52 protein-coding genes (2 of these 52 only partly in view) are annotated in these 55,633 nt (G+C 64.8%); 25 read left to right on the top strand and 27 right to left on the bottom strand.

The annotated features are described in order from the left end of the window. The 9 genes from AC1D09_RS07505 to AC1D09_RS07545 all read right to left on the bottom strand — a co-directional run. On the bottom strand, positions 1-282 hold the beginning of the coding sequence (locus AC1D09_RS07505; RefSeq protein ID WP_477663737.1) for an MBL fold metallo-hydrolase. Its footprint begins 681 nt before the window's first position; the window shows 282 of its 963 coding nt (coding positions 1-282); it begins with the start codon at positions 280-282; its stop codon lies off the left edge, out of view. Between the two features lie 204 nt (positions 283-486). Then, positions 487-1,539 carry a TRAP transporter substrate-binding protein gene (locus AC1D09_RS07510; RefSeq protein ID WP_477663736.1) on the bottom strand — a complete coding sequence of 351 codons (1,053 nt, stop codon included), beginning with the start codon at positions 1,537-1,539 and terminating at the stop codon, positions 487-489. A 68-nt stretch (positions 1,540-1,607) separates the two neighbouring features. Continuing rightward, the gene (locus AC1D09_RS07515; protein WP_477701001.1) at positions 1,608-2,927 is read right to left on the bottom strand and encodes a TRAP transporter large permease; all 1,320 of its coding nucleotides are present in this window, start codon (positions 2,925-2,927) and stop codon (positions 1,608-1,610) included. Continuing rightward, positions 2,924-3,433, bottom strand: a complete 510-nt coding sequence (locus AC1D09_RS07520; protein ID WP_477662944.1) for a TRAP transporter small permease — start codon at positions 3,431-3,433, stop codon at positions 2,924-2,926. Before AC1D09_RS07520 ends, AC1D09_RS07515 begins: the two co-directional genes overlap by 4 nt. Before the next feature lie 246 nt (positions 3,434-3,679). Further along, on the bottom strand, positions 3,680-4,375 hold the full coding sequence (locus tag AC1D09_RS07525; protein WP_477662945.1) for a fumarylacetoacetate hydrolase family protein: 696 nt from the start codon (positions 4,373-4,375) through the stop codon (positions 3,680-3,682). Then, the gene (gtdA, locus tag AC1D09_RS07530) at positions 4,372-5,466 is read right to left on the bottom strand and encodes a gentisate 1,2-dioxygenase (RefSeq protein ID WP_477662946.1); all 1,095 of its coding nucleotides are present in this window, start codon (positions 5,464-5,466) and stop codon (positions 4,372-4,374) included. The genes AC1D09_RS07525 and gtdA overlap by 4 nt, the downstream gene beginning before the upstream one ends. Before the next feature lie 18 nt (positions 5,467-5,484). Then, on the bottom strand, positions 5,485-6,855 hold the full coding sequence (locus AC1D09_RS07535; protein WP_477662947.1) for an FAD-dependent oxidoreductase: 1,371 nt from the start codon (positions 6,853-6,855) through the stop codon (positions 5,485-5,487). Between the two features lie 16 nt (positions 6,856-6,871). Next, positions 6,872-7,852, bottom strand: a complete 981-nt coding sequence (locus AC1D09_RS07540) for a Bug family tripartite tricarboxylate transporter substrate binding protein (RefSeq protein WP_477662948.1) — start codon at positions 7,850-7,852, stop codon at positions 6,872-6,874. Between the two features lie 28 nt (positions 7,853-7,880). Next, the gene (locus AC1D09_RS07545) at positions 7,881-9,080 is read right to left on the bottom strand and encodes a 3-hydroxybenzoate 6-monooxygenase (RefSeq protein WP_477662949.1); all 1,200 of its coding nucleotides are present in this window, start codon (positions 9,078-9,080) and stop codon (positions 7,881-7,883) included. A 136-nt stretch (positions 9,081-9,216) separates the two neighbouring features. On the opposite strand from AC1D09_RS07545, the gene AC1D09_RS07550 reads away from it, so the two are divergent. Continuing rightward, complete coding sequence (locus AC1D09_RS07550; protein WP_007870786.1) at positions 9,217-9,660, top strand: MarR family winged helix-turn-helix transcriptional regulator; 444 nt, start codon at positions 9,217-9,219, stop codon at positions 9,658-9,660. Between the two features lie 62 nt (positions 9,661-9,722). On the opposite strand, the gene AC1D09_RS07555 is transcribed toward AC1D09_RS07550, so the two are convergent. The 4 genes from AC1D09_RS07555 to AC1D09_RS07570 are packed head-to-tail and all read right to left on the bottom strand — an operon-like array spanning position 9,723 to position 13,301. After that, positions 9,723-10,025, bottom strand: a complete 303-nt coding sequence (locus AC1D09_RS07555; RefSeq protein ID WP_477662950.1) for an antibiotic biosynthesis monooxygenase family protein — start codon at positions 10,023-10,025, stop codon at positions 9,723-9,725. 38 nt (positions 10,026-10,063) lie between these two features. After that, positions 10,064-10,387 (bottom strand): 2Fe-2S iron-sulfur cluster-binding protein, encoded by a 324-nt coding sequence (locus AC1D09_RS07560; RefSeq protein ID WP_477662951.1) that lies wholly within the window; start codon positions 10,385-10,387, stop codon positions 10,064-10,066. A 17-nt stretch (positions 10,388-10,404) separates the two neighbouring features. Continuing rightward, entirely contained in the window at positions 10,405-11,889 is a 1,485-nt protein-coding gene (locus AC1D09_RS07565) for a glutamine synthetase family protein (RefSeq protein WP_477662952.1), read from the bottom strand. Further along, on the bottom strand, positions 11,886-13,301 hold the full coding sequence (locus AC1D09_RS07570; protein ID WP_477662953.1) for a Rieske 2Fe-2S domain-containing protein: 1,416 nt from the start codon (positions 13,299-13,301) through the stop codon (positions 11,886-11,888). Before AC1D09_RS07570 ends, AC1D09_RS07565 begins: the two co-directional genes overlap by 4 nt. A 73-nt stretch (positions 13,302-13,374) precedes the next feature. On the opposite strand from AC1D09_RS07570, the gene AC1D09_RS07575 reads away from it, so the two are divergent. Beyond that, positions 13,375-14,097 carry a GntR family transcriptional regulator gene (locus AC1D09_RS07575; RefSeq protein ID WP_477662954.1) on the top strand — a complete coding sequence of 241 codons (723 nt, stop codon included), beginning with the start codon at positions 13,375-13,377 and terminating at the stop codon, positions 14,095-14,097. Here AC1D09_RS07575 and AC1D09_RS07580 read toward each other — a convergent pair. Further along, entirely contained in the window at positions 14,094-15,359 is a 1,266-nt protein-coding gene (locus AC1D09_RS07580) for an SGNH/GDSL hydrolase family protein (RefSeq protein ID WP_477701002.1), read from the bottom strand. The genes AC1D09_RS07575 and AC1D09_RS07580 overlap by 4 nt on opposite strands. A gap of 11 nt (positions 15,360-15,370) precedes the next feature. Beyond that, positions 15,371-16,573, bottom strand: a complete 1,203-nt coding sequence (locus tag AC1D09_RS07585; protein WP_477662956.1) for an MFS transporter — start codon at positions 16,571-16,573, stop codon at positions 15,371-15,373. Between the two features lie 123 nt (positions 16,574-16,696). On the opposite strand from AC1D09_RS07585, the gene AC1D09_RS07590 reads away from it, so the two are divergent. Both AC1D09_RS07590 and AC1D09_RS07595 read left to right on the top strand, forming a co-directional pair. After that, a complete protein-coding gene (locus AC1D09_RS07590) occupies positions 16,697-17,641 on the top strand; it encodes a LysR family transcriptional regulator (protein ID WP_139200898.1) in 945 nt (314 codons plus the stop codon). 125 nt (positions 17,642-17,766) lie between these two features. Next, the gene (locus AC1D09_RS07595) at positions 17,767-18,255 is read left to right on the top strand and encodes an Lcl C-terminal domain-containing protein (protein ID WP_477662958.1); all 489 of its coding nucleotides are present in this window, start codon (positions 17,767-17,769) and stop codon (positions 18,253-18,255) included. Between the two features lie 3 nt (positions 18,256-18,258). Here the strand turns inward: AC1D09_RS07595 and AC1D09_RS07600 are convergent, their stop codons facing one another. Next, positions 18,259-19,293, bottom strand: a complete 1,035-nt coding sequence (locus AC1D09_RS07600; protein WP_074575281.1) for an NADP-dependent oxidoreductase — start codon at positions 19,291-19,293, stop codon at positions 18,259-18,261. A gap of 278 nt (positions 19,294-19,571) precedes the next feature. Here AC1D09_RS07600 and maiA point away from each other — a divergent pair, with 278 nt between their 5' ends. Together maiA and pgeF are read left to right on the top strand one after the other, a co-directional pair. Then, entirely contained in the window at positions 19,572-20,210 is a 639-nt protein-coding gene (gene maiA / locus AC1D09_RS07605) for a maleylacetoacetate isomerase (protein ID WP_477662959.1), read from the top strand. 7 nt (positions 20,211-20,217) lie between these two features. Continuing rightward, the gene (gene pgeF, locus AC1D09_RS07610; RefSeq protein WP_477662960.1) at positions 20,218-20,997 is read left to right on the top strand and encodes a peptidoglycan editing factor PgeF; all 780 of its coding nucleotides are present in this window, start codon (positions 20,218-20,220) and stop codon (positions 20,995-20,997) included. Positions 20,998-21,077: 80 nt separating this feature from the next. Here the strand turns inward: pgeF and AC1D09_RS07615 are convergent, their stop codons facing one another. Continuing rightward, a complete protein-coding gene (locus AC1D09_RS07615) occupies positions 21,078-21,341 on the bottom strand; it encodes a hypothetical protein (RefSeq protein WP_477662961.1) in 264 nt (87 codons plus the stop codon). Between the two features lie 106 nt (positions 21,342-21,447). On the opposite strand from AC1D09_RS07615, the gene phaC reads away from it, so the two are divergent. The 3 genes from phaC to phbB all read left to right on the top strand — a co-directional run bounded on the left by phaC (position 21,448) and on the right by phbB (position 25,324). Further along, positions 21,448-23,196, top strand: a complete 1,749-nt coding sequence (phaC, locus tag AC1D09_RS07620) for a class I poly(R)-hydroxyalkanoic acid synthase (RefSeq protein WP_477662962.1) — start codon at positions 21,448-21,450, stop codon at positions 23,194-23,196. Positions 23,197-23,266: 70 nt separating this feature from the next. Next, entirely contained in the window at positions 23,267-24,445 is a 1,179-nt protein-coding gene (locus tag AC1D09_RS07625; protein ID WP_477662963.1) for an acetyl-CoA C-acetyltransferase, read from the top strand. 141 nt (positions 24,446-24,586) lie between these two features. Beyond that, positions 24,587-25,324 (top strand): acetoacetyl-CoA reductase, encoded by a 738-nt coding sequence (gene phbB / locus AC1D09_RS07630; RefSeq protein ID WP_007866947.1) that lies wholly within the window; start codon positions 24,587-24,589, stop codon positions 25,322-25,324. Between the two features lie 83 nt (positions 25,325-25,407). On the opposite strand, the gene AC1D09_RS07635 is transcribed toward phbB, so the two are convergent. Further along, entirely contained in the window at positions 25,408-26,250 is an 843-nt protein-coding gene (locus AC1D09_RS07635) for a hypothetical protein (protein WP_477662964.1), read from the bottom strand. Between the two features lie 268 nt (positions 26,251-26,518). On the opposite strand from AC1D09_RS07635, the gene AC1D09_RS07640 reads away from it, so the two are divergent. Further along, positions 26,519-28,228 (top strand): cation:proton antiporter domain-containing protein, encoded by a 1,710-nt coding sequence (locus AC1D09_RS07640; RefSeq protein WP_477662965.1) that lies wholly within the window; start codon positions 26,519-26,521, stop codon positions 28,226-28,228. A gap of 4 nt (positions 28,229-28,232) precedes the next feature. On the opposite strand, the gene AC1D09_RS07645 is transcribed toward AC1D09_RS07640, so the two are convergent. After that, entirely contained in the window at positions 28,233-28,850 is a 618-nt protein-coding gene (locus tag AC1D09_RS07645; RefSeq protein WP_477663012.1) for a DJ-1/PfpI family protein, read from the bottom strand. Positions 28,851-28,944: 94 nt separating this feature from the next. Here AC1D09_RS07645 and AC1D09_RS07650 point away from each other — a divergent pair, with 94 nt between their 5' ends. Further along, on the top strand, positions 28,945-30,279 hold the full coding sequence (locus tag AC1D09_RS07650; RefSeq protein ID WP_477662966.1) for an aminotransferase-like domain-containing protein: 1,335 nt from the start codon (positions 28,945-28,947) through the stop codon (positions 30,277-30,279). 4 nt (positions 30,280-30,283) lie between these two features. Here the strand turns inward: AC1D09_RS07650 and AC1D09_RS07655 are convergent, their stop codons facing one another. The 5 genes from AC1D09_RS07655 to AC1D09_RS07675 all read right to left on the bottom strand — a co-directional run bounded on the left by AC1D09_RS07655 (position 30,284) and on the right by AC1D09_RS07675 (position 35,165). Then, a complete protein-coding gene (locus AC1D09_RS07655) occupies positions 30,284-30,904 on the bottom strand; it encodes a DsbA family protein (protein ID WP_477662967.1) in 621 nt (206 codons plus the stop codon). Between the two features lie 36 nt (positions 30,905-30,940). Beyond that, a complete protein-coding gene (locus AC1D09_RS07660) occupies positions 30,941-31,660 on the bottom strand; it encodes a glutathione binding-like protein (RefSeq protein ID WP_477662968.1) in 720 nt (239 codons plus the stop codon). A gap of 24 nt (positions 31,661-31,684) precedes the next feature. Next, positions 31,685-32,194, bottom strand: a complete 510-nt coding sequence (locus AC1D09_RS07665; RefSeq protein ID WP_477662969.1) for a cupin domain-containing protein — start codon at positions 32,192-32,194, stop codon at positions 31,685-31,687. A gap of 415 nt (positions 32,195-32,609) precedes the next feature. Beyond that, on the bottom strand, positions 32,610-33,005 hold the full coding sequence (locus tag AC1D09_RS07670) for an RNA-binding protein (RefSeq protein ID WP_477662970.1): 396 nt from the start codon (positions 33,003-33,005) through the stop codon (positions 32,610-32,612). A gap of 339 nt (positions 33,006-33,344) precedes the next feature. Next, the gene (locus AC1D09_RS07675) at positions 33,345-35,165 is read right to left on the bottom strand and encodes a M14 family metallopeptidase (protein WP_477663013.1); all 1,821 of its coding nucleotides are present in this window, start codon (positions 35,163-35,165) and stop codon (positions 33,345-33,347) included. A gap of 187 nt (positions 35,166-35,352) precedes the next feature. Between AC1D09_RS07675 and dusA the strand changes: the two genes are divergently transcribed. From dusA to AC1D09_RS07700, 5 genes are all read left to right on the top strand, one after another. After that, a complete protein-coding gene (gene dusA / locus AC1D09_RS07680) occupies positions 35,353-36,411 on the top strand; it encodes a tRNA dihydrouridine(20/20a) synthase DusA (protein WP_477662971.1) in 1,059 nt (352 codons plus the stop codon). Continuing rightward, positions 36,404-37,351, top strand: coding sequence for a DMT family transporter (locus tag AC1D09_RS07685; RefSeq protein WP_477662972.1), 948 nt, complete (start codon positions 36,404-36,406; stop codon positions 37,349-37,351). The genes dusA and AC1D09_RS07685 overlap by 8 nt, the downstream gene beginning before the upstream one ends. 452 nt (positions 37,352-37,803) lie before the next feature. After that, on the top strand, positions 37,804-39,726 hold the full coding sequence (locus AC1D09_RS07690; protein ID WP_477662973.1) for a PrkA family serine protein kinase: 1,923 nt from the start codon (positions 37,804-37,806) through the stop codon (positions 39,724-39,726). A 53-nt stretch (positions 39,727-39,779) separates the two neighbouring features. Then, a complete protein-coding gene (locus AC1D09_RS07695; RefSeq protein ID WP_477701064.1) occupies positions 39,780-41,054 on the top strand; it encodes a YeaH/YhbH family protein in 1,275 nt (424 codons plus the stop codon). Further along, positions 41,051-42,622, top strand: a complete 1,572-nt coding sequence (locus AC1D09_RS07700; protein ID WP_477662974.1) for a SpoVR family protein — start codon at positions 41,051-41,053, stop codon at positions 42,620-42,622. Before AC1D09_RS07695 ends, AC1D09_RS07700 begins: the two co-directional genes overlap by 4 nt. A gap of 17 nt (positions 42,623-42,639) precedes the next feature. Here the strand turns inward: AC1D09_RS07700 and AC1D09_RS07705 are convergent, their stop codons facing one another. Further along, positions 42,640-43,275, bottom strand: coding sequence for a GntR family transcriptional regulator (locus AC1D09_RS07705; RefSeq protein WP_477663015.1), 636 nt, complete (start codon positions 43,273-43,275; stop codon positions 42,640-42,642). A gap of 209 nt (positions 43,276-43,484) precedes the next feature. Here AC1D09_RS07705 and scpA point away from each other — a divergent pair, with 209 nt between their 5' ends. The 8 genes from scpA to AC1D09_RS07745 are packed head-to-tail and all read left to right on the top strand — an operon-like array spanning position 43,485 to position 52,838. Next, positions 43,485-45,650, top strand: coding sequence for a methylmalonyl-CoA mutase (scpA, locus tag AC1D09_RS07710; protein WP_477662975.1), 2,166 nt, complete (start codon positions 43,485-43,487; stop codon positions 45,648-45,650). After that, positions 45,613-46,134 carry a GNAT family N-acetyltransferase gene (locus tag AC1D09_RS07715; RefSeq protein WP_477662976.1) on the top strand — a complete coding sequence of 174 codons (522 nt, stop codon included), beginning with the start codon at positions 45,613-45,615 and terminating at the stop codon, positions 46,132-46,134. Before scpA ends, AC1D09_RS07715 begins: the two co-directional genes overlap by 38 nt. After that, a complete protein-coding gene (gene meaB, locus AC1D09_RS07720) occupies positions 46,134-47,162 on the top strand; it encodes a methylmalonyl Co-A mutase-associated GTPase MeaB (RefSeq protein WP_477663016.1) in 1,029 nt (342 codons plus the stop codon). Before AC1D09_RS07715 ends, meaB begins: the two co-directional genes overlap by 1 nt. After that, positions 47,159-48,031, top strand: coding sequence for an alpha/beta hydrolase family protein (locus AC1D09_RS07725; protein ID WP_477662977.1), 873 nt, complete (start codon positions 47,159-47,161; stop codon positions 48,029-48,031). Before meaB ends, AC1D09_RS07725 begins: the two co-directional genes overlap by 4 nt. A 29-nt stretch (positions 48,032-48,060) precedes the next feature. Beyond that, complete coding sequence (locus AC1D09_RS07730) at positions 48,061-49,593, top strand: acyl-CoA carboxylase subunit beta (protein WP_477662978.1); 1,533 nt, start codon at positions 48,061-48,063, stop codon at positions 49,591-49,593. Between the two features lie 7 nt (positions 49,594-49,600). Then, positions 49,601-50,287 (top strand): YwqG family protein, encoded by a 687-nt coding sequence (locus AC1D09_RS07735; protein WP_477662979.1) that lies wholly within the window; start codon positions 49,601-49,603, stop codon positions 50,285-50,287. Between the two features lie 26 nt (positions 50,288-50,313). Beyond that, positions 50,314-52,362, top strand: a complete 2,049-nt coding sequence (locus tag AC1D09_RS07740) for an acetyl-CoA carboxylase biotin carboxylase subunit (RefSeq protein WP_477701003.1) — start codon at positions 50,314-50,316, stop codon at positions 52,360-52,362. Next, positions 52,362-52,838, top strand: a complete 477-nt coding sequence (locus tag AC1D09_RS07745) for a VOC family protein (protein ID WP_477662981.1) — start codon at positions 52,362-52,364, stop codon at positions 52,836-52,838. The genes AC1D09_RS07740 and AC1D09_RS07745 overlap by 1 nt, the downstream gene beginning before the upstream one ends. A gap of 9 nt (positions 52,839-52,847) precedes the next feature. Here the strand turns inward: AC1D09_RS07745 and rsxB are convergent, their stop codons facing one another. Together rsxB and AC1D09_RS07755 are read right to left on the bottom strand one after the other, a co-directional pair. Then, positions 52,848-53,513, bottom strand: a complete 666-nt coding sequence (gene rsxB / locus AC1D09_RS07750) for an electron transport complex subunit RsxB (RefSeq protein WP_477662982.1) — start codon at positions 53,511-53,513, stop codon at positions 52,848-52,850. 55 nt (positions 53,514-53,568) lie between these two features. Continuing rightward, positions 53,569-54,942: a polyhydroxyalkanoate depolymerase gene (locus tag AC1D09_RS07755; RefSeq protein WP_477662983.1), complete on the bottom strand. Its 1,374-nt coding sequence runs from the start codon at positions 54,940-54,942 to the stop codon at positions 53,569-53,571. 282 nt (positions 54,943-55,224) lie between these two features. Between AC1D09_RS07755 and ygiD the strand changes: the two genes are divergently transcribed. Further along, a protein-coding gene (ygiD, locus tag AC1D09_RS07760) for a 4,5-DOPA-extradiol-dioxygenase (protein WP_477662984.1) crosses the window boundary here: on the top strand, positions 55,225-55,633 show its beginning. 446 nt of this gene lie beyond the right edge of the window; only the first 409 of its 855 coding nucleotides appear in the window; its start codon is at positions 55,225-55,227; the stop codon falls past the right edge of the window.

Consider the following 55,633-nt stretch of genomic DNA (forward strand, 5'->3'; position numbering starts at 1 on the left):
GTTGATGAGGTAGGCATTCACCGAGGTTTCCACCTTGTCGTCCAGGAAGGCGCGTTTCAGGGCCGCATCGACCTTGGCCGGCGTGGTGCGGGTCAGCAGGTCCTTGACGGGCAGCTTGACAGTGCCGTCGGACAGCGCGGTGACTTCAAAGTCGCCGAGCATGACGCGGTAGTAGCCCGGGGCCTGGGTCTTGACCATGGGACCGGCGGCAATGGCGCTGAGCGCGGCGCCGGCCAGCAGGACGCTGAGGGCGAGATGCTTGAAAGTGAAAGGACGTGGCATGAAATTCCCCTTGAGTTGTTGCTGTGTTGTGGATGTTGTCGAAACGCGTGTGAATGTAGGGGCTGGGCGGATTTTTCGCCCGCTGTTTTCGGCAATCCCCTGCTCGCGGATGGGCGACTCGGTGGACCGGGCGCTCAAGGCCATAAAAAAAAACCGGGCTCTTGTCCCGGTTTTTGTGGGTGTGCGCCTAAACGCCGACAGGGCTCAGGCCTTGGTCGTCTTGGTATGCTTTTCGATGAGGCTGCGCGCCGTGTCGAGCAGCTTCTTGCCGTCGAAGCCCTTTTTGTTCATGTCTTCCACCCACTCGACTTCCACCGTGCGCGACTTGCGGCGGAAGTCCTGGGCTTCGGCGGCGCTCACGGTGTAAATCGTGTTGCCGCGGTCGCTGGCGGTCTTGCGGCCGGGCACGTCGTTGCCCTGCTGCACCTTGCCCAGCCAGGCCGAGGTCGCCATGCCGGAATTGTTGTCGATGACCTTCTTGAGCTCGGGCGCCAGCGAGTTGTACTTGGCCTTGTTCATGGCCATCACAAAGGTGGTGGTGTAGAGGCTGCCGCCGGCGGGGTCGAACTCGGCGTGGAACTTGGTCAGTTCGTTGACCTTGACCGAAGGCACGACCTCCCAGGGAATCACGCAGCCGTTGATGGTGCCCTTGCTCAGCGCATCGGGAATCTGCGGCAGCGGCATGCCGACCGGCGTGGCGCCCAGCACGCCCATGAGTTTGGTCACCTGGCGGGTCGGGGCGCGCAACTTGAGGCCGCGCATGTCGGCGATCGATTTGACGGGCTTGTCCACCGTGTGGATCACGCCGGGGCCGTGCACCTGCAGCGCCAGCACCTGGGTGTCCTTGAACTCGTCGGGTGCGACGGTCTGCACGTATTCCCAATAGGCCTTGGAGGTGGCTTCGGCGTTGGACATGATGAAAGGCAGCTCAAACACCTCGATGCGCGGAAAGCGCCCGGCGGTGTTGCCAGGCAAGGTCCAGACCACGTCGACCACACCGTCCTTGACCTGGTCATAGAGCTGCACGGGCGTGCCGCCCAGCTGCATGGCCGGGTAGCCTTCAAATTTGATGCGGCCGCCCGATTCCTTTTCGACTTTTTCCATCCAGGGCTTGTGCATGGCCAGCCAGACATTGGACGAGGGCGACATGAAGGTGTGGAACTTCAGGGTCACGGCCTGCTGGGCCAGGCTGGAGAGGGCTGGTGTGCCCAGGGCCGCGGCGGCGCCGGTTTTAAGAAGGGTTCGTCTTTGAATCATGGCGTGTCTCCTGTGGGCAATGGGGATAACTTAAGGCAAGCGAGCAGGTTTGAGAAGCGGTGAAAGCCCTAGCCGATGTATTTCACCAGCCACAGCGATATGCCGGGGAACAGCAGCAGCACCGTGGTGCGTATCGTGTCGCTGATGAGGAAGGGCATGACACCCTTGTAGCTTTCGCTGATAGGCACGTCTTTCGCCAGCCCGTTGACCACATAGACGTTCAGCCCCACCGGTGGCGCCAGCATGCCGAAGCCCACCGTCATCAGCACCATGATGCCGAACCAGATCGCGGTGGATTCCTTGGCCATGCCGAAGTCCAGGCCCATGACCATGGGGAAAAAGATCGGTATGGTCAGCAGCAGCATGGACAGCTCGTCCATCACCGCGCCCAGCACCACGTAAAACAGCAGGATGGCCGTGACGACCATCAGGGGCGACAGGCCCCAGCCGCCGACCACGCCGGCGAGCTGGTTGGGCACCTGGGTCAAAGCCAGGGCGGAGTTCATCAGGTCGGCGCCTATGAAGATCAGGAAAATCATGGCCGAGCTTTCCGCGGTGGCATAAAAACACAGCTTGAACTTGGCCCAGGTGATCTCGCGCTTGAGCAGGGCGGCCACAAAGGTGGCTGCCGCGCCCACGGCCGCGCCTTCGGTGGGCGTGAACCAGCCGCCATAGATGCCGCCGAAGACGATCATGAAGATGATGGCGATGGGCAGTATGCCCAGCAGGGAGGCCAGCGTCAGCGGTGGCCTGTCGTTGTCTACTTCGGGTGCTTGCCCCGGAACCATTCGCACATAGATGGCAATGGCCACCATGTAGCCGAACATCGCGATGATGCCCGGCACCATGGCCGCGGCAAACAGCTTGGCAATGTTCTGTTCGGTGAGGATGGCGTAAATCACCAGCGGAACGGACGGCGGGATCAAAATGCCCAGGGTGCCGCCGGCCGCCAGCGTGCCGGTGGACAGCCGGCCCGAATAGCCGTGGCGCTTCATCTCGGGAAGCGCCACGCCGGTGATGGTGGCGGCCGTCGCGACCGAAGACCCGCAGATGGCGCCGAAGGCCGCGCACGCGAGGATGGAGGCCATGGCCAGCCCGCCCTTGAAACGGCCCATCACACCGGCCGCGAAGCTGAACAGCGCGCGGCTGATGCCCCCCTGCGTCGCGAAATGCCCCATCAGGATGAAGAGGGGGATCACCGACAGGTCATAACTGGCAAAGCGCGCGAAGGCCTGGGAGTTGAGGAAACTGGAAAACGGGCCCCAGCCGGTTTGCATCACGTAGCCAATGGCGCCCGCGGCGAACATGGCGACCGCAATGGGCACACGGATGGCCATGAAGACCAGCATGATGCCGAATATGACCAGGGCAAGCGTGATGGAGCTCATATGTGCGCCTCCAGCTCGTCCAGCGCGTCGTGTGCTTCATGGGGGGCGCCGAAGCCGAAAACGGCCTGGTAAAAACCGATCACGCAGGTCAGCACGAAGGGCGGAACCATGGCGGCGTACACCGTCCATTCCGGAAAGCCCAGGATCTGGGTTTCCGAATGTGTCGTGTAGGAGTTGAGGCCGCCCAGCACCGTGCGCCAGGCCAGCAGGCCGAAGAGGATGCCCAGCAGCGCCGCGCCGAAACGGTCCAGCCTGTCGTTGGACGTCTGGCTGAGTTTGGCCGTGAAAAAGTCCACGATGATGTTGCCGCGCTGGATCTGGCAAAACGGCATGAAAAGCGCGATGGCCGCGCCGGTCACCACGCCGGTGAGCTCGAAGTCGCCGACCAGTGTGGCGCCCAGCAGGTTGCGGCCTATCAGGCTGGCACAGGTCATCAAGGTGATGGCCGTGAGCAGCACGCCGGCCAGCACGGCGCAGAGTTTTGCGAGGAACTGCAGGATTTTCAAGAAGGGTCTCCGAAAAGCAGGACAGGATCTCGGGAACGTCCCCGGACCGCATGGGCCGATTATCAGAATTGCGGCGTCATCCGGGCAGGCGGCTTACCCGAAGAGGCCGGGGTATTTGCGCGGTGATTACAACAGATGCGCGTTCATCGCGCAAACCGCCTGCCATGAAAAACGGCCGCGCGAGGCGGCCGTTCATGCTTGTCGCCGCCGCCTGTGGTGTGGGCGCGGACATGGGTAAAAGCGCGCTTAGGCGACCTTGATGGTCAGCGTACCCAGGCCGGCCACGCTGCCGACCATGGTGTCGCCGGAGACCACCGCCGCCACGCCTTCGGGCGTGCCGGTGTAAATCAGGTCGCCGGGCTGCAGCTCCCAGGCGGTCGACAGGTGCTCAATGGTTTCGGCGATGTTCCAGATCAGCTTGGACACGTTGCTGCGCTGGCGGTCCGTGCCGTTGACCTGGATATACAGCTCGGCATGGCTCACGTCGCCGGCCTGGGCCGCGGGCGTGATCGGGCCTATGGGCGCGGAGTGGTCGTAGGCCTTGCCTATGCACCAGGGACGGCCCTGTTTTTTCATCTCGCCCTGCAGGTCGCGGCGCGTCATGTCCAGGCCCACGGCGTAGCCGTAGATGTGTTTGTGCGCATCGGCGGCCTTGATGTTTTTGCCGCCCGTGCCTATGGCCACGACCAGCTCGATCTCATGGTGCAGATTTTTGGTCAGGCTCGGGTAGGGGATGGTGCCGGTGCCGCCGGCGTCCACCGCGACGATGGCGTCGGCCGGTTTCAGGAAGAAGAAGGGCGGCTCGCGGCCGGTAAAGCCCATTTCCTTGGCGTGCTCTTCGTAGTTGCGGCCCACGCAGTAAATGCGGTGCACGGGAAACCGCTCTTTGCTGCCGACGACGGGGATGGACACCGTGGCCGGTGGGGTGATGACAAAACTCATGACAACCTTTCTTCTCTGTGTATGCCCAGGGCCTGGTGCACCGGGCGGTCTGAAAAACTGAACAGCACACAAGATTGCGCCGAACGCAATTGCGCAGTGTGCCACGACGGAATCACAAAATGGTCGCGCGGGCCGAATTCAAAGGTCCGGGTTTCGCCGCCCTGCGTGATGTCGACCGAGCCCGAGCCCTCGACCACGCTGAACACGGCGCCGTCGGTCTGGCGCCAGGGCTTGCCGGCAAAGCCGGCGGGCAGGCGTTGCATGAAGGTCGCCATGGTGGGCATGGGCGAGCCGCCCGTGGCGGGGTTCACATAACGCAGCTTGACGCCGTCCCAGGCGTCGATGTCGCCATGGGTTTCCAGCTGGTGCAGGGTGTCGCGCGTGCGCTCGTAGGGATAGCTGAAGATGGGCGAGGTCTGGCCGAAGGGCGCGTCGTAGCGTACCGGCAGCATGTTGGCGCCGTAGCGGTGGCTGCTGATGCCCAGGGGCTTGGTGACTTCCTGCTGTTTGGCGCCGCCGTTCTCGGCAAAACCCGCGTCGAAAAAGCGCAGCATGGGAATGTCCAGGCCGTCCAGCCAGACCACCGCTGCGTCGGATTCGACGCGGCCTTCATGGCCGTGGTCGTGCCAGGTCCAACTGGGGGTGATGATGAAATCGCCGGGTTTCATCAGCGTGCGCTCGCCGTCGACGGCGGTGAAAGCACCGTGGCCTTCGACGACAAAACGCAGCGCGCTTTGCGTGTGGCGGTGGCTGGGTGCGATTTCACCGGGCAGGATGACCTGCAGGCCGGCGTAGAGCGACTGCGTGATGCAGGATTGCCCGCGCAGGCCGGGGTTTTCCAGGATCAGCACGCGGCGCACCGCTTCTTCGGCGGTGATCAGTTCGCCGGACTGCATCAGGAAGGGACGCACGTCGGCATATTTCCACAGCGCCGGCCGGCAGGGCGTGTTCGGCGACTGCGGCACCAGCGCATGCAGCACTTCCCAGAGCGGCGTCATGCTGTGCGCCGAAATGGCCTCATAAAAAGCCTTGCGCGCGGCGCCGCCCGGCACTGCGCTCTGGCCGTGGGCGGGAGGGGGCATCATGTCCATGATGGTGTCCTTCTTTGGTTAAAGATCGCCGTCGTTGTCGAAATACACGCCGTCCCCTTTGAGCAACTGCTGCAGCCGCCTCACGTCGGTCTCTGCAAAACTCAGGCCCGCGCCCGCCACGGCCGCCGCCGTGCCGGCCGCCTGGCCCATCACAAAGCAGCCGCCGCTGGCGCGCGCGGCCGACTGGCCCTCGTGCGTCATCGAGGCGCAGCGCCCGGCCACCAGCAGGTTGGCCAGGCCCTGGGGCACCAGCATGCGCCAGGGCAGCTCGTTGTAGGCGCGGCCCTGCGCGGCGTCGACGTTGCGCGGAAACTGCCAGTCGATGCGGCCGTCGGCATGCAGCTCCATGGGCCAGGCGTTGATGCCTATGGCGTCGTCAAAGCGGGCCGAGGAGAGGATGTCTTCGCCGCTCAGCGCATACAGGCCCTGGATGCGGCGCGTCTCGCGTATGCCGACCTGGGGCGCGATGTCCACGATGGCGGAATCCGCGAAGCCCGGTACCTCATTGCGCAGGAAACGGAAGTATTCGGTGATCTGGCGCCGGCCTTCGAGTTCGCCCTCGCTCAGTTGCCGTGCGTCGGTGGCATCCATGGCCGTGCCCTGGGCGTTGCGGATCTGCGTGACGTTGGCGCGCCATTCGGCCGGGTTCTTCTGCGGCCTGAGGATGGCGCCCTCGCGCGGAAACTTGTAGCGGCCCGGTTCGCGCGCCTGGCTCTCGGCCATCAGGGTGTTGATGGCCTTGAACTCGCCCACGGCCGCCAGCGCGCGCGGCGCATCGACATGGCCGACACGGAACATGGTCGAGGGAAACAGCGCGCTGCCGTGGCCGTCGCCGAGCTCGAAAGGCACGCCCGCGAAGTTCGCCACGTCGGCGTCGCCCGAGCAGTCGACAAAGCGCGTGGCGCGTATGGCCTGGCGGCCGGATTTGGTCTCCACCACCAGGGCGCTGATGCGATCACCCTCCATCACCACGGCCGCGGCCCAGGCATGAAAGAGGATGTGCACGCCGGCGGCCACCAGCAGCTGGTCGGCCGCGCATTTGTAGGCCGACACGTCGTAGGATCGCACGCGTATGCGGCCCTGCATGCCGTCCTGCGGCGCGTTCAGGCCGCCCAGCGTGTCTATGCGCTGCAGCAGCTCGTCGGCAACGCCGCGCACCACCTGCCGCATTTCGCCATTCTTGCGGCCATAGAGGCCCGCGAAATTGGTGACACCGCCGGCTGTGCCCATGCCGCCCAGGAAGCCGTAGCGCTCGACCAGCAAGGTGCGCGCACCATGCCGTGCCGCGCTGACACTGGCGGCCAGACCGGCGGGACCGCCACCCACGACAACGACGTCGTACTCCCCGTAAACGGGCAGGGTGCGCGCGGGTTCAGTGATGGAGGACATGGCTGTTTTCGGTGGCTTATTCAAGTTTGATGCCGCGCGACTGGATGATGCCGCCCAGGATGGCGGCCTCGTCCTTCACGCGGCTTTTAAGGCCGTCGGGCGAGGTGCCCACGGCCTGCCAGCCCTGGTTGAACAGTTTTTGCCGGGTGTCGGCGTCGCGGATGATGCGCGGCACTTCCTGTGCCAGCCGCGCTTGCGCGGCTTTGGAGAGGTTGGCCGGGCCTATCAGCGCCGTCCACACTTCAAGGTTGACCTTGGTCACGCCGGCATCGGCCAGCGGCGGCACCTCCGGCACCAGCGATGAGCGCCCGCCGGCCAGGCCTATGGCCTTGAGCTTGCCCGCGCGCACATGCGGCATGGCCACGCCGGGCGGGATCAGCGCCATCTGGATCTGGCCGCCCAGCATGGCGGTGACCACCTGTGGGTTGCCGGCAAAGGGCACATGCACGGGGGTGAGGCCGGGCACGCGGCTTTTGAGCAGCTCCATGCCCAGGTGGGCGACCGAGCCGTTGCCGACCGAGCCGTAGTTCCACTGGGCGCCGCCCTGGCGCGCGGCGGTGAAGAAGTCGGCCCCGCCGGGCTCGTTCGCGGGCGCCACCAGCACCAGCGGCGCGGTGGCTAGCAGCGAGATGGGCGTGAAATCTTTGGCGGGGTCGTAAGGTAGCTTGGGATACAGCAGTTTGGCCGAGGTCAGGTTGCCGTTGATGACGACGCCCAGCGTGTGGTCGTCCGTGGCCTTGGCGACCTGGTCGGCCGCGATATTGCCCGATGCGCCGGGTTTGTTGTCGATGACCACCGGCTGGCCCAGCGCGCGGCTCAGTGGTTCGGCCAGGGTGCGGGCCGCCATGTCGGGTGTGGAGCCGCCGGGAAAGCCCACGATGATGCGCACCGGCTTCGTCGGCCAGGCGGTGGGGGCCGCGGCCGCGGCGGACTGCGCGCAGGCGGCCAGAAACACGGCGGAGAACACGGTGGAATACACGCTGGCGAAAGGCTTCATCACAACAGTCCCTGAAACTTTAAAAGTGTCATTGGAACAGTTTTGACGGCTCGATTCCGTCGTACATCCACTTCAGGCCCGCGAAGCCCGTGCTTTCGGTGCCGCTCTGGAACATCTGGTTGCGAAGTTCACGCTGTACGCCGGCCGCATGGTAGATATCGCCATAAAAACGCGCGGTCAGCTGCACGCGGCCGGTGCGCAGGTAGCGCTTTTGCTGGTACTTCTGGAACGCTTTTTCCACGTCGCCGCGGGTATGGCGCAGCGCTTCGCGCAAGACCACCGCGTCCTCTATGGCCTGGCCGGCGCCCTGGGCCAGGTACTGCAGCATGGGGTGGGCGGCGTCGCCGAGCAGAGTCACGCGCCTGTCGGTCCAGTTCTTGACCGGCTCGCGGTCGCACAGCACCCACATTTTCCAGGTCTCTATCTTGCCCAGCAGTTCCTTGACCTGCGGGCAGGCTCCGGCGAAACGCTCGTTGAGCTCGGCTGTGTCGCCGAAGGTGTTCCAGCCTTCGTCGTATTTGTTGCTGTGGAACACCGCGACCAGGTTGAACAGCTCGCCGCGGCGCAGCGGGTAGTGCACCAGGTGGGTTTTTTCACCGCCCCAGAGCAGCACGTCGTCGCTCCACAAATGGGCCGGGACATCCTCGCGTTTGAGCACTGCGCGGTAGGCGATGTGGCCGGACACACGGGGCTTGCCATCGCCGACCACGGCCTCGCGGATGCGGCTCCACATGCCGTCGGCGCCTATCAGCGCGCTGCCTTCCACGGTTTCGCCGCCTTCGAGCCGCAGCGTCACGCCGTCCGCCGACTGGTCAAAGGACTCCACCTTGGCGCTGGTGCGCAGGGTGATGCCGGGCTGGGCGCGGCAGGCGTCCAGGAAGACCTGGTGCAGGTCGGCGCGGTAAATCACGCCGTAGGGGAAGCCATAAGTCGCGCGGGCCAGGTCGCCCAGCGGCACACGCACGACTTTTTCGCCGGTGCGCACGTCGTTCATGCCCAGGCCGGCGGGGAAGAAGGCCACGCGGTTGATCGCCTCGGTCAGGCCCAGGTAGTCGAACATGCGGAAGATGTTGGGGCCCAGCTGGATTCCCGCGCCGATTTCACCGAAGCTCGCCGCCTGCTCGAACAGGGTCACGCGGTGGCCGTCCTGGGCCAGCACCATGGCCGCGGCCAGCCCGCCGATGCCGCCGCCCGAGACGAGAAGAGGAAGTGCGGATGTGTGTGCCATAGGTCGGAGGATGGGTGGAAGGCTGAACCAGGGAGGGCTTGGGTCGGACGCCTTTATGATAAGTATACTTATCAATAGGGCGTTTGGTGCCTTGGTAGTTACCCTGAATTGCAAAGTGGGCCGTTAAACTCCGCACATGGCAAAAACATTTAATTTCAGCGAAGCTCCCGGGCACCTGATCCGCCGCGCGCAACAGCTCGCGGTGGCGATTTTCATGGAGGAGACGGCCGGTTTTGATGCGACGCCGGTGCAGTTTGCCATCCTGAATGCCTTGATGGACGACCCCGGCGAAGACCAGATCACGTTGTCGGGCCGGGTGGCCTTCGACCCCGCCACCTTCGGCTCGGTGATAGGGCGGCTGGAAGCCAAGGGCTGGGTCAAGCGCGAAGCCGACCCCGCCGACAAGCGCCGCAAACTGCTGTGGACCACGCCCGAGGGCGAAAAAATCGCGCTGCAGATGAAACGCGCCGTCAGCAAGACCCAACAGCGCATCCTGGCCCCGCTGGACGAGAACGAGCGGGTCCAGTTCAACCAGCTGCTGGCCAAGCTGGTCACCGGCCACGAGAACGACGGCCGCTAAGCCGGCACGTCAATAAAAAACGGGGCTTTTCAGCCCCGTTTTTTATGGGATTCGGCGAAATCTCAAGCCGACTTGGCGAGCAGGTCGAAATGCTCCACCGTGGGCGGGCCGGCAAAAAACGGCCCGACGATGGCGCGCCAGTCGGCAAAAGCCGGCGACTGGCGGAAGTCGACGATGTGGTTTTCCAGCGTATCCCAGAATATCTGCAGGATGTAGCGCTCGGGGCTTTCAATGCCTTTGTTGACTTTGAAACCCTGGAAGCCCTTGGACTTGGAAATCACGTCCCGCAGGCCGCGCTGTATGGCTTCGTCAAAAGCGGCCTGCTGGCCGGGGTGGATGCGGATGTCGGCGAGTTCGAGAATCATGAAAAAACACTCCTTTGCTTCGATGTCTCAGTATTGGCTCAGTATTGGGTCAGCGGCAACTGTACCGTCAACCCGTCCAGCGCCGGTGTGAGCTTGATCTGGCAGCTCAGGCGGCTGGCGGCAGTGCGCGGCGCGGCGGTGAATTCCAGCATGCCCAGTTCCTCGCCGTCGGGCGGCGGCAGGCTGGACGCGAAGGGCTCCTGGACATGCACATGGCAGGTGGCGCAGGTCAGCAGGCCGCCGCAGTCGGCGGCGATGCCGTCTATGCCGGCCGCCACGGCAGCCTCCATCAGGCTTTTGCCGGGCTTGCCCTGCGCCGAGGTGGCACGGCCGTCGGCCGCGATGAAATGAATCGTGATCATGGGTGAGTGTGATGCCGTCAGATGCGGCTGAAGTATTCGCGGCGCTGCCAGTCGTCCTTGTCTTCGGCGCTGTCGTGGCGGCTGATTTCCGCCTGTTTGATGTGCGTGAAGCCGTTGATGAAAGTATCGCCAAAACCCGCCACCAGCGTGGCGTCGGCTTTGACCGCCTCCAGGGCTTCGTCCAGGCTGGTGGGGATTTTCTCGGCGCTACCGCCATAGGGCGCGTCGGTGGCCGGCGGGGCCTTGAGGCGGCGCGTGATGCCGTCCAGCCCGGCGTGGATTTGCGAGGCCAGATAGAGATAGGGGTTGGCGGCGGGCTCGCCCAGGCGGTTTTCGATGCGCGTGCTGTTGTCCTTGCACTGGCCGACCACACGCAGCATGGCGCCGCGGTTGTCGCGGCCCCACAAAATCGCTTGCGGCGCCAGCGCATTGGGCCGGAATCGCCCGAAGCCGTTGAGGGTGGGCGTGCAAAAAGCCGTCATGCCGCGCGCATGCGCCAGCAGCCCGGCCAGGTAGTGCTCGCCGGTTTCCGAGAGTGTGTATTGCGCGTCGGCCGGCGCGCTGCCGGCGGCCGGGCTGGCGCGCTTGAACAGGTTGGCGCCGGTTGTCAGGTCCACCAGCGACTGGTGCAGATGCCAGCCGCTGGACATGATGTTGGGGAAGGGCGGGCGGCACATAAAGGTCGCGTGGTAGCCGGCGCGCCGCAGCGCCTGTTTCACCGCGCTGCGAAACAGCACCATGTTGTCGGCCGCCGCCAGCGCATCGGTCGCCTCGAACACCGCCTCGACCTGGCTGGGGCCGAGCTCGATTTCCAGCGACAGCAGCGGCAGGCCCAGCGCCTGCGCCGTGCGCTGCACGATGCGCAGCGGCTCTTCGGCCATGTCTGCCCACTGCTCGGACAGCAGGTGGTAGCCGGGGTGGATCATGCTCACCTGCGGCGGCAGGCCGGGCCAGCCGGCCAGTTCGGGGTCCAGTTGCGGATTCAGCCCGCCCTCGTTGATGCGGTAGATATGGAATTCGATTTCCAGCCCGCACTTCATGCCGTAGCCGGCCTCGGCCAGCTTGGCCAGCGCGCTTTGCAGCACGCGGCGCGTGTCGAGTGCGACCGGCCTGCCGTCGGGAAACCAGGGCTGGCACTGCAGCCAGCCGGTTTTTTCGGCCCAGGGCAGTTGCTGGAGGCTGGCCGGATCGGCCAGCAGCATCACATTGCCGCCGAATTCAAAACCCGGCAGGCCCGCCGCGCCGCCGGCCTCGAACACCTTGTAGGCGGTGCGGTCGGCCGTGTCCTTGAGCAGCAGCGTGCTGACCATGCCCACGCCGTCGGTCAGGGCCTGCGCCGCGGCGGCCGCCACCAAGGTCTTGCCGCGCAGCATGCCGTGCAGGTCGCACCAGGCAAAACGCACCAGCTCCAGGCCGCCGGCCTCGATGCGCCGCAGCGCCTCGGCCTGGGCGGCTTGCCGCGCGGCGTCGTGCACGCCGCATTGCACCGCGAAGCTGCTCATGGCTGTGTGGCAGTGTCGGCCGAAGCGGTCGAGGGCGCTTTTGCGTCCAGCCAGGGCGCGCCCTCGCGTTTGGCGCGGGCATTTTGCTGCCACCACTGGGCCCATTCGCCGGCCGGGGCGATGCCGTCCACCGTGTCCGGGCCTGTGATCATCGCGGCCTGCGCGGGATCGGCGATGCCGGGCGCCACGCCGCCGTTCTGCACGGTCTCAATCGCCTTGAGCAGCACGCGCCGGTTGGCCATGATGACCTTGTCGGAGGTGGCCAGGTGCTCGCGCGTGCGGTCCTGGATCGCGCCCATGCTTTCCACGGCCCACTGGTCGTGCACATTGATGTCTTCCTCGCCCATGCCCAGGTAGGTGGTGCTCATCTGCTCCTCGGCATTAAAACCCCAGTTGTTGTGGCGGCCGGCCTTGGGGATGTAGTCGGGCAGGGCGATGAACTGCTGGCGCTGCGCGCGCATGCTTTCGCGGTCCAGCGGGCCGGCAAAACTCGTGAAGAAGGTGTACCAGTAGGTGTGGGTGTCGTCCACCGGCACATGCATCTGGGTGATGGTCATGGTCTCCGACAGCGGGATCACAAAGGTGGCCGGAAAGATGGCGTTGGTCACGCGCACGTGGGTGAGCTTGTCGGTCATGGCGCGCAGCGCGGTCAGCTGCATGCCCCAGGGTTTGTTCTCGAAGCTGATGTCGGGCTGGGCGAACTCGCGCATGATGCGCGTCATCGGCCACTGCTCGCCGTCCTTGCTGCCGGCGCTGGCGCTGCGAAACTGTTTGCCGGCCGGGTTCTCGCCGATTTGCTCCAGCGGGTCGTCCTGCAAAAAGCGGTGCAAAAAGGATGGGTGCGCCGGGTCTATGCCCACTTCAAAGGCCTGCAGCCAGTTGGCGTTCCACAAGCCCTTGAAGGCAAAGCTGTGCGTGGCCGGCGCGGTAAAGCAGTCAAACGCGGGGAAGGGTGGCGGCGTGCTGCCCTCGTCGCCCAGCCAGGCAAACAGCACGCCGGCCTTTTCCATCACGGGGTAACTGCGCTGGCGTATGCGCTCGCACAGCTTGCTGCCGGTGGGTTCGGCCGGTGTTTCCAGGCAGCGGCCGTCGGTCGCGAACTTCCAGCCGTGAAAAGGGCAGCGCAGGCCGCCGCCTTGTTCCAGGCTTTCGCGCCGGCCGAAGGACAGGTCGGCGCCGCGGTGCGCGCAGTCGCGGTCCAGCAGGCCCCAGGCGCCGGAGGCATCCTTGAACAGCACCAGGTCCTGGCCGAAGAGCTTGAGCGCCTTGACCGGGCGGATTGCCATGCGTGGGTCCAGCGCCGGGTTGAACTCGTCGACCAGCGCGGCGGGCTGCCAGTACTGGCGCAGCAGCTTGCCGCAGGGCGTGCCGGCGGTGATGCGGGTCAGCAGTTGGTTTTGTTCAGCGTTCATGGCGGGGCCTTGTCATGCAGGGTAAATCTAAAAACGGTATCCCAAATTTAAAATTCAGTGTACATTCGCTGCCATGAACTTGCAAGAAACCGTTTTGATGCAGTTGCGCGACTTGATCCTGCGCGGCGAGTTCGAGCCCGGCCAGCGGCTGGCCGAGCAGCAACTGGCCGAGCGCCTGGGCGCCTCGCGCACGCCGGTGCGGGCCGCGCTGGTCACGCTGGAGCAGGAGGGGCTGGTCGAGGCCAACGACACCGGCAAATACCTGGTGCGCCAGTTCACGCCGCGCGAAGTGTCCGACGCCATCGCGGTGCGCGGCCACCTTGAGGGCATGGCGGCGCGCCTGGTGGCCGAGCACGGCGTGTCGCGCCAGCTGCAGCTCGATTTGCAGTCCTGCCTGGACGAAGGCGACCGTGCGCTGGCAGCCAACCCGCTGGGTTATGAGAACTACGCGGCCTATGCGGCCATGAACGACCGTTTCCACGCGCTGATCCTGCAGGCCAGCGGCAACCGCGCCTTGCAGCGCGCCGTCGAACTCAACGACAAACTGCCGTTCGCATCAGCCTCGGCCATGCTGCCCATGCAGTCCACGCTGGAGCAGGACCGCGACTGGATGCATTACGCGCACCGGCAGCACCACATGCTGTTCGCGGCGCTCAAGGCCGGCGAGGGCGCGCGTGCCCAGGCCCTGGCCGTGGAACACACCGAGGTGGCGCAAATGAATATGCGCATGGCACTGGAGCGGCGCGCCGAAACCGAAAGTGTGTTGCCGGGTTTGCGCCTTGTGGTCGGCGGTTAATTCCCCAGCAGCAGCTTGAGGTCTACCGAATCGGCGACGGCCTTGTTACCGGCGTCGCCCAGGTGCAGGTGGTCGCCCGAGTCGTAGGCCGGCAATAGCCTGAGCGGGTTTTGCGGGTCGCGCACCACCGCATCAAAGTCCAGCACCGCGTCGAATTCGCCGCTGCCGCGTATCCACGCATTGATACGCTGGCGCAGCGCGTCTTTCTCGGGGCTGTAGTAGTTTGCGATCGGCGAGCCCGGCATGGTCAATGCCCCTTCAAACGGTGTCAGCGTGGCGCCGGCGATGCGCACGCCGCGGCTGCGGGCCCGGGTGATCAGCTGCCGGTAGCCGGCTATCAGCGCATCGGCCTGCGTGGCCGGCTCCGCAGGTTCAAACGTGCTGCCGGGCCAGCTGATGTCGTTGATGCCCATGAGCAGCACCACGCCGGCCACGCCGGGCTGGCCCAGCACGTCGCGCTCAAAACGCGCCAGCGCATTCGGCCCCATGTGGTTCTTGAGCACCCGCCCGCCAGAGATGCCGGCATTGAGTACGGCCACCTTTTGCCCGGCCAGGCGGTGCGCGAGGAAGTCGGGCCAGCGGCTGTCGCTGCCCGGCGTGGAGGCCGCGCCGTCGGTGATGGAATCGCCAAAGGCCACCACGCTGCGCGTGCCGGGCGCAGCCTCCACCAGCACCGCGCTCAGGAAGAGGCGGCTGTTCACCACGCTGTCGGCTTTCACGCTGGCTGCGCCGGCCACATTGCCCGCCGCGATCTGCGCGGGCTGCAGGCCGTCCCAGTGGATGGTCGTGACCGGCGTGGTTTGCGGAAAGTACAGGCTGACGGCCAGGCGCTGCAGCGCTGCGACCTCCATTGCGACCGGATCGCTGACGATGGGCGCGCCTGCCGGCACGGTGGCCGTGGCCTGGCCCCCGAAGGTCAAGGCCAGGCCGGGGCCGCGGGTGCTGCCCGCGGCGTCGCCTGCCGCCGCGATGTAGGCCGCGCCTATCCGCAGGGGCTGCGTGCCGTATTCGTTGGACAGCACAATGCGCACGCGCGAGCCGCCCACGCCGGCGCGCACGACCTGACGCACCGTCTGGTCACCCAGGCTGGCCGGAAGCCCCAGGGGCAGGGCGAAATCGCCGGCCCAGATGGGCTGGGGGCTGGCCGTCCAGCCTGGAAGCCAGGCGCCATCGGCCGCTTGCGCCGGTGGAGCCAGCGCGGCGCACAGCAAGGCGATGGAGAGGGCGGACTTCAAGGCGCGGAGTTTCATCAAGGTACTCATGGCAATGCCGCTCAGCAGGTGGCGGGAATGGCTTGCGGTTCGGCCTTGTCACGCGACAGGCTGTACAGCGTGACGGCGATGCCCGCGAGCGTGATCAACGCGGCCAGCCAGCTGAGGCCGCCCAGGCCGAAGGTACTGCTCACGACCAGGCCGCCCAGCCAGGCGCCCATCGCATTGCCCACGTTGAAAGCGCCTATGTTGAGGCTGGCCGCCAGGTTCTGGCCTGCGCCGTGGGCTTGCTGCAGCACACGCATCTGCAGCGGCGCCACCGTGGCGAAAGAGGCCACGCCCAACAAGCCGACGAAAAGCACCGTGGCCACCGGCGAGTGCAGCACAAAACCCATGGCGCCCAGCACCAGCGCCGTCGCGCCCAGCGTGACCAGCAGGGACATGCGCAGGCCGCGGTCGGCCAGGCGCCCGCCCAGCAGGTTGCCGATAAAGATGCCGCCGCCGAACACCAGCAGGATGGGCGACACCGCGGCTTCGCTGAAGCCGGTGAGCCGGGTCAGGATGGGCTGGATGTAGGTGAAGATCGCGAACACGCCGGCAAAGCCGAATACCGTCATCAACAGGCCCAGCATGACTTGCGGGCGGGCCAACCCGGCCAGTTCCTGGCGCAGCGAGGCGCCGCCGTTTTCCGCCGCGCTGCGCGGCACAAAGACCGCCAGCACCAGGAAGGCCAGCAGGCCTATCAGCGCCACCACCCAGAAGGTGGCGCGCCAGCCATGGTGCAGGCCCAGCCAGGCGCCGGCCGGCACGCCCAGCAGGGTGGCCAGCGACAGGCCGCTGAACATGACGGCGATGGCCGAGGCCTTGCGCTCGGGTGCGACCAGGCCGGTGGCGACGATGGAGCCCACGCCGAAGAAAGTGCCGTGCGCCAGCGAGGTGATCACGCGCGCGGCCATCAGGCTGGCGTAATCGGGCGCCAGCGCGCAGGCCAGGTTGCCCAGCGTGAAGATGGCCATCAGCGCCAGCAGCACGGTTTTGCGCGGCAGCTTGCGCGTGGCCAGCGTCAGCACCGGCGCGCCCACCGCCACGCCCAGGGCGTAGCCGGAAATCAGCAGCCCGGCCGAAGCGATGCTGACGCCCAGGTCGGCGGACACCTGCAGTAGCAGACCCATGATGACAAATTCGGTTGTGCCTATGCCGAAGGAGCCGACGGTGAGGGCCAGCAGGCCTAGAGGAAGTGAGGGAGGTGATTTTTGCGCAGCCATGGAAGTCGCCAGAAAAGTGAGGATGCGGCTAGTGTGGAGACGCAGCGGCATCTTGACTAGAATGGCCTGGAGACAATCATTTGTGAATTCAATTCACAATAAGCCGGTCACAATAACCGCACCATGCCCCGTATAGACGTCAACCGCTCCGGCGAAATGGAAGCCTTTGTCCAGGTCGTGGACAAAGGCGGGTTTTCAGCCGCCGCGCGCCAGCTGTGCATGACGCCTTCGGCCGTCAGCAAGCTGGTGACCCGGCTGGAGGCGCGGCTGGGCACGCGCCTGGTCAACCGCTCCACCCGCAAGCTGCAGCTCACGCCCGAGGGCACGACGTTTTACGAACAAAGCACGCGCGTGCTGGCCGACATGGACGAGGCCGAGCGCGGTGCGGCCGCCGGCGCCATGCCGCGCGGGCGAGTCAGCATCAACGCCAGCATGCCGACCGCGCACTGCTTGCTGCTGCCGCTGGTGCCGGCCTTCCACGAGCGCTATCCCGACATTTCGCTGGACATCACGCTGACCGACCGCGTGGTCGACCTGCTGGACGAACGCACCGACGTGGCGATACGCTGGGGCGCGCTCGCCTCGTCCCAGCTGGTGGCGCGGCACCTGGGCGATACGGCGCAGCACATCGTCGGCAGCCCGGCCTACCTGGCGCGCCACGGCACGCCGCGCACGCTGCAGGAGCTGGAGGCGCACCAGCGCCTGGCCCATACCTTCAAGCGCAACATGCATTACTGGCCGGTGCGCGTGGACGGCCAGATCCAGCAATTGCCCATCACCGGCTACGCACGCGCGAGCGACGGCGAGGCGCTGCGCCACCTGGTGCTGGCGGGCGCGGGCCTGGCCCGCATGTCCCTGTTCCACATACGCCGCGACCTGGACGCGGGCCGCCTGGTGGCCGTGGCCGAGGACCTCAACCCGGGTGAGCGCGAACCCATCCATGCGGTGTTTGTCGGCCGGGGCGGCCGCCTGCCGGCGCGCGTGCGCGTGCTGCTGGATTTCCTGGTGGAGCAAGTCACCCAGGAAGTGCTCGATGCCGGCGGCGTGGGGCCGGATTACCTGCCCTGAGCGCTCCGGGCCTCCTAGGTAGTACCCGCTAGGTACAAGCCACTAGATAGCTTTCCCTATGGTTGCCGGCCCTGGACCTGCCTAGCATTCCCATATGGGGCCGCTCCCGGCCATGGAGAATGACTATGCACCGCCTTCCGTTCCGCACCCTGGGATTTGCCTTGTTGCTGCTGTCATCGGCCGGCGCCAGCCTGGCGCAGGATCGCTTCACGCCCTCAGCCGACGGCCAGGAAGTCACCGACAGCCGCACCGGCCTGATCTGGAAGCGTTGCGCCGAAGGCATGGTTTTCAAGGGCAAAACCTGCACCGGTCAGGCGGCTTTCCTGAACCAGCCCGATGCGGCCGCGCGCGCCAAGGCGGCTTCCGGGCCGGGGGCCGAATGGCGCCTGCCCATCCTCAAGGAGCTCTCCAGCATTGTGTCGGCGCGTGAGGCGGAGGAAAACAAGGCCGCGATAGATCCCAATGCCTTCCCCGCCACGCCGGTGGCCCGCTTCTGGACTTCCAGCAGCACCGGCCCCGGCTATTTCACCTTTGTCGGTTTCAGCGACGGCAGCGCCGGCGAAGCCCCGCGCGCCACCTCCGCCGCGGTGCGCCTGGTGCGCGGCGGGAAGTAAGAACTACTCTTTCGCCACCTGCAGCACCAGCTTGCCGAAGTTTTCGCCGTTAAAGAGCTTGAGCAGGGTCTCGGGGAAGGTATCCAGGCCGACGACCACGTCTTCCTTGCTTTTCATGGTGCCGGCCTTGAGGTAGCCTGCCATCTCGGCCACGCCCACGTGGTAGCGGTCGGCATAGTCAAACACCACGATGCCTTCCATGCGGGCGCGGTTCACCAGCAGCGACAGGTAGTTGGCCGGGCCCTTCACCGGCGTGGTGTTGTTGTACTGGCTGATCGCGCCGCAGATGATGATGCGGGCGCCGCGCGCCAGGCGCGCCAGCACCATGTCCAGGATCTCCCCGCCCACGTTGTCGAAGTAGATGTCTATGCCCTTGGGGCAGTGCTCCTTGAGCCCGGCGCGCACGTCGCCGTTTTTGTAGTCTATGCAGGCGTCGAAGCCCAGCTCCTTGACCACCCAGTCGCACTTGGCCTTGCCGCCGGCGATGCCGATCACGCGGCAGCCCTTGAGCTTGGCGATCTGGCCCACGGTCTGGCCCACGGCGCCGGCCGCGCCCGACACCACCACGGTTTCGCCGGCCTTGGGCAGGCCCACTTCCAGCAGGCCGAAGTAGCCCGTCATGCCGGGCAGGCCCAGCACATTGAGCCAGGACGTCAGGCCCAGGCGCGGGTCTATCTTGAACATGCCGCTGCGCTTGACCTGGTCGGCCGGGATCAGGCAGTACTCCTGCACGTCGAGCGCGGCATTCACATAGTCGCCCACGGCAAAAGCCGGGTTTTGCGAGGCGATCACCTTGCCCACGCCGCCGGCGCGCATCACCGCGCCGATTTCCACCGGCGGGATGTAGCTCTTGGCGTCGTTCATCCAGCCGCGCATGGCCGGGTCCAGCGACAGGTACAAAGTCTTGACAAGCACGCCGCCCGGGCCGGGTTCGGCCACGGGTTCGGTGGTGAAGCTCCAGTTGTCGCGTGTGGGCAGGCCGACGGGGCGGCTGGCCAGGCGAATCTGGTGGTTGCTCAGGCTGGTGATGGCGCTCATGGGGTGTCTCCGCTGTATCTGTTGAGAGGGGTTCGCAGGCATGGTAGCGGCGGGGCGGCCCGGCGTCAGTCGCGCAGGCGATTGCCCTGCCCTGCCACAGGGGGCGCTTGAAGCCACACGAGATGTGCGACGGCTAGGAGGTATTCAATCCAGCCGGGGCCGCGGAACCGGCTTTGCCGGGCCGCAGGCGCAGCGCCCCCTTTCGTGATGAAAGGGGCAGCGAGATGCCGCAGGCTCACGAAGTGACGAGCGTGGGGGCCATCGTTTATGCTTTAGAGATGAAACTCCACAACTATTTCCGCTCATCGTCGTCGTTTCGTGTACGCATCGCGATGGAGCTCAAGGGCCTGAGCTACGACTACATTCCCGTGCACATCGCCAAGGGCGAACACAAGCAGCCGCCGTATGCCGCCCTGGCCGCCGACACCCTGGTGCCGCTGCTCGAAGTCGACGGTGAAAAACTCTCGCAGTCCATGGCCATCATCGAATACCTGGACGAAAAACACCCCACGCCGGCCCTGTTGCCGGCCGACGCGCTGGGCCGTGCCAAGGTGCGTGCGCTGGCCCAGTCGATTGCCTGTGAAATCCATCCCGTCAACAATCTGCGCATCCTCAAATACCTGGTCAAGGAGCTCAAGCTTGACGAGGCGGCCAAAAACGCCTGGTATGTGCACTGGTGCCGCGAAGGGCTGGAGGCCTTTGAACGCCAGCTGGCGCAGTTGCCGCCATCGACCTATTGCTACGGCAACACGCCCACCCTGGCCGACTGCTGCCTGGTGCCGCAAATCTTCAATGCCAAGCGCTTTAATGTGAGCTTTGACGGCCTGCCGCGCACCATGGCCGCGTTTGACGCCTGCATGGCGCTGCCGGCCTTCCAGAAGGCCCAGCCTTCGGCTTGCCCCGACAACGAGGCTTGATCTGCCTGTGCATGCGGATTGGCTGATTCCCGACTGGCCGGCACCCGCCGGTGTGCGTGCGGTGTTCACCACCCGGGCGGGCGGCCTGTCGGCCGCGCCTTATGACAGCCTGAACCTGGGCGACCATGTCGGCGACCTGCCGGCCAGGGTCGCGGCCAACCGCGCCTTGTTGCGCCAGGCCCTGGGCGGCCGCGCGGTTTTTCTGCAGCAGGTGCATGGCAATGAAGTGCTGGCGCTCGACGCCGCTACCGACGACGGCTTGCAGGCCGATGCGTGTGTGACGAAAGAAGCCGGCATCGCCTGCACCATCATGGTGGCCGACTGTCTTCCTGTTTTGTTGGCTATTGCGGATGGTGTGACGGTGGCTGCCGCGCATGCGGGCTGGCGTGGACTGGCGGGCGGCAAAAATGGAAGAGGCGTTCTTGAATCGGTGCATACCGCGATGGGCGCCGATGCGGACACCGTGGCATGGCTGGGCCCGTGCATAGGGCCCTCGGCCTTTGAAGTCGGCCCTGAAGTCAAAGCCGCATTTGAAGCCGCGCAATCCGAAGCCGGCCGCCTGTTCAAACCCACCGGTTCGGGCAAATACCTGGCCGACCTGCCTGGCCTGGCGCGGCTGCGTCTCCATGCGCTGGGTATCACCCGGATCTACGGCAATGACGGCAGCGATGCCTGGTGCACCGTGCGCAATCCCTCGCGGTTTTTCTCGCACAGGCGCGATGCCGGCCCCGCCGGCAATGGCTTTGGCACAACGGGACGCATGGCAGCCTGCATCTGGCGCGATTGAAGCGCTGCCTTATCCGCTGTGCGGCCGCATGCGTATGCCACTTTTTGGTGCGATCGACCCGGCGTATGGGCGCGCAGTTCTCAGCCCTTCGGTGCTTCTTCCGCAGCGTTCTCGCGCGGTGAATCCTTTGCTGCAGTTTGCTGCAGGCGTTCCTGCTCCGCGCGTTTTTTGAGCGCCTTGCTGCGCGCGGGAGCGCCCATCAGGTAAACCACCAATGCCACAGGACCCAGTCCATAGAGTACAAAGGTAACCACAGCCCCGAGGACCGTACCGTTGCTGTTTGTCGCTTCGGCAACGCTCATCATGAGCACAACGTAAATCCAGGCGATGACAACCAAATACATAAATACTTGAAACTGGGCGTGCAGTCGGAAATTTTTAAAGCAAATCCTACGATACTGGTGGTGTGCTCAAAAGAGTCACCGAGACTCAACATGATCGGGGATATAAATGGATTCTGACGCAAACCGGGCCCAGGCGGCCCGTCAGATGCAAGAGACTTTTGCCGCGGGCCTGCAACAGGCCATGGGGGCCATGGCAAGCGGCATGCCGGCGGGCTTTGGTTTTCCCAACGGCGTGAGTGGCGCGAACGGTGCTCAGGGCCAGCCCCTGCTGCAGTTCGACCCGGCCAAGCTCCAGGAACTGCAGCAGCGCTACATCGCGGATGCCTCGGCCCTCTGGAACCAGGGCCTGCAGGACGGTGCCGACACCCTGGTGGCCTCGGACCGCCGCTTTTCCAATGAAGCCTGGAAAGCCAACCCGGTCTCGAAATTTTCCGCTTCCACCTATTTGCTCAATGCCCGCACCCTGATGGAACTGGCCGACGCGGTGCAGGCCGACGCCAAGACGCGCGCGCGCGTGCGTTTTGCCGTCGAACAATGGATGGCGGCCACCGCGCCCAGTAATTTCCTGGCGCTCAATGCCGAGGCTCAGCAAAAAGCCATCCAGAGCCAGGGCGAAAGCATTGCCCAGGGCATCACCAACCTGCTGCACGACATGAAGCAGGGCCATGTGTCCATGACCGACGAGCGTGTGTTCGAGGTCGGCAAGAACGTCGCCACCACCGAAGGCGCGGTGGTGTTCGAGAACGAATTCTTCCAGCTGCTCGAATACAAGCCGCTCACGGCCAAGGTCTATGAAAAGCCCTTTTTGCTGGTGCCGCCCTGCATCAACAAGTTCTACATTCTTGATTTGCAGCCCGAGAACTCGCTGATCCGCTACGCGGTCAGCCAGGGCCACCGCACTTTTGTGGTCAGCTGGCGCAACCCCGACGAGTCCATGGCCGGCAAGACCTGGGACGACTACATCGAGCACGCCGCCATCAAGGCCATCGAAGTGGTGCAGGACATCACCGGCGCCAAAACGCTGAACGCCTTGGGCTTTTGTGTGGGCGGCACCATCCTGGGCACGGCGCTGTCGGTGCTGGCCGCGCGCGGCAAAAAACCGGTGGCCAGCGCCACCTTGCTGACTTCCTTCCTGGACTTCACCGACACCGGCATCCTGGACATCTTCATCGACGAAACCTCGGTCAAGTACCGCGAGGCCGAGATGGGGCAGGGCGGTTTGCTCAAGGGCCAGGACCTGGCTTCCACCTTCAGCTTTTTGCGGCCCAACGACCTCGTCTGGAACTATGTGGTGGGCAACTACCTCAAGGGCGAAACGCCGCCGCCCTTTGACCTGCTCTACTGGAACAGCGACTCCACCAACCTGCCCGGGCCTTTTTACGCCTGGTACCTGCGCAACACCTATTTCGAGAACAACCTCGTCAAGCCCGGCAAAGCCGTGGTCTGCGGGCAGAAGGTCGACCTGCGCAAGGTCGACATCCCGGTCTACCTCTACGGCTCGCGCGAAGACCACATCGTGCCCATAGGTGGCGCTTATGCTTCCACCCAGCATTTGCCGGGCCCCAAGCGTTTTGTGATGGGGGCTTCAGGCCACATCGCCGGCGTGATCAACCCGCCGGCCAAGAAAAAACGCAGCTACTGGACCCGTGACAAGCTGCCGCAGGGCAAATTCCCGGCCACCCAGGCCGAATGGCTCAAGGGCGCGACCGAGCACCCCGGCAGCTGGTGGACGGACTGGTCGGACTGGCTCACAGGCCATGCCGGCAAGCAGGTCGCAGCGCCCAAGGCCTACGGCAGCCGCAAATACACCGTCATAGAGCCCGCGCCGGGCCGCTACGTCAAGGCCAAGGCCTGAGCGCCGGCACGCGCGGCCCTGTCATCACAGTTTAAAAACCACTCCAGAAACTTCAAAAAGGGAACACATCATGGAAGACATCGTTATCGTTGCAGCCGGCCGCACCGCGGTGGGCAAATTCGGCGGCTCGCTGGCCAAGATCCCCGCGACCGAACTCGGCGCGGCCGTCATCAAGGGCGTGCTGGAGCGCTCCGGCCTGAGCGCCGAGCAATTGGGTGAAGTCATCATGGGCCAGGTGCTCACGGCCGGCGTCGGCCAGAACCCGGCGCGCCAGTCCGTCATCAAGGCCGGTTTCCCCAACGGCATCCCGGGCCTGACCATCAACGCGGTCTGCGGTTCTGGCCTCAAGTCGGTCATGCTCGCGGCCCAGGCCGTGGCCACGGGCGACAGCGAAATCGTGATCGCCGGCGGCCAGGAAAACATGAGCGCCGCACCGCACGTGCTCAACGGCTCGCGTGACGGCCAGCGCATGGGCGACTGGAAGATGGTCGACTCCATGATCGTCGACGGCCTGTGGGACGTCTACAACCAGTACCACATGGGCATCACCGCCGAGAACGTCGCCAAAAAATACGGCATTGACCGCGCCGCGCAGGACGCGCTGGCCCTGGCCAGCCAGACCAAGGCCGCGGCCGCGCAGGACGCCGGCAAGTTCAAGGACGAAATCATCCCCGTCACCATTCCCCAGAAGAAGGGCGACCCGGTGGTGTTCGCCGCCGACGAGTTCATCAACCGCAAGACCAGCGCCGAAGGCCTGGCCGGCCTGCGCCCGGCCTTCGACAAGGCCGGCGGCGTGACGGCCGGCAATGCCTCGGGCCTGAACGACGGCGCCGCCGCCGTGATGGTCATGACGGCCAAAAAGGCCGCCGCGCTGGGCCTGAAGCCGCTGGCGCGCATTGCCAGCTACGCCACCACCGGCCTGGACCCGGCCTACATGGGCATGGGCCCGGTGCCGGCCTCGACCAAGGCGCTGCAGCGCGCGGGCTGGAAAGCCCAGGACCTGGACCTGCTCGAAATCAACGAAGCCTTCGCGGCCCAGGCCTGCGCGGTCAACAAGGAAATGGGCTGGGACACCAGCAAGGTCAACGTCAACGGCGGCGCCATCGCCATCGGCCACCCGATTGGTGCGTCCGGTTGCCGCATTCTGGTGACGCTGCTGCACGAGATGGCGCGCCGCGACGCGAAAAAAGGCATCGCCAGCCTGTGCATAGGCGGCGGCATGGGGGTAGCCCTGACCCTGGAGCGCTGAGCCCGGGGTCACAATGCTCCAACCGGCACACATCCTGCATACGCAGTGATCGCAGCCATGGCACGCGTTGGGACATTCAACGGTTTTCAGGCAGTTAAAAAGCGTTAAAGACAGTTCACAAAATCAATCAAGGAGATCGCAATGGCAAAAAAAGTAGCGTACGTCACGGGCGGCATGGGCGGCATTGGAACCGCCATCTGCCAACGCCTGGCTAAAGACGGTTTCACGGTGATCGCGGGCTGCGGCCCCACGCGCGACTATGCCAAGTGGCTCGATGAGCAGAAGGCGCTGGGCCACACCTTTTACGCCTCGGTGGGCAATGTCGGCGACTGGGACTCCACCGTCGCGGCCTTCGACAAGGTCAAGGCCGAGCACGGCCCGGTGTCGGTACTGGTCAACAACGCCGGCATCACGCGCGACGGCCAGTTCCGCAAGATGAGCAAGGCCGACTGGGACGCGGTGATTTCCACCAACCTCAACAGCATGTTCAACGTGACCAAGCAGGTCATCGAGGGCATGATTGAAGCGGGCTTCGGGCGCATCATCAACATCTCCTCGGTCAACGGCCAGAAGGGCCAGTTCGGCCAGGTCAACTACTCCACCGCCAAGGCCGGCCTGCACGGCTTCACCATGGCGCTGGCGCAGGAGGTCGCGGCCAAGGGCGTGACGGTCAACACCGTGAGCCCGGGCTATATCGGCACCGACATGGTGAAAGCCATCCGCCCCGACGTGCTCGAAAAAATCGTCGCGGGTGTGCCGGCCAAGCGCCTGGGCCAGCCCGAAGAAATCGCCTCCATCATTGCGTGGATCGCGTCCGAAGAAGGCGGCTATGCGACCGGCGCGGACTTCTCGCTCAATGGCGGCCTGCACATGGGCTGATCGCCTTCCAGGCGCTTGGTAAAAAACCCGCCTCGGCGGGTTTTTTTTATGGCTCAGCGCAAAGAAGGAAGGACGCGAAAAACTCAGGGCAGAGGCTCGAAAGAAACATAGCGTCCCTTCACGTCCAGCACGGTGCCGGGCTTCTCGGTCGCTTCGGCCGCCTGCTGGAATCCCAACGACAGGAAGATGCCGTGTTCCGGCAGCCAGACATAGTCCGAGCGGCGCTCGGCGGCCTGCTCGCTGGCATGGCTGGTGCAATTGACCCTGGCGTAGGAGCCGGTGAAGCCGGTGCCGATCGCTGAACCGTCCACCTGCCCGGAACGCTCGCAGTGCCGGCTGCTCTGGTAGCGCGTGGTCTGCAGCGTCAGGCTCTTGCCGTCGGTGTCGGACAGCCTGTCCATGGTGAGGTCCAGCTTCCATGCGGCTGCGTCGGGCGTTCCGCCTTCCTGCGTGCTTTTGAGGGCTTGCACCGAGTCGTTGTACCAACCGACCCGGCCCATCAGGTCGTGCACCAGCGGCGCGACTTCGCGGCTGCGCGTGTGCACCGAAAACAGGTTGCGAAACAGCACGTAGCGCTCCTGGTAGACCACGCTGCGGCCCCCCAGGTCGAACCAGTCGTCCTGGCGCATGACCAGTCCGTTTCCCATGGGTTGCAGGGTCACGCGAATCTCCACTTCCAGCTGGCCGGACGGCGAGGAATAGCTGCGCCGGGTGGCGTACTTGAATGAGCGCGTGACGGGTTTGCCGAACGAAGGGTCCAGCGCGGCCGCGTTGGCGACCACCTGGGGCGAAAGATCCGAGAGCGCCAGCGGCTGGTAGGGATGCAGGTAGGCGATCACCGCCAGCGCCAGGGCGATCAGCGTCAAGGGCGCCCACCAGTAGCCTATCCACCGATTTCGTTTGACGGAAGACGTGGGGTTCGGCATGCGGCCATTGTAGGCATGGGCCTGCGGCCGGGCCCCTGGTTTTACCCTCAATGCAAGCGCTTCAACGCTGCCGTCCCGGGGCCTGCTGGGGCCAGCCCTCGCAAACATCCCGCGGGCGCGTGGGGATTTGGCAGCTGGGCGCCCAGGCAACTGTAGTAAATTGAACGGACGTGTTCTACGGGGACAGCCCGCCTGCCGGGCTGCGTCGCAGGCCTTCCTTGGAGTCTTGATGGGCTCTTAACCGTTTTCTAAAAGGAATCCCTCCCGCATGCCCCACAGCGTCTCCCTGATCAGCACCATCGCCGCCGGCCTGGGCCTGGCCTTGATCTTTGGCTTTCTTGCCGTGCGGCTGCGTTTGCCCGCGCTGGTGGGCTATCTGCTGGCGGGCGTGATCATCGGACCCTTCACGCCCGGCTTTGTGGCCGACGCGGAGATCGCCAGCCAGCTTGCCGAAATCGGCGTGATGCTGCTGATGTTCGGCGTGGGCCTGCATTTTTCGCTCGACGACCTGCTGGCGGTGCGCAAGATCGCCGTGCCCGGTGCCGTTGTGCAGATGACGGTGGCCACCGCGCTGGGCATGGGCCTGGCGCACTGGTGGGGCTGGAACCTGGGCGGCGCGCTGGTGTTCGGCCTCTCGCTTTCCGTGGCCAGCACTGTGGTGCTGCTGCGCGCGCTGGAAAGCCGCGGCATCCTCGATTCGGTCAACGGGCGCATCGCCGTGGGCTGGCTGGTCGTCGAAGACCTGGCCATGGTGCTTGTGCTGGTGCTGCTGCCGCCGCTGGGCGGCTGGCTGTCGGGCAAGGTCGATGCCGACGTCAACGCGCTGTGGAAAACGCTGGGCATCACCTTGCTGCAAGTGGGCGGCTTTGTGGTCCTGATGCTGGTGGTGGGGCGGCGCTTTTTCCCCTGGGTGCTGTGGCAGGTACAGCGCACCGGCTCGCGCGAGCTGTTCACGCTGTGCGTGGTGGCCGCCGCCGTGAGCATCGCCTTCGGCGCCACGGCGCTGTTCGGCGTGTCCTTCGCGCTGGGCGCCTTCTTCGCCGGCATGGTGATGCGCGAGTCCGAGTTCAGCCACCGCGCCGCCGAGGAGTCGCTGCCCCTGCGCGACGCTTTCGCCGTGCTGTTTTTTGTGTCGGTGGGCATGCTCTTCGACCCCTGGGTGCTGCTGGAGCGGCCGCTGCAGGTGCTGGCCGTGGTGGCCATCATCATCGTCGGCAAGACACTCGCGGCCGGCGCGCTGGTGCTGGCTTTCCGCTACCCGCTCAACACGGCGCTTACGGTCTCGGCCAGCCTGGCGCAGATCGGCGAGTTCTCCTTCATCCTGGTCGGCCTGGGTGCCTCGCTGGGCCTGCTGCCGCCCGAGGGGCAAAGCCTGGTGCTGGCCGGCGCCCTGATCTCCATCGCGCTCAACCAGCTGGTGTTCAAGGCGGTGCAGCCGCTGCAGCAATGGATACTGGCGAAGTCGCCGCTGGCGCGCAAGCTCGAGGCGCGCGACGACCCGACCGCCGAACTGCCGGCCAGCACCGACGAAAAATATCTGTCCAACCACGTGGTGCTGGTGGGTTATGGGCGGGTGGGGCGGCGCATTGCCGAGGCGCTCAAAGCGCACCACGTCCCCTTTGTGGTGGCCGAGCAGAATCGCGAGGCGGTGGAGCGGCTACGGGCCGAGGGAACGGCCGCCGTGTCAGGCGACGCCGTGGAAGCCGAAGTGATGGTGCAGGCTCATATCGCGCAGGCGCGCATGCTGGTGATCGCCACGCCCGACACCCTGGACGTGCGGCAGATGGTGGCGACGGCGCGCACGCTCAATCCTGCCATTGAAATCGTGGTGCGTACCCACAACGAGGCCGAAGCACGGCTGCTCGACAGCGAGAAGGCCGGCAAGGTCTTCCTCGGCGAGCAGGAGCTGGCGCAGTCCATGACGCGCCATGTGCTGGAGCGTTCCGGCGCGGCCGCAGCGCCGGACGCAAGCCACTAGTGCCTCAGGCCGTGGCGAGCGGCGTGTCGATGAAAGGCCTGATGTTGCGCATCGCGCGCGCGACGTAGTCTTCCTTCTCGCCCACGGGCGCGACGTAATGCATCGCGCCGTGCGCCTCCGCCAGGCCCACCAGGCGGGCAATGACCCAGGCGGCCAGGTATTGCGAGGCCAGGCAGCCGCCGGCCGTCGCCACATTGCCCTTGGCCACAAAAGGCTGGTTCAGCACGGTGACGCCGGCTTCCTCGACCCAGGGTTTGGTCGTCAGGTCGGTGCAGGCCGGCACGCCGGCAAGCAGCCCGAGTTTTGCCAGCACCAGCGTGCCCGAGCACTGCGCGCCCAGCAACTGCCGCGAAGGGTCCAGCCGCAACTGCGCCATCAAGGCCGAATCGGCCACCACCTCGCGCGTACGCATGCCGCTGCCGACGATGACCGCGTCGGCGGCGCTGGCTTCGGCCAGCGATGCCTGCGCTTCAAGCACCACGCCGTTCATGGACTTCACGCGCGCGGTGGGGCTGGCAATCGACACGCGCCATCCCGGCTTCCTGACGCGGTTGAGGATGCCGAGCGCTATCAGCGAGTCGAGTTCATTAAAGCCTTCAAAGGTGAGGATGGCGATGTGCATGGTGGCGGTTTCTCCGTGGTGTATGGATTCAGGTGGAACCATCGTAGACATGCTACGCAATACAATCAAATGATTGTCATGGATACATCGCCCTATGGCCCAGGCCCGCTACAAACAATTGGTTGATACGCTCGCAGCGGACATTCGCGCGGGGCGACTGCCGCCGGGCACGCGCCTGCCCACCCACCGCGGGCTTGCCGAAGAGCATGGCCTGGCGCTGGTGACGGCGACGCGCGTTTATGCGGAGCTCGGGGCCATGGGTCTGGTCAGCGGCGAAACCGGCCGCGGCACCTTTGTGCGGGAGAGCACGCTTGCGCGCGAACTGGGCATAGACCAGCACGTCGTGGCCTCGGGCATGGTGGACCTGAATTTCAACTACCCGTCGCTGCCGGGCCAGGCCGAGCTGCTGCGAGAGGGCTTGCGCCAGCTCGCCGCCTCCGGCGACCTGGAGGCCCTGTTGCGCTACCAGCCGCACGGAGGGCGCCCGCATGAGCGCGCGGCCATGGCGCGCCACCTCGCATCCCGGGGCTTAAGTGTGAGTGCGGACCAGGTGGTGATTGTGAACGGCGCCCAGCAAGGCCTGGCCATCACCGCCATGGCGCTGCTGCAGCCGGGCGATGTGGTCGCGGCCGATGCGCTCAGCTATCCGGGCTTCAAGGTGCTGGCCCAAGCGCATCGCCTGGAGCTCGCGCCGATTCCGGCGGCCGGCAACGGCCCCGACCTGGACGCGCTGGAGCGCCTGTGCCGGCGCCGGCGTGTACGCGCCGTCTATGCGATGCCGACGCTGCACAACCCCCTGGGCTGGGTCATGGGTCCGAGCCGCCGGCGCCAGCTGGTGGCCATTGCCCGGCGGCATGGCCTGCTCATCATCGAGGATGCGGCCTATGCTTTTCTCGCCCAGGACCCGCCAGCCCCGCTGGCGGCGCTGGCCCCCGAAATTACGGTTTATGTGTCGGGGCTTTCCAAGAGTGTGGCAACCGGCTTGCGTGTCGGCTTTGTTGCCGCACCGGCTGGGGACGTTCCCAGGCTGGAGCGTGCGATCAGGGCCAGCACCTGGAATACGCCCGGCGTGATGACGGCGCTGGCCTGCGGCTGGCTGGAAGACGGCACGGTCGCCCGCCTCGAATCGGAAAAACGCAGCGACGCTGAAGCCCGCCAGGCGATTGCCGCCGAGGTCTTCGCGGGGCTGCGCTGTGTGCGCCATCCGTCCTCTTATTTCGTCTGGCTTCCGATGGCGGAGGAACAGCGGGCCGACAAGCTTGCCGCGGCGCTCATGCGCGAGGGGATATCGGTGTCCACGGCCGAAGCCTTCGCGACCACCGCCCAGGTGCCGCATGCCATCCGCCTGGCCCTGGGATCGGTGGGGCTGGAAACGCTGCGCGAGGCGCTGCAAAAAGTCAGGCACGCGGTAGACGCGCAAGCCTGGTGAGGCCCTAGTTCTTCGCCCTGGCCCGCAGCACGGCCGAGCGCACCAGTGCCAGCCTGTCGTTGCCGAAATACATGTCTTCGCCCACAAAAAAGGTGGGCGAGCCGAAGGCGCCGCGGCGTATGGCTTCGTCGGTGTTGGCCTTGAGTTGCTCCTTGATGTCGGGCCGGGCGATGCCTGCCAGGAAAGCCTCGGCATCAATGCCCACCTGCCGGCAAATCGCGGCTAGCACCTCGTCCTGCGAGATGTCTTCCTCGCGCGTGAAATAGGCCGCGAAAGTGGCTTCGATGAAAGCGAGGTAATGCGGCTGCGCCGCGGCATCCTGCGCAATCCACAGGCAGCCGCGCATGGCCTTGACGCTGTTGACCGGGAATATTTTGGGCGGGAAGGCGATCTTCAGGCCGGCTTCGCGCGCGTTGTCGCGCACGTCCTTGAGCATGTAGCGGTTCTTGGGCGTGTCCATGTCTTCGCGCGCCGCGTAAATGCCTTTGTTGACGCTGTTGAAGATGCCGCCCACCAGCACGGGTTTCCAGTTGATGGTCTCCTCGAGTTCGGCCGCCAGCGGCTGGATGTTGCGAAAGGCGATATAGGTCCAGGGGCTGGAGCAGTCGAAGAAAAATTCAATCATGGTGTGTCTCTTGGGGGCTGTTTTTTGTGGGGGAGGTCAGGACATCTTGTGCGCGCCCTCGCGCACGCTTTGCGAAGTTTGGCCGAACAAGGCTTTGCGCGCCTCTTCGGTCAGGGCCGGCGCACGCAGCTCCTTGCCCAGGTCCAGCCCGCGTTTGACGGCCAGCCTCTCGAACAAGGCGTCGTACCAGCGCTGCACATGCGGGAATTTTTGCAGGTCCACCTGCTGCGCCTTGTGGGTGCGTACCCAGGGGAAGATGGCCATGTCGGCAATGGAATAATCGGCGCCGGCCACAAACGCGCCCGTGCGTGCCAGCTGCGCATCGAGCACCCCGTAAAGGCGGTCCACCTCCTTGCCGTAGCGGTCTATGGCGTAGGGAATTTTCTCGGGCGCGTACAAAAGAAAGTGGCCGTTTTGCCCGGCCATGGGGCCCAGCCCGCCCATCTGCCACATCAGCCACTGCAGGGCCTGGTAGCGCTCGCGCAGGCCCGTGGGCAGGAAACGGCCGCTTTTTTCGGCCAGGTAAAGCAGGATGGCGCCGCTTTCAAATACCGCCACGGGTGCGCCGCCGCCGGCGGGCGCATGGTCGACGATGGCCGGCATGCGGTTGTTGGGGCTGATGGCCAGGAAGTCCGGCGCGAACTGCTCGCCCTTGCCGATGTTGACGGGGTGCAGGCGGTAGGGCAGGCCGCATTCCTCCAGCATGATGGAGATCTTCCATCCGTTGGGCGTAGGCCAGTAGTGCAGGTCAATCATGGGAATCCTCCAAAGTGAAGTGCGTCAGGTCAGGTACGCCAGCTGCGGGTGGCCGGCGGCGAGACGCCGCGCTTCGCTGCCGCCCGGCGCCATCATGCTGAAGTCCGAAAAATCAAAGCCCGGCCCGACCATGCAGGCCACCAGTGTGTAGCCCGCGGCATCACCGGCCCTGGGCCTGGCGGCCTGCCACAAGCCGGCCGCCACTACATGCTGGGGCAGGGCGGCGGCGCTCACGGGGCCCAGGGCGGCGCTGTGCAGGCGGCCGTCCGCCGCGTCCCAGGTCCAGAGCTCCAGCGGCGCGCCTTCCAGGTGCACCCACACCTCGTCGGACAGCACGCGGTGCCAGCGCGAGTGCTGCGCGGTTTCGAGCAGGAAATAAATCGAGGTCAGGGCGCTGCGCGCGGGCCTGCCGTCCTGCGGCATGACCTGGCCCGCGGAGCGGAACACCTCGCGGTACCAGCCGCCTTCCGGGTGGGGCTGCAGTTGCAGCTGTTCAATCAGTTGCCGGGTGCGGGGCGTCGGTGTCGATGGCATGAGGCGCAGTGTGCCTGAGAACCTGTTTACGGTCTAAACGGGGCCGCGCAAACCCCTTCTCGAGATGGGATGCAAGGCGCGGCGCGGCGCCCATAGTTCACCTATGGGCTAGCGCCGCAACGCCGCAGACCGCCCGAGAAAGGGTTTGCCCTCCGGGTTGGGGTGACGCAAACGCGGTCGCGTTTGCATCCCCGTTGGGGCAGCCGCACGACGCCCAGCCGGCCGGCCGGCTGGGCGGTCGGGCGATTGAGCCACCCAGGCCCTTGCATGGGCATTAGCCCATGCGGCGTGCCCGGTCGGCCCACTCATCCCGATTGCACCCCAACGCGGTCCCGTTTAGACCGTAAACAGGTTCTTAACCCGCCAGGGCTTTCAATCGGCAAGGATTGCCCCCGCATCTTGCGGGGCAGCCTCTCTATTCGAGGTCTTCGATGGCCAGGCTGTGGTACTTCTGCGCGTAAGAGAAAGGCACTTTGCGCACCACCTCCATGATGCGCTCCGTGGCGTCCTTGTTGGGCACGGGAATCATCAGCGCATGGTGGCCTTCGCGGGCCAGGTCCACATACTTGTGGACGGTGGCGCCTTCGGTGCCGACGCGCGGCAGGCGCACGTCCGAATGGCCGTCGGCGCGGCTGATGTCGGCGATGATGTCTTCGGGCGTCAGCAGCATGACGCCGTCGCTGGCCACTTCCAGCTCGTGCGCCACATGTCTGGCGTCTTCGGCGTCCGGGAACATGATGAAGGCGTATCCGGTGGGGTAAAACACACCGCCCATACTGAGCATTTTTTTGGTCAGCTCAAAGTGCTTCATGGCGAGTCCTTTCATGCATTGCGTTGCAATAACGAATCATTAAGGCGCGGAAACTGGGTATTTCCGGTCAGCGCTTACATCCTCTTCCTGTAAGACGTGAACGTCAATCCCCCCGTCCAGGCTCACTGCGTGTAGCCTGTTCCCCCTCAAGGGGCGGCGCCTGGGGCCGGCAAAGCCGGACCCGTGGCCCCCGCTGGCAAGACACTCCATCGCCGATCGCGATCAAAGAACTCTTCAACTCAGCATGAGCCGCGGGACTGGCTTTGCCAGACCGCAGGCGGGCGGCCCCCTCGGGGGGCAGGGAGCTACACGCAGTGAGCGACCGTGGGGGCCTGATTCCTAGTTCAGCTCTTCAAGCTTGACACTGGGCTCGGCCATCACGCGCACCGTGCTTTGCAGCCCTTGCAGGAGCTGGTTGGCGAAAAAGCTGCTCTGGGTGTCGGGCTCCAGCGCCGCGATCACGAGATTGGCCATGGGCTGGTTGAGCGGCACGTAGTAGCTGCCGCGCGGCACGTCGACCACGCCGCGCGCCAGGCTGACCTGCACCTTGATGATGGCGTTGCCGTCGGCGATGGTACCGCGCACGTCCTGGCGTTCGCCCGAGGTGCTGGCCGTTTCGCGGTAGCTGTCGCCCAGCATGGAGCCCTGCTCGGCCACACGCATGACCTGCACGCCGTGCAGGCGCAGCCTGTCGACGGCCACGGTGGACGCGGCCGACAGCCAGTAGCCGCAGGGACGGGCCCGGGCTTTCAGCGTGCGCAGCGCGAGCGCGGAATCCCAGTCCACGCTGAGGGCCTTGTCGGCGCCGGTGACAGGGTCCAGCATCAGCAGTTCGTACTGGGCGGCGGTGGGGGCGGCTTCGACGATGGCCTGCTCTTTGCAGGCCTGGGCGCTGACTTCCTTGTCGAGGTAGGGGCGCAGCTGCTGCAATTCATTGGCGCGCTGGGCGGTGCTGGCCAGCACGCTGGTGATGGCCGTGACCTGGGTGTGCACGCGCCGCTGGATGTGCAGCCGGCCTATGCCGACGCCGCGCGTCTCGACCAGCAGGCTGATGGCGTTTTTCAGCCCGTTCACGTTGCGGCCGGTGTCGGGCTGCGTGCCGCCCATGGAGATTTTTTTGTCGGCCAGGTCGCCGGAGGTGGTGTAGTACCACTCGCTGCTGAGGTTCTGGCCCTTGAGCGCGGCCAGCAGCGGGCGGCGGTACCACTCTTCGGCGGCCTTGGTCAAAAACTCGGGCAGGTTGGCGGTGGTGGCGTACTGGAACAGCGCGTCGAACTTCTGCACCGCGCCGAATTTCTGCAGGTAGCGGCCCACCACCGTGTATTCATGGGCATCGACCACCACAGTCGGCTTGTAGTCGCGGGCCAGCCGGGCCAATGCCTGGGCTTCGGGTGTGTTCAGCAGCAGGTGGTCGCGGTTCATGTCCAGGCCGCCGCTGGTGGCGCGCTGGTCGATGGCGGCGCCGTCGGGATTGCCGCGCGGAACGATGACCACGTTGATGCGCTCGAGCGCCGGCTGCAGCAGGCCCTGCGCGAGTTCGCGCGCAATCACCAGCAGCGCCTCGCTGCCGGCCGGCTCGTCGCCGTGCTGCTGGCCGACCAGCAGCACCGTGGGCTTGCCGGCGGCCTGCATGACGGCCGGGTCCGTGCCGCCGGCGCGCGTCAGCACCAGCGCCTCCAGCGCTTCGCCGCGCTGCGAGCGGCCTATCGGCAGCACGCTGGCCCGCAGGCCCGGCGTGCGCGTGGCGGCCGCTGCCTGTTCGCGCAGCCAGGCCTGGATTTCGGCCTGGGTGGTGAAGCTGCTGCGGCCTGCCTGCAGGCCGGGCGTGTTGTAGGTCACCGAAGGCGCCGGGAAGCGGGCGGCAACGGCGGCGCTGTAAGGGGCGGGCGCCTCGCCCTGGGCGGCGGGCGGGGAGGGCTGCACGGCCGGGGCTGCCGGTACGGGCGTTACCTGCACGGCAGCCGGCGGGGCCGGGCGCGGCGCGGCGGGAGCCGGAGCGACAACGGCGGGCTGTGCCGAAGGCGGTGTCCATGGCGGCAGCGGAACCGAGGTGCAGGCAGCCAGCAGGGCCAGCGGCGCGAGCAGGGCCAGCGGGCGCAGGCGGTGAACGTAGGGGGCGGGGCGTTGCGTGGTCCGGGTTCGCGGCATGGTGGTCGTCATGGATTTTTGCGTCTCAAGCATGGCCTGGTGCTACAAAGAATGGAGCGCTCATATTACCCGGCTTGCCGCCCCGGCCGCGTGGTGGTTTGATGAAAAATGGCGGTTGCCCGCACATGTAACGGCGCCGCCGGCGCCGGCGCAAAACCCTTGCCGCCGCGGGCCGCGGCCTTTCTGGGAAAATGTCGCCATGCCTCTTGCGGTTTCCACCCCTTCTTTCTCGCACTCTCCGGACGCCGGACATCCCTGGCGCCTGAGCGTGGCCCCCATGATGGACTGGACCGACAGGCATTGCCGCCACTTCCACCGGCTGCTGTCGCGCCATGCCCTGCTCTACACCGAGATGGTGACCACGGGCGCACTGATCCACGGCGACGTGGAGCGCCACCTGCGCTTCAATGCCGAAGAGCATCCCGTGGCCCTGCAACTGGGCGGCAGCGAACCGGCCGACCTGGCGCAGTGCGCCAGGCTGGGCGAGCAATGGGGGTATGACGAAATCAACCTCAACTGCGGCTGCCCCAGTGAACGCGTGCAGCGCGGCGCCTTCGGCGCCTGCCTGATGGCCGAGCCGCAATTGGTGGCCGATTGCGTGAAGGCTATGGTCGACGTGGTGGACGTGCCGGTCACCGTGAAGCACCGCATAGGCATCGACAAGGGCGAGAGCTACGAATTTGTGCGCGACTTTGTGGGCACGGTCAGCGAGGCCGGCTGCAAGGTCTTTATCGTGCATGCCCGCAACGCCTGGCTCAAGGGCCTTTCGCCCAAGGAAAACCGCGAGGTCCCGCCGCTGCGTTATGAACTCGTGCACCGCCTCAAGCGCGAATTTCCGTACCTGGGGATTTGCATCAACGGCGGCATCAACACGCAGGAAGAGGTGGCCGGGCACCTGGCCGCGCTTGACGGCGTGATGATAGGCCGCGAGGCCTATCACAACCCCTGGTGGCTGGCGTCCTGGGACAGCGCATTCTTCGGCGCCGCCGAATCCCCGCTGAGCCGCGAGGCCGTGGAGTCGCAGATGTGCGACTACATGGTGCGCGAGGCCGCCGAGCATGGCACGCCCAAGAGCGCCATCGCGCGCCACATGCTGGGCCTGCGCAACGGCCTGCCAGGCGCGCGGCGCTGGCGCCAGGTCTGGAGCGACCATCGCCTGCGCGATATGCCGCCGCATGCCGTGATGGCGCTGGCGCATGAAATGCCGGCTGTATCGCCATCGGCGCTGGCCGATGCCGCCACCATGGCCCATGCCTGATTCCGCACAAAAACAGGCGCGCCGGGCGCTGGCCCTGCTCTGGCTGGTGCCGGCGCTATGGACGGTCAACTACATCGTGGCGCGCAAGGCGCCGGGCGTGATAGGCCCCTATCTACTGGCTTTTGGCCGCTGGGGCCTGGCGGCGCTGCTCCTGCTGCTGCTGACCCGGTCCGAGCTGTGGCGCGAGCGCGGCCACATCGCCAAGATGTGGTGGCAGTACCTGGTCTTGGGCACCCTGGGCATGGTGATTTGCGGCGCCTGGGTTTACCAGGGGGCGCGTTCCACGGGGGCGATGAACATCGCGCTGATTTATTCGGCCTCGCCGGTGCTGATAGGCCTGGGCGCGGTGGTCTGGCTGGGCGAGCGCCTGAGCCTGCGCCAGGGCCTGGGCGTGGTGCTGGCCATTGCCGGCGTGGTGCATGTGGTGGTCAAAGGCCAGTGGACCGCGCTGGCCGGCGTGCAGTTCTCGGCCGGAGACCTGTGGATCGTGGCCGCCACGGTGTCCTGGGCGGCTTATGCCTTGCTGCAAAAGCAGTGGCCCAGCCCGTTGGGCGCCACGGCCCGCCTGGCCGCCATCTGCATAGGTGGCACCCTGGTGCTGCTTCCCTTGACGGTGTGGGAAATGTCACGGCCGCAAGCCTTGCCGCTGACCGGCTACGGCCTGTGGCTGATTGTGGTGGCCGCGATTGTGCCGGGGCTGGGCGCCTACTGGATTTACGGCTGGGCGCAAAAAATCCTGGGCGCCAGCCGCGTGGCGGTGTCGCTGTATCTCGGGCCTTTGTATGCGGGGCTGGCCGCCTGGGGTGTGTTGGGCGAACCGTTGGGCTGGCACCACGCGGTGGGCGCTGCATTGATCTTGCCCGGCGTATTTTTTGTAACGGGCGCCGGCAAGGGGCTGACGAAAAAACATTCAAGGCCCATACTGACAGAAGGAACTTGAAATTCCTGACACGCGTTGGCGACTTCGGCTTGCGTCCTGCTGTTTGTTCGCGCAACGTGTGTGCATGAGTTTTGTCTTTTGAATGCGGCCGCATCTTGAAATGGATAGCGGCAAGCAAATCGCGTTCTCAACAAAATCTCCCGGAGCTGTCTGATCATCTGCATGATCAGCTATTGAAAATATAGCAAGCTCAACGGCCGGCATGACAAGCGCACACCGCTACCGGCATGTGCACACACGCATACACATCAGTCGCATTCGTTAAAAAATACGCTGTACCTATTCGCGCATTTGGAAAATAATGGAGTCGATAGTTCGTTGGAACTTTCCATTGAAGTCTCGATCTATCAGTCAGCTGGTGTGAGACAAAAGTTCGATGCATAGCGCGGAATCTGGAGCAGGTTTCCATCTCGAGTCGGGGTTCTTCGGTACCCGCGCGCAAAGGAGGATTTATGGATGTCGTCCGTAATTTTCTGACGCGTTATGAACAGACGCGAGAAGAGGAACTGTCCATCGAGGACTACCTCGATGCCTGCAAGCGAGATCCCCTCGTCTATGCCACCGCGGCCGAGCGCATGCTCGCTGCCATCGGCGAGCCGGAGCTGCTGGATACCCGGCACGACCAGCGCCTGTCGCGCGTGTTCGGCAACAAGGTCATCAAGATTTACCCGGCATTCAAGGATTTCTACGGCCTGGAGGATCCCATCGAGCAGGTGGTTTCCTACTTCCGCCATGCCGCGCAGGGCCTGGAAGAGAAAAAACAAATCCTGTACCTGCTGGGCCCCGTGGGCGGCGGCAAGTCGTCGATCGCCGAGCGGCTTAAACAGCTGATGGAGCAGGTGCCCTTTTATGCGCTGAAAGGCTCGCCGGTCAATGAGTCGCCGCTCAGCCTGTTCAACAACACCGAGGACGCCCCCCTGCTCGAAGCGCAGTACGGCATTGCGCCGCGCTACCTGCAGCGGGTGATGTCGCCGTGGGCGGTCAAGCGCCTCGAGGAATACGGCGGCGACATCCGGCGTTTTCGCGTGGTCAAGCGCTTTCCTTCCATCCTGAAGCAATGCGCCATTTCCAAGACCGAGCCCGGGGACGAGAACAACCAGGACATTTCCTCGCTGGTCGGCAAGATCGACATCCGCAAACTGGAAACCTATGCCCAGGACGATCCCGATGCCTACAGCTATTCCGGCGGCCTGTGCCTGGCCAACCAGGGCTTGCTGGAATTTGTCGAGATGTTCAAGGCACCCATCAAGGTGCTGCACCCCTTGCTGACAGCCACCCAGGAGGGCAACTTCAAGGGCACGGAAGGCTTCGGCGCCATTCCCTTCGACGGCATCGTGATGGCGCACTCCAACGAAAGCGAGTGGAAGGCCTTCAAGAACAACCGGAACAACGAGGCTTTCCTGGACCGGATCTACATCGTCAAGATTCCGTACTGCCTGCGCGTGTCGGAAGAAATCCGGATCTATGAAAAACTGATTCACAACTCCTCGCTGCGCGAGGCCATCTGTGCGCCCGGCACCTTGAAGATGATGGCGCAGTTTGCCGTGCTGACGCGCCTGAAGGAACCCGAGAGTTCCAGCATCTTCAGCAAGCTGCAGGTGTATGACGGCGAAAACCTCAAGGACACCGACCCGAAAGCCAAGAGCTACCAGGAGTACCGCGACTACGCGGGCGTCGACGAGGGCATGAACGGCATCTCGACGCGATTTGCCTTCAAGATCCTGTCCAAGGTGTTCAACTTCGACTCCACCGAGATCGCGGCCAACCCGGTGCACCTGATGTATGTGCTGGAGCAGCAGATAGAGCGTGAGCAATTCCCGCCGGAGACCGAGCAGAAGTACCTGGCCTACATCAAGGAAATCCTGGCCATGCGGTATGCCGAGTTCATCGGCAAGGAAATCCAGACGGCTTACCTGGAGTCCTATTCGGAATACGGCCAGAATATTTTCGACCGCTACGTGACTTATGCCGATTTCTGGATCCAGGACCAGGAATACCGTGACACCGATACCGGGGAAATTTTCGACCGCTCGGCGCTCAATGCCGAGCTCGAAAAAATCGAGAAGCCGGCCGGCATCAGCAACCCGAAAGACTTCCGCAACGAGATTGTCAATTTTGTGCTGCGCGCGCGCGCCAACAATGCCGGCAAGAACCCCTTGTGGACCAGCTATGAAAAGCTGAGGACCGTGATCGAGAAAAAAATGTTCTCGAATACCGAGGACCTGTTGCCGGTGATTTCCTTCAACGCCAAGGCCAGCGCGGACGAGCAGCAAAAACACGAGGACTTCGTCAACCGCATGGTCGCCAAGGGCTACACCACGCGCCAGGTCCGCCTGCTGTGCGACTGGTACCTGCGGGTGCGCAAGAGTTCCTGAGTCCATGGCGCGCCGCGGCGGGTGCGCCATGTGTCATGTGTATCTGACCGGAGATCACCGTGCTCCAGCAAGTCATTGACAGGCGGTTGTCGGGCAAGAACAAGTCCATAGGCAACCGCGAGCGCTTCCTGCGCCGCTTTCGCGAGCAGATACGCGATACCGTGCGCCGCGCCGTCGCCGGCCGCAGCATCCATGACATCGAACAGGGCGAAGACGTCACCCTGCCGCGGCGCGACGTGTACCAGCCGGTGTTTGAGCACACCGGCGGCACGCGCGAGAGCGTGCATCCCGGCAACCGCGAATACGTGCGCGGCGACCGCATCGCCAAGCCGCAGGGTGGCCGCGGCGGCGGCTCGGGCGGCGAGGCCAGCCCCGACGGCGTAGGCGAAGACGACTTTGTCTTTCGCATCACGCGCGAAGAGTTCATGCAGTATTTCTTTGACGACCTCGCGCTGCCCGACCTGATTCGCACCCAGCTTCTGCCCGATGCGCCGGAATGGAAGTCGCGCCGCGCCGGTTTCATCTCGGACGGAACGCCGACCAACCTGCACATCGTGCGTTCGCTGCGGGTGGCGCTGAGCCGGCGCATCGCCATAGGCGGGGAAACCCGGCGGCAATTGCATGAGCTGGAGGCGCAGCTGGCGCTGGCCGAGCGCGGGGCGCCCGCCTTGCCGGGCGAGATTCTGGCCCTGAAAACGCAGATCGACGTGCTTCGCCGGCGGCTCAAGACCATCCCGTTTTTTGACCCCTTCGACCTGCGTTACCGCAACCGGGTCAGGGTACCGCAGCCCAGCGCCAAGGCGGTTATGTTCTGCCTGATGGATGTCTCGGGCTCGATGGATGAAACACGCAAGGACATCGCCAAACGGTTTTTTATCCTGCTGTACCTGTTCCTCAAAAAGCATTACGAGAGGACAGACGTCGTCTTCATCCGCCACCACACCCAGGCGACCGAGGTGTCCGAAGAAGAGTTCTTCCAGTCGACCGAGACCGGCGGCACCGTGGTGTCCAGTGCCCTGGCCTTGATGCACCAGATCATCCAGGAGCGCTACCCGCCAGGCGACTGGAACATTTACGGCGCCCAGGCTTCGGACGGCGACAACTGGCACCAGGATTCGGCCCGCTGCCGCGAACTGCTGGTCGGCAAGCTGCTGCCGGTGTCGCGGTATTTCGCCTATGTCCAGGTCGGTGAAGAAGACCAGAACCTCTGGGAGGAGTACACCCAGGTGCAGGAGGACAACCGGAACTTCGCGATGCGCAAAGTCGCCGCCGCCGACGAGATCTTTCCGGTGTTCAGGGAACTGTTCAAAAAAGGCGTCAAGCCATGACAAAGACCAGTGCGAAAAAGCCTGCCGAAGTCGCGGCCCCGGGCTTGTCCGGTGTATCCGGTACAGGGCGCCGGCGCGCCTGCCTGCCCAGCCCGTCCGACTGGTCCTTCGAGTTGATCGAGCTCTACCACGGCGAGATTGCGCGGACGGCGAAGTCCTTCGGCCTGGACACTTATCCGGTGCAGCTTGAAGTCATCACCGCCGAGCAGATGATTGATGCCTATGCGTCGGTGGGCATGCCGGTCAATTACCGGCACTGGTCCTTCGGCAAGCAGTTCATCTCGACGGAGAAAAATTACCGCCGCGGCCAGATGGGGCTGGCTTACGAGGTCGTGATCAATTCCAACCCTTGCATCGCCTACCTGATGGAAGAAAACACCATGCCCATGCAGGCGCTGGTGATGGCCCATGCCTGCTACGGCCACAACTCCTTCTTCAAGGGCAACTACCTGTTCCAGATGTGGACCGATGCCGCCGCCATCATCGATTACCTGGTCTACGCGCGGGCCTACATCAGCGAGTGCGAGGAGCGCCACGGCTGGGAGCCCGTCGAACAGTTGCTGGACTCCTGCCATGCGTTGATGAGCCATGGCGTGGACCGCTACCAGCGCTCGCAGAAGCTGTCGCTCGCGGAAGAAGAGAGCAGGCGCAAGGACCGCGAGGCCTATTTGCAGCAGCAGCTCAACGACTTGTGGCGTACGGTGCCCAGATCAGCCGACAAGCCGGCAGAAAAGCCCAGTCGCCGTTTTCCGCCGGAGCCGCAGGAAAACATCCTGTATTTCATCGAAAAAAATGCGCCCCTGCTGGAGCCCTGGCAACGCGAGGTGATCCGCATCGTGCGCAAGATAGGCCAGTACTTTTACCCGCAGCGCCAGACCCAGATCATGAACGAGGGCTGGGCCACGTTCTGGCATTACACGCTGCTCAATACCATGTACGAAGAGGGCTTGCTGACCGACGGATTCATGATCGAATGCCTGCGGTCGCACACCAACGTCATTTACCAGCCGCCGGTGACACACCCGGCCTATAGCGGCGTCAACCCCTATGCGCTGGGGTTTGCCATGTTCACCGACCTCAAGCGTATTTGCCAGTCGCCCACGGATGAAGACCGGCTGTGGCTGCCGGATGTCGCGGGCTCGGACTGGCGGGAGACGCTGGATTACGCGATGCGGCATTTCCGCGATGAGAGTTTCATCGGGCAATACCTGTCGCCCCATTTGATACGCGAGTTCCGCCTTTTTTCCGTGGTGGACGATGCCGGCCAGCCTGAGCTGGAGGTGGCGGCCATCCACGACGCCGACGGTTACCGGCATGTGCGCGAGGCGCTGTCGCGCCAGCATGACCTGAACTACCGCGAGCCCAACATCCAGGTCTGGGACGTGGACGTGCGCGGGAACCGCTCACTGACGCTGCGCCACAGCCGCCACAACGACAGGACGCTCACCGACGACGTCCAGGAAGTGATCAAGCATGTTGCGCGCCTCTGGGGTTTTCGCGTGCTGCTTGAAAGCGTGGACAAGCACGGCAAGGTGGTGCAGCACTGGGAGGCGCAGCCGCAGGCCTGACGCCTGCCTTGGGCCTGTCAGGCTGCCGCTTCCAGCCCGTTCCTGAAATGTTCGCGCATGCGCTGCGCGGTGGCCTCGGCGTCGCGCGCGGCCAGGGCCTGCATGATGGCGCGGTGCTCGGCCAGCGACTCTTCGATACGGCCGCTCTTGAGCAGCGAGTTGTGGCGGTTGAGCTTCATCACCTTGCGCAGGTCGGCCACCATCTGGTCGCGCCAGCGGTTGTTGGCGATTTCCAGCAGCCGCATGTGAAAGGCCTCGTTGATCTCGAAAAAGCGCTCGCGGTTGCCGGCGGCTTTTTCAAGTTCCTCGTGCAGGCCCTGCAGTTCCTTGAGCTGGGACGGCGTCGCCTGGGTGGCCACCACGCCGGCCGCGTCGCTTTCGAGCAGGGCGAGCAGGTGGTAGACGTCGGCCAGGTCGCGTTCGGAGACTTCCGTCACATAAGCGCCGCGCCGGACCTTCATGGTGACCAGGCCCTCGGTGGCCAGCACCTTGAGGGCCTCGCGCAGCGGCGTGCGGCTGATGCCGTATTCCTCGGCCAGCTTGAGCTCGTCTATCCAGCTGCCCGGCGCCAGCTCGCGGCTGAAAATACGCTGGCGCAAGAGCTCGGCGACTTCTTCATAAAGCGCTCGGGGAGTCAGGGACACGGCGGCCATGGACATAGGGTGTTTTTTGGGTGGGGCAGGAAGCTTCAGCGGGCGCTGCTTCCTGTCAGCGCTGGCGCTATCTTAACTCAAACTGAATTTTGCATCAATAATTATAAATGATGTAAACTTGCCCCCGATTCATGTATTCACCTCGGCTTGAGCCTATGCTGCTGGCATCGCAGCCCTGGCTCCAAGCCCTGTACGGTAAACACCATCCCATGTCCAAGCCCCATCCCGAACCTGAATTTCCCGCCGCCAGTCTTGAGGCCTGGGCCAAGGCAGCTGCCAAGTCGGCGCCCGGCGGCGACCTGGGCGCGCTCAACTGGCAAACGCCGGACGGCATCAGCGTCAAGCCGCTGTACACCGCCGAGGACGTCAAAGACCTTCCCCATACCAACACGCTGCCGGGCTTTGAGCCCTTTATTCGCGGCCCGCAGGCCACCATGTACGCGGTGCGGCCGTGGACGATTCGCCAGTACGCGGGCTTTTCCACCGCCGAGGAGTCCAACGCCTTCTACCGCAAGGCGCTGGCCGCCGGCGGGCAGGGTGTCTCGGTGGCCTTCGACCTGGCCACGCACCGCGGCTACGACAGCGACCACCCGCGCGTGACCGGCGACGTGGGCAAGGCTGGCGTGGCCATCGATTCGGTCGAGGACATGAAGATACTGTTCGACCAGATCCCGCTGGACAAGGTCAGCGTCTCCATGACCATGAACGGCGCGGTGCTGCCGGTGTTGGCGGGTTATGTGGTGGCGGCCGAAGAGCAGGGCGTGAGCCAGGACAAGCTGAGCGGAACCATACAGAACGACATCCTCAAGGAGTTCATGGTCCGCAACACCTATATCTTTCCGCCCCAGCCCAGCATACGCATCATCGGCGACATCATTGAATACACGGCGCAGAACATGCCCAAGTTCAACTCGATCTCGATCTCGGGCTACCACATGCAGGAAGCCGGCGCCAACCAGGCGCTGGAGCTGGCCTTCACCCTGGCCGACGGGAAAGAGTACGTAAAAACCGCGCTGGGCAAGGGCCTGGACGTGGACGAATTCGCCGGGCGCCTGAGCTTCTTCTGGGCCATAGGCATGAACTTCTACCTGGAAGTCGCCAAGATGCGCGCCGCCCGCCTGCTGTGGTGCCGCATCATGAAGGGCTTCAACGCCAAGAGCCCGAAAAGCCTGATGCTGCGTACGCACTGCCAGACCTCGGGCTGGAGCCTGACCGAGCAGGACCCCTACAACAACGTGGTGCGCACCACCATAGAGGCCATGGCTGCTGTCTTCGGCGGCACGCAAAGCCTGCACACCAATTCCTTCGACGAAGCGATTGCCCTGCCCACAGAGTTCAGCGCCCGCATCGCCCGCAACACCCAGCTCATCATCCAGGAGGAAACCCACATCCCTCAGGTGATAGACCCCTGGGCCGGCAGCTACATGATGGAAAAGCTGACCCAGGACATGGCCGACGCCGCCTGGGCCATCATCGAGGAAGTCGAGGCCATGGGCGGCATGACGAAAGCCGTGGACAGCGGCTGGGCCAAGCTCAAGATCGAGGCGGCCGCGGCTGAAAAGCAGGCGCGCATCGACAGCGGCAAGGACGTCATCGTCGGCGTCAACAAATACAAGCTCAAAACCGAAGACGCCATCGAGGCGCGAGACATCGACAACGTGGCCGTGCGCGAAGGCCAGATCAAAAGGCTCAAGGCCATCAAGGCCGGCCGCGACAATACGGCGGTTCAGGCCGCGCTGGACGCCTTGACGGCGGCGGCCGAAAACAACAATGGAAACCTGCTGGACCTCAGCATCAAGGCCGTGCGCCTGCGCGCCACGGTGGGTGAGGTCAGCGATGCCCTCGAGAAAGTCTACGGGCGCCACCGCGCCGATACACAAAAGGTGACCGGTGTGTACGCTGCCGCTTATGACTCGGCCGAAGGCTGGGAAACCCTCAAGACCGAAATCAATGCCTTTGCCGAAGAGCAGGGCCGCCGCCCGCGCGTGATGATCTCCAAGCTGGGCCAGGACGGCCACGACCGTGGCGCCAAGGTGGTGGCCACGGCTTTCGCCGACCTGGGCTTTGACGTCGACATGGGGCCGCTGTTCCAGACACCCGAAGAGTGCGCCCGCCAGGCGATTGAAAACGACGTGCATGCGGTGGGCGTCTCTACGCTGGCTGCCGGCCACAAGACGCTGGTGCCGGCCATCATCGCCGAGCTCAAGAAGCAGGGCGCTGACGACATCATCGTGTTTGTGGGCGGTGTAATCCCGCGCCAGGACTACGACATGCTTTACGAGGCCGGCGTGAAGGGCATCTACGGCCCGGGCACGCCGATCCCGGCCAGCGCCAAGGATGTGCTGGAACAGATCCGCGCCGCTGTTGCGAAGTGAGCCGGCGGTGACCGACATCCGTGTGCGCCTGTCCCTGCAGCCGGTTGTTGCCGCTGACTTCGAGGACATGCTGGCCTTGCGCATAGACGCGATGCGGCCCAGCCTGGAGCGCGTCGGCCGCTTTGACCTGGCACGCTCGCGCGAGCGGCTGGCGGCAGGCTTTTTTCCGGCTTACATGCAGCACATCCTGCTGGACGGCCAGCGCGTGGGTTTTTTCACGCTCAAGCCCGAAGGCGCCGCAGGTGAAATGGCCCTGCGGCTTGACCACCTTTACCTGCGCAGCAGCGCCAGCGGCCAGGGCATAGGTTCGTGGGTGCTGCGCCAGGTGCTGGCCCAGGCGCGCGAGCGCGGCCTGGCCGTCAAGCTGACCGCGCTGAAAGAAAGCGACGCCAACCGTTTCTATCTGCGCCACGGTTTTGTGCTGCGAGGCGAAGAGGGCGTGGACCTGCACTACGAATGGCCCGCAGCGGAGCGCGTGGCGTGATGGCCGCGCCTGATTTCCTCCAGGCCATCCTGGGCCCGGACGCCATGGCCCAGCGCCGTGCGATCGCCAAGGCCATCACGTTGCTCGAATCCACGCGTGCCGACCACCGCGCCCAGGGCGACGAACTGCTCACGGCCCTGCTGCCGCACACCGGCAAAGCCATGCGACTGGGCATCAGCGGCGTACCCGGCGTCGGCAAGTCCACCTTTATCGAGGTGCTGGGCCTGTACCTGATTGCGCAAGGCCATCGCGTCGCGGTGCTCACCGTCGACCCTTCTTCCTCCGTCTCGGGCGGCTCCATCCTGGGTGACAAGACCCGCATGGAAAAGCTCTCGGTGCATGAACGCGCCTACATCCGGCCCAGCCCTTCGAGCGGCAACCTGGGCGGCGTGGCCGAAAAAACGCGCGAAGCCATGCTGGTCTGTGAAGCCGCCGGCTACAACGTGGTGATTGTGGAAACCGTGGGTGTGGGCCAGAGCGAAACCGCCGTTGCCAACATGACCGACATGTTTGTGCTGATGCAGCTGCCCAATGCCGGCGACGACCTGCAGGCCATCAAAAAGGGCGTGATGGAGCTGGCCGACCTGGTCATCATCAACAAGGCCGACATCGACGCCGATGCGGCCATGCGGGCCGAAGCCCAGATCACTTCGGCCATGCGCCTGTTCGGCCTGGTCAACAACGCCATGAGCAGCGAGCAGGCCGCCAATTTCGACAAAAACTGGCACCCGCAGGTGATACAGCTCAGCGCGCTGCACAACAAGGGCGTGGACCTGTTCTGGGCGGCCGTGACGCGGTTCAAGGACCTGCAGGCCGCCAACGGCCAGTTCGCCGCGCGGCGCCAGCAGCAGTCGCTTTCCTGGATGTGGGAGCGCATAGACGCGGGGCTCAAGCAGGCCTTTCGCCAGGACCCGCAGGTGCGCGAGCGCTTGCCCGGCCTCATCGCCGAGGTGGCGCGCGGCGAAGTCGCGGCATCCACTGCCGCACGCAGCTTGCTGGCCCTGGCGGCCAAAGGAGGGAAAGCATGAAAAAGACACTCGTTCTTTGCGCGCTGCTTCTGCAGGCCTGCATCGCCTGGGCCGGCGGCATGGCGGCCGGCGAGCCGGGCAGCTTTGTCTTCACCGACAAAGGCTTTTTCGCGGACAAGCCTGTCACCGTGTATTACTACAAGGCGCGTAGCGCCGGGCCCGATGCCAGGGTAATGATGGTGATCCACGGCGCCGAGCGCCAAGGCTCGCGCATGCGCGACAACTGGCTGCCTTTTGCCGAGAAAAACAAGCTCATCGTGCTGGCCCCGGAATTCGACGAGGCGCGGTTTTCCTCGCGGCTGTTCAACATGGGCGGCATTGAAAGCCGTGACCGCAGCCAGTGGTCCTTCCAGATCGTCGAGCACCTGTTTGATTTTGTCCGTGCCGATGAGGGGTTGTCGGCCACCGACTACCTGCTGTTCGGCCATTCGGCGGGCGGGCAGTTTGTGCACCGCTTCATGCTGTTGACGGAGGCGCCGCGCGTTTCCGTCGCGGTGGCGGCCAATGCCGGCAGCTACACCATGCCCAGTTACCCCGGCCTTATGGACGACAAGTTTCCTTATGCGCTGAACGAAAGCATCGTCAGCCCGGACAAGCTTAAGCAGGTCTTCGCGCGCAAGCTGGTCGTGCTGCTCGGCGAGGCCGACATCCAGACCGACGCAGCCAACCTGCCCAAGGCCAGGCAGGCCACGGCCCAGGGCGTGAACCGCTTCGAGCGCGGCAGCAACTTCTTCGCGCAGGCCCAGGCGCAGGCGCAGAAGCTGGGAACGCCGCTGGCCTGGGAGCGCGTCACCGTGCCGGGCGTGGGGCACGACTCGCGCCGCATGAGCCAGGCCGCCGCGCGCCTTTTGTTTGAACCAGCCCGGTAAATTTTTTCGTCCAAATAGCGGAACACACCATGCAAGAAATCCTTGAAGAACTCGAAAAGAAACGCGCCGCGGCCCGCCTGGGCGGCGGCCAGAAGCGCATAGACGCGCAGCACGGCAAAGGCAAGCTCACGGCGCGCGAGCGGCTGGAGCTGCTGCTGGACGAAGGCACGTTTGAAGAGTGGGACATGTTTGTCGAGCACCGCTGCACCGACTTCGGCATGCAGGACAACAAGATTCCCGGCGACGGCGTGGTCACCGGCTACGGCATGATCAACGGACGCCTGGTGTTTGTCTTCAGCCAGGACTTCACCGTGTTCGGCGGCGCCTTGAGCGAGGCCCATGCCGAGAAAATCTGCAAGGTCATGGACCAGGCCATGAAGGTGGGCGCGCCCGTCATAGGCCTTAACGATTCGGGTGGCGCCCGCATCCAGGAAGGCGTGGCCTCGCTGGGCGGTTATGCCGACGTGTTCCAGCGCAATGTGATGGCCAGCGGCGTGATTCCGCAGATCAGCATGATCATGGGACCCAGCGCCGGCGGCGCGGTGTATTCGCCGGCCATGACCGACTTCATCTTCATGGTCAAGGACAGCTCCTATATGTTTGTCACGGGCCCCGAGGTCGTCAAGACCGTGACCCATGAAGAAGTCACGGCCGAGGAGCTGGGCGGCGCCACCACCCACACCACCCGCAGCGGCGTGGCCGACCTGGCCTTCGAGAACGACGTCGAGGCGCTGTTGATGCTGCGCCGCCTCTACAACTATCTGCCGCTGAACAACCGCGAAAAAGCCCCGGTGCGTCCCAGCGCCGACCCGGCCGGCCGCATGGACCTGAGCCTGGACACGCTGGTGCCCGAGAACCCGAACAAGCCGTACGACATGAAGGAGCTCATCGTCAAGACGGTGGACGACGGCGACTTCTTCGAAATACAGCCCGAATACGCGAAAAACATCATCATCGGCTTCGCCCGCATGGAAGGGCAGACCGTGGGCATCGTCGCCAACCAGCCGCTGGTGCTGGCCGGCTGCCTGGACATCAAGAGTTCCATCAAGGCCGCGCGCTTTGTGCGCTTTTGCGATGCCTTCAACATCCCGGTGATCACCTTTGTCGACGTGCCCGGCTTCATGCCCGGCACCAGCCAGGAATATGGCGGCATCATCAAGCACGGCGCCAAGCTGCTGTACGCGTACGCCGAATGCACCGTGCCCAAGATCACCGTGATCACACGCAAGGCCTATGGCGGCGCCTACGACGTGATGGCCTCCAAGCATTTGCGCGGCGATGTCAATTTCGCCTGGCCCAACGCCGAGATCGCCGTGATGGGCGCCAAGGGTGCGGTGGAGATCATCTTCCGCGAAGACAAGGGCGACCCGGCCAAGCTGGCCGCCAAGGAAGCCGAATACAAGGCCCGCTTCGCCAACCCCTTTGTGGCCGGCGCGCGCGGCTTTATCGACGATGTGATCCTGCCGCACGAAACGCGCAAGCGCATCTGCCGCTCGCTGGTGATGCTGCGCGACAAGAAGATCGAGAACCCGTGGCGCAAGCACGGCAACATTCCGCTGTGAGCGCGCCGTGATCAGCCACTACCCCCGATTCCGCGAAGGCGCGGCGACCGGCCTGGTGCCCAAGCTGGGCGGCCTGCCCTGGGGGCTGCCCGCGCGCCTTTGGCCCGCCTGCAAGGAGTGCGGGCGGCCCATGAGCCATCTTGCGCAGCTGCCGGCCGCCGTGCCCGAGCTGCCGATCGCGCAAGGCGAAGTGCTGTTTCTGTTCAAGTGCGAGTGGGACAGCGTCTGCAGCTTCTGGGAGTCCGATGCCGGCGCCAACACCGCTTTCACGGTGCCGCAAAGCGAGCTGGGCGCGCTTGCGACCGAGCCGCCCGCCGACGCCAAGGACGGGCCGCCGGCCGTGCTGTCCGAGTTGGGTGTCGTGGGCTGGCGTGCTGACGACGACGGCGCGCCGCCCGAGCTTGAAGAAGCCTTCTACGACAACACCCGCTATTTCGAGTTGCCAGACGAAATCGCACATCCGCACAACTGGGCCAGTGCCTGGCGTACCAAGAGCGGTGGCGTTCCCTATTGGACGGCCAACGGTGTGCAGCAAAGCCCGCCCGGCAGGATGCTGCTGCAAATCGACAACTGGGTGGAACTGGAAGGGGGTGGCACGGCCGAGGTCGCCAACTTCTGCTCGGACGGCACCGCCTATGTGTTCGTTGATCACTCACAGAATCCACCGACTTACTCCATGTTTATCAACCGCTGAAGCGGCCAACAAAAACAGGTTCAATGATGTTTACCAAAATTCTCATAGCCAACCGCGGTGAAATCGCCTGCCGGGTCATCAAGACCGCCCGCAAGATGGGCATCCAGACCGTCGCCGTGTACTCCGACGCCGACAAGGACGCACGCCATGTCGAGCTTGCCGATGAGGCCGTCAACATAGGCCCGGCGCCCAGCCGCGACAGCTATTTGCAGGCCGACAAGATCATCGCGGCCTGCAAGCAGACGGGCGCGCAGGCGGTGCACCCCGGCTACGGCTTTTTGAGCGAGAACGCGGGTTTTGCCAAGCGGGTGGAGGAAGAGGGCATCATCTTCATAGGCCCCAAGCACTATTCGATTGCCGCCATGGGCGACAAGATCGAATCGAAAAAACTGGCCGGCGCGGCGGGCGTCAACTGCATCCCGGGCGTGAACGACGCGATTGACAGCGCCGAGAAGGCTGTGGAAATCGCCAAGGGCATCGGCTATCCGGTGATGATCAAGGCCAGCGCGGGCGGCGGCGGCAAGGGTTTGCGCGTGGCTTTCAACGACAAGGAGGCCCTGGAAGGTTTTACCTCCTGCCGCAACGAGGCGCGCAACAGCTTTGGCGACGACCGCGTCTTTATCGAGAAGTTTGTCGAGGAACCGCGCCACATCGAAATCCAGCTGCTGGGCGACAGCCACGGCAATGTGGTCTACCTCAACGAGCGCGAATGCTCGATACAGCGGCGCCACCAGAAGGTGATTGAAGAGGCGCCGTCCCCCTTCATCAGCGACGCAACGCGCAAGGCCATGGGTAAGCAGGCGGTGGCGCTGGCCAAGGCGGTGAAGTACCAGAGCGCCGGCACGGTGGAGTTTGTGGTCGGCAAGGACCAGAGCTTTTATTTCCTCGAGATGAACACCCGGCTGCAGGTGGAGCACCCGGTGACGGAATGCATCACCGGGCTGGACCTTGTGGAGTTGATGATCCGCGTGGCGGCCGGCGAGAAGTTGCCGATCGCGCAAAAAGACGTGCAGCGCAATGGCTGGGCCATCGAATGCCGCATCAACGCCGAAGACCCCTTCCGCAGCTTCCTGCCTTCCACGGGCCGGCTGGTGCGCTTCCAGCCGCCCAAGGAAACCATGTTCGCGGCCGACACCGCGCAGCTGTACGGCGTGCGTGTCGACACCGGCGTGGAGGACGGCGGCGAGATCCCGATGTTTTACGACTCGATGATCGCCAAGCTCATCGTGCACGGCAAGGACCGCAAGGAAGCGATCGCCAAAATGCGCGAGGCGCTCAACGGCTTTGTGATCCGCGGCATCTCCAGCAACATTCCCTTCCAGGCTGCCTTGCTGGCGCATCCCAAATTCGTTTCGGGTGATTTCAACACCGGCTTTATCGCCGAGAACTACAGCAAGGGTTTCCATGCCGAAGATGTGCCGCATGAAGACCCGTCCTTCCTGCTGGCGCTGGCGGCCTACGTGAACCGCCGCATGCTGGGCCGCGCGGCCGGCATCAGCGGCCAGTTGCCGGGCCATGGCGTGACGGTGGGCGAAGAGTTCGTCGTCGTCAGCCTGGGCGCGGCGGGGCAGAACACGCCGCACCCGGTGACGGTGGGCAACTACCAGGCGCAAACCGGTTCCGGCACGGTGGAGGTAGGTGCCAGGAGTTATGAGATTTGCAGCAGCTGGCATCTGGGCGGCGCGCGCATTCGCGGCACCGTCAACGGCCAGCCTTTTGCCGCGCAAGTTGAGCGCGGTGTCGGACGCAATCCGCTGGCGATCCGCGTCGCCCACAACGGTACCCGGCTTGATGCCTTGGTGCTGACGCCGCGCGCGGCGCAGCTCCATGCCCTGATGCCCTACAAGGCACCGCCCGACATGAGCCGCTATGTGCTCTCTCCCATGCCGGGCCTGCTGGTGGACGTGGCGGTGCAGGTGGGCCAGAAAGTGCAGGCCGGCGAGCGTGTGGCGGTGATTGAGGCCATGAAGATGGAAAACGTGTTGTTCGCCGTGGCCGACGGCGTTGTCGGCAAGGTGCTGGCCGCCAAGGGTGAGTCGCTGAGCGTGGACCAACCGATTGTGGAGTTCCAGTAATGAGCCCCGGACGTCCCTTTAAAGTTCTCGGAATCCAGCAGATCGCCATCGGCGCCACAAGTAAAGACCGACTGCGTACGCTGTGGGTCGACATGCTGGGCCTGGAAGTGACCGGCAATTTTGTGAGCGAACGCGAAAACGTTGATGAGGACATCTGCGCGATCGGCAGCGGCCCCTTCAAGGTCGAGGTCGACCTGATGCAGCCGCTGGATGTGGACAAAAAGCCCGCGGTGCACACCACGCCGCTCAACCATGTGGGCCTGTGGATAGACGACCTGCCCAAGGCCGTGGAATGGCTGGCGGCCAAAGGTGTGCGCTTCGCGCCCGGCGGCATACGCAAGGGCGCTGCGGGTTTTGACATCTGCTTTCTGCACCCCAAGGCCAACGAGGAGTTCCCGATCGCGGGTGAGGGTGTGCTGATCGAGCTGGTGCAGGCGCCGCCCGAAGTGGTCAAGGCGTTTTCGGCCCTGGGCTGAAAAGCCGGCTTACTCTTTTGCGCGCTGCGCCCGGGCCCGGGCCAGCGCCGCTTCGATCACGGCGCGTTTGCGGTCCGCCACGGCGGGATCGGACTCGGGGCGTGCGGCGGAGGCCGGGGGCGCGAGGGATGTCGAACCGGTGTCCACGCTGGGAGGCTTGCCTTCCTTCTTGTGCCGGGTCCGATGGCGCTCATAGCGTGCCTTGGCCGTGTCGGCCTCCTGCTGCGACCAGGCCTGCCAGCCGGTGCGTGCGCCGGTGACGTTTTCCAGGCTGATGCAATCGACCGGGCACACCGGGATGCACAGCTCGCAGCCCGTGCACCAAGGCTCGATCACGGTGTGCATCATCTTGTTGCTGCCCAGGATGGCGTCGGTCGGGCATGCCTTGAGGCACAGGGTGCAGCCTATGCACCAGTTCTCGTCGATGACGGCCACAGCGCGCGGGCCTTCCGTACCGTTGGCGGGGTTCAGGGGCAGGACGGGCAGGCCGGTGATGGCTGAAAGGCGCTGCACGCCTTCGGCACCGCCGGGCGGGCATTGGTTGATGGCGGCCTCGCCCGAGGCCATGGCCTGCGCGTAGGCCGCGCAGTCAGGGTAGCCGCAGCGGGTGCACTGGGTCTGGGGCAGGGCGGCGTTGAGGCGCTCGAAAAGGCGCAAGTCGGTGGGGGAGCTCACCGGCCTATTGTCCTACCAGTTACGGCCTTGCGGCCCGGCCGCGCCGTACAGGCTTTCAGGCTTGTTTGCCGCGCGCCGTTTTTTTGGCCGCCGGTTTCGCAACGGACTTGGCCGTGGATTTTGCGGTGGTTTTTGCCGCCGCTGCCCGTTTGGCCGGAACCGAAGGCCGGTTGTTCGCCTGGATAAAGGCCTTGACCTGCGGGTAGACGATCTCGCGCCAGCGGCGGCCGCTGAAGATGCCGTAATGGCCCGCGCCCTTGACTTCCAGGTGCTTTTGCAAGGCCTTGGGGATGTTGTGGCAAAGGCTGTGGGCCGCTTCGGTCTGGCCTGAGCCGGAGATGTCGTCCAGTTCGCCTTCGACGGTGAAGTGGGCCGTGGTCTTGATGTCCTGGGGCCGCACGCGCTCCAGTTCCCCGTCCACGTTCTTGACGTCCCAGGTGCCGTTGACCAGCTTGAACTCCTGGAACACCGTCTTGATGGTGTCCAGGTAGTAATCGGCGTCCATGTCGAGCACGGCGTTGTATTCGTCGTAGAACTTGCGGTGCGCCTCGGCGCTGGCGTCGTCGCCCTTGATCAGGTCCTTGAAGTAGTCGTAATGGCTGCTGGCGTGGCGGTCGGGGTTCATCGCGACGAAGCCGGTGTGCTGCAAAAAGCCGGGGTAGACGCGGCGCCCGGCGCCCGGGAAGTTGCTGGGCACGCGGTAGATCACATTGTTCTCAAACCACTCGTAGCTCTTGTTCATGGCCAGGTTGTTGACGGCGGTCGGCGACTTGCGCGCATCGATGGGGCCGCCCATCATGGTCATGCTCAGCGGCGTGGTTTCGCCGCGCGAGGCCATCAGCGACACCGCCGCGAGCACCGGCACGGTGGGCTGGCACACGCTGATGACGTGGCAATTGCCGTAAATGCCCTGGATGTGGCGGATGAATTCCTGCACGTAGTTGACGTAGTCGTCCAGGTGGAAGGAGCCGTCGGACAGTGGCACGGTGCGCGCGTTCTTCCAGTCGGTGATGTAGACCTTGTGGTCTTTCAGCATGGTGCGCACGGTATCGCGCAGCAAGGTGGCGTAGTGGCCGGACAGCGGGGCGACGATCAGCACCGCGGGCTCGCCCTTCAGGCCTGTCAGCGTGGCCGGGTCGTCGGTAAAACGCTTGAAGCGGCGCAGCTCGCAAAAGGGTTTGTCGATTTCCACGCGTTCGTGGATGCTGACCTCGGTGCCGTTGACGTCGACGGTGCGGATGTCGAAGGCCGGTTTTTCGTAGTCCTTGCCCAGCCGGTAGATCAGGCTGTAGCCGGCGGCCACACGCTGGGCAAAGGGGTTTTGCCCGAGGGGCGACAGGGGGTTGCCGTAAAGCTTGGCGGCGGCCTGCGCGAAGTCGACAAAGGGCTCCATCAAGGTGCGCTGGGTTTCATAGACTTGGTACAGCATCGGGGGTCAACCTTGGGTTATGTCGTTGTGATGTCGTTATGACAGGTAAATCGTAGTATGTTGCAGTGCAATATAACAGGGGCTGGCTGCACTGTTTTGAGGAAAACCACCAATTCCGGGCTCTTTTCACGGCTTTGGTGCCAAAGCACCACGAGGCGGCGGCCGGGCTTGTTTTGGCGATAAACCGCCGCCACCTGCGGAATTGAAGGAACACTTACCATTTTGCCTTCCGGCCGGCGGTTTTGCCCGCCTTGGCGCTCTCCCTGAACAGGAAACAACAATATGCTCCCGACTATCGACGCCTCCGCACTGGACCGAATCGCCTCCCTGAAGAAATCCGACAGGATGCCGGTGGTTTTTGTGGGCCACGGCAGTCCCATGAACGCCATAGGCGACAACGAATACCGGCGCAGCTGGCAGGCGCTGGGCGCCGAATTTGGGGCCAAATACCCCAGGCCGCAGCTGATTTTGTGTATTTCCGCCCATTGGCTGACCGAAGGCTGGTGGCTGACCGCCATGGACAAGCCCAAAACCATCCACGATTTCGGCGGTTTTCCGCAGGAGCTGTTCGACCAGCAATACCCGGCGCCGGGCGACCCGGCCGCCGCGCAGGCCATCAGCCAGCTGGTGCGCCAGCGGGCCTCGGCGCCGCTGGGGCTGGACGAAAGCGAGTGGGGGCTGGACCATGGCG

It is taken from the genome of Polaromonas sp. P1_A2, from assembly GCF_056406895.1.

Excerpts from the sequence above, each read along its gene's own strand:
- AC1D09_RS07510 (WP_477663736.1), bottom strand. The coding sequence starts at position 1,539 with ATGATTCAAAGACGAACCCTTCTTAAAACCGGCGCCGCCGCGGCCCTG.
- AC1D09_RS07515 (WP_477701001.1), bottom strand. The coding sequence starts at position 2,927 with ATGAGCTCCATCACGCTTGCCCTGGTCATATTCGGCATCATGCTGGTC.
- AC1D09_RS07525 (WP_477662945.1), bottom strand. The coding sequence starts at position 4,375 with ATGAGTTTTGTCATCACCCCACCGGCCACGGTGTCCATCCCCGTCGTC.
- gtdA (WP_477662946.1), bottom strand. The coding sequence starts at position 5,466 with ATGGACATGATGCCCCCTCCCGCCCACGGCCAGAGCGCAGTGCCGGGC.
- AC1D09_RS07535 (WP_477662947.1), bottom strand. The coding sequence starts at position 6,855 with ATGTCCTCCATCACTGAACCCGCGCGCACCCTGCCCGTTTACGGGGAG.
- AC1D09_RS07540 (WP_477662948.1), bottom strand. The coding sequence starts at position 7,852 with ATGAAGCCTTTCGCCAGCGTGTATTCCACCGTGTTCTCCGCCGTGTTT.
- AC1D09_RS07545 (WP_477662949.1), bottom strand. The coding sequence starts at position 9,080 with ATGGCACACACATCCGCACTTCCTCTTCTCGTCTCGGGCGGCGGCATC.
- AC1D09_RS07550 (WP_007870786.1), top strand. The coding sequence starts at position 9,217 with ATGGCAAAAACATTTAATTTCAGCGAAGCTCCCGGGCACCTGATCCGC.
- AC1D09_RS07555 (WP_477662950.1), bottom strand. The coding sequence starts at position 10,025 with ATGATTCTCGAACTCGCCGACATCCGCATCCACCCCGGCCAGCAGGCC.
- AC1D09_RS07560 (WP_477662951.1), bottom strand. The coding sequence starts at position 10,387 with ATGATCACGATTCATTTCATCGCGGCCGACGGCCGTGCCACCTCGGCG.
- AC1D09_RS07565 (WP_477662952.1), bottom strand. The coding sequence starts at position 11,889 with ATGAGCAGCTTCGCGGTGCAATGCGGCGTGCACGACGCCGCGCGGCAA.
- AC1D09_RS07570 (WP_477662953.1), bottom strand. The coding sequence starts at position 13,301 with ATGAACGCTGAACAAAACCAACTGCTGACCCGCATCACCGCCGGCACG.
- AC1D09_RS07575 (WP_477662954.1), top strand. The coding sequence starts at position 13,375 with ATGAACTTGCAAGAAACCGTTTTGATGCAGTTGCGCGACTTGATCCTG.
- AC1D09_RS07580 (WP_477701002.1), bottom strand. The coding sequence starts at position 15,359 with ATGAGTACCTTGATGAAACTCCGCGCCTTGAAGTCCGCCCTCTCCATC.
- AC1D09_RS07585 (WP_477662956.1), bottom strand. The coding sequence starts at position 16,573 with ATGGCTGCGCAAAAATCACCTCCCTCACTTCCTCTAGGCCTGCTGGCC.
- AC1D09_RS07590 (WP_139200898.1), top strand. The coding sequence starts at position 16,697 with ATGCCCCGTATAGACGTCAACCGCTCCGGCGAAATGGAAGCCTTTGTC.
- AC1D09_RS07595 (WP_477662958.1), top strand. The coding sequence starts at position 17,767 with ATGCACCGCCTTCCGTTCCGCACCCTGGGATTTGCCTTGTTGCTGCTG.
- AC1D09_RS07600 (WP_074575281.1), bottom strand. The coding sequence starts at position 19,293 with ATGAGCGCCATCACCAGCCTGAGCAACCACCAGATTCGCCTGGCCAGC.
- maiA (WP_477662959.1), top strand. The coding sequence starts at position 19,572 with ATGAAACTCCACAACTATTTCCGCTCATCGTCGTCGTTTCGTGTACGC.
- AC1D09_RS07615 (WP_477662961.1), bottom strand. The coding sequence starts at position 21,341 with ATGTATTTGGTTGTCATCGCCTGGATTTACGTTGTGCTCATGATGAGC.
- phaC (WP_477662962.1), top strand. The coding sequence starts at position 21,448 with ATGGATTCTGACGCAAACCGGGCCCAGGCGGCCCGTCAGATGCAAGAG.
- AC1D09_RS07625 (WP_477662963.1), top strand. The coding sequence starts at position 23,267 with ATGGAAGACATCGTTATCGTTGCAGCCGGCCGCACCGCGGTGGGCAAA.
- phbB (WP_007866947.1), top strand. The coding sequence starts at position 24,587 with ATGGCAAAAAAAGTAGCGTACGTCACGGGCGGCATGGGCGGCATTGGA.
- AC1D09_RS07635 (WP_477662964.1), bottom strand. The coding sequence starts at position 26,250 with ATGCCGAACCCCACGTCTTCCGTCAAACGAAATCGGTGGATAGGCTAC.
- AC1D09_RS07640 (WP_477662965.1), top strand. The coding sequence starts at position 26,519 with ATGCCCCACAGCGTCTCCCTGATCAGCACCATCGCCGCCGGCCTGGGC.
- AC1D09_RS07645 (WP_477663012.1), bottom strand. The coding sequence starts at position 28,850 with ATGCACATCGCCATCCTCACCTTTGAAGGCTTTAATGAACTCGACTCG.
- AC1D09_RS07650 (WP_477662966.1), top strand. The coding sequence starts at position 28,945 with ATGGCCCAGGCCCGCTACAAACAATTGGTTGATACGCTCGCAGCGGAC.
- AC1D09_RS07655 (WP_477662967.1), bottom strand. The coding sequence starts at position 30,904 with ATGATTGAATTTTTCTTCGACTGCTCCAGCCCCTGGACCTATATCGCC.
- AC1D09_RS07660 (WP_477662968.1), bottom strand. The coding sequence starts at position 31,660 with ATGATTGACCTGCACTACTGGCCTACGCCCAACGGATGGAAGATCTCC.
- AC1D09_RS07665 (WP_477662969.1), bottom strand. The coding sequence starts at position 32,194 with ATGCCATCGACACCGACGCCCCGCACCCGGCAACTGATTGAACAGCTG.
- AC1D09_RS07670 (WP_477662970.1), bottom strand. The coding sequence starts at position 33,005 with ATGAAGCACTTTGAGCTGACCAAAAAAATGCTCAGTATGGGCGGTGTG.
- AC1D09_RS07675 (WP_477663013.1), bottom strand. The coding sequence starts at position 35,165 with ATGACGACCACCATGCCGCGAACCCGGACCACGCAACGCCCCGCCCCC.
- dusA (WP_477662971.1), top strand. The coding sequence starts at position 35,353 with ATGCCTCTTGCGGTTTCCACCCCTTCTTTCTCGCACTCTCCGGACGCC.
- AC1D09_RS07685 (WP_477662972.1), top strand. The coding sequence starts at position 36,404 with ATGCCTGATTCCGCACAAAAACAGGCGCGCCGGGCGCTGGCCCTGCTC.
- AC1D09_RS07690 (WP_477662973.1), top strand. The coding sequence starts at position 37,804 with ATGGATGTCGTCCGTAATTTTCTGACGCGTTATGAACAGACGCGAGAA.
- AC1D09_RS07700 (WP_477662974.1), top strand. The coding sequence starts at position 41,051 with ATGACAAAGACCAGTGCGAAAAAGCCTGCCGAAGTCGCGGCCCCGGGC.
- AC1D09_RS07705 (WP_477663015.1), bottom strand. The coding sequence starts at position 43,275 with ATGGCCGCCGTGTCCCTGACTCCCCGAGCGCTTTATGAAGAAGTCGCC.
- scpA (WP_477662975.1), top strand. The coding sequence starts at position 43,485 with ATGTCCAAGCCCCATCCCGAACCTGAATTTCCCGCCGCCAGTCTTGAG.
- AC1D09_RS07715 (WP_477662976.1), top strand. The coding sequence starts at position 45,613 with ATGTGCTGGAACAGATCCGCGCCGCTGTTGCGAAGTGAGCCGGCGGTG.
- meaB (WP_477663016.1), top strand. The coding sequence starts at position 46,134 with ATGGCCGCGCCTGATTTCCTCCAGGCCATCCTGGGCCCGGACGCCATG.
- AC1D09_RS07725 (WP_477662977.1), top strand. The coding sequence starts at position 47,159 with ATGAAAAAGACACTCGTTCTTTGCGCGCTGCTTCTGCAGGCCTGCATC.
- AC1D09_RS07730 (WP_477662978.1), top strand. The coding sequence starts at position 48,061 with ATGCAAGAAATCCTTGAAGAACTCGAAAAGAAACGCGCCGCGGCCCGC.
- AC1D09_RS07740 (WP_477701003.1), top strand. The coding sequence starts at position 50,314 with ATGTTTACCAAAATTCTCATAGCCAACCGCGGTGAAATCGCCTGCCGG.
- AC1D09_RS07745 (WP_477662981.1), top strand. The coding sequence starts at position 52,362 with ATGAGCCCCGGACGTCCCTTTAAAGTTCTCGGAATCCAGCAGATCGCC.
- AC1D09_RS07755 (WP_477662983.1), bottom strand. The coding sequence starts at position 54,942 with ATGCTGTACCAAGTCTATGAAACCCAGCGCACCTTGATGGAGCCCTTT.